At 63.9% G+C, this 57,671-nt stretch carries 46 protein-coding genes and 4 tRNA genes (1 of these 50 running past the window's edge); 19 read left to right on the top strand and 31 right to left on the bottom strand.

The genetic code is table 11. From position 1 onward, the window contains the following. On the bottom strand, positions 1 to 498 hold the beginning of the coding sequence (gene tcuA, locus LVS58_RS17920) for an FAD-dependent tricarballylate dehydrogenase TcuA (protein WP_233692153.1). Its footprint begins 957 nt before the window's first position; only the first 498 of its 1,455 coding nucleotides appear in the window; its start codon is at positions 496 to 498; its stop codon lies off the left edge, out of view. A gap of 143 nt (positions 499 to 641) precedes the next feature. Continuing rightward, entirely contained in the window at positions 642 to 1,562 is a 921-nt protein-coding gene (locus LVS58_RS17915; protein WP_233692218.1) for a LysR family transcriptional regulator, read from the bottom strand. Between the two features lie 264 nt (positions 1,563 to 1,826). Between LVS58_RS17915 and LVS58_RS17910 the strand changes: the two genes are divergently transcribed. The 4 genes from LVS58_RS17910 (at position 1,827) to LVS58_RS17895 (ending at position 6,103) form a co-directional block, all read left to right on the top strand. Beyond that, complete coding sequence (locus LVS58_RS17910) at positions 1,827 to 2,609, top strand: aldolase (protein WP_233692152.1); 783 nt, start codon at positions 1,827 to 1,829, stop codon at positions 2,607 to 2,609. A gap of 44 nt (positions 2,610 to 2,653) precedes the next feature. Further along, positions 2,654 to 3,541 (top strand): dihydrodipicolinate synthase family protein, encoded by an 888-nt coding sequence (locus tag LVS58_RS17905; RefSeq protein ID WP_233692151.1) that lies wholly within the window; start codon positions 2,654 to 2,656, stop codon positions 3,539 to 3,541. A gap of 72 nt (positions 3,542 to 3,613) precedes the next feature. Next, positions 3,614 to 4,828 carry a benzoate/H(+) symporter BenE family transporter gene (locus tag LVS58_RS17900; RefSeq protein ID WP_233692150.1) on the top strand — a complete coding sequence of 405 codons (1,215 nt, stop codon included), beginning with the start codon at positions 3,614 to 3,616 and terminating at the stop codon, positions 4,826 to 4,828. Between the two features lie 60 nt (positions 4,829 to 4,888). Beyond that, complete coding sequence (locus LVS58_RS17895; RefSeq protein ID WP_233692149.1) at positions 4,889 to 6,103, top strand: MFS transporter; 1,215 nt, start codon at positions 4,889 to 4,891, stop codon at positions 6,101 to 6,103. A 36-nt stretch (positions 6,104 to 6,139) separates the two neighbouring features. Here the strand turns inward: LVS58_RS17895 and LVS58_RS17890 are convergent, their stop codons facing one another. Beyond that, the gene (locus LVS58_RS17890; protein ID WP_233692148.1) at positions 6,140 to 7,450 is read right to left on the bottom strand and encodes a phospholipase effector Tle1 domain-containing protein; all 1,311 of its coding nucleotides are present in this window, start codon (positions 7,448 to 7,450) and stop codon (positions 6,140 to 6,142) included. Positions 7,451 to 7,678: 228 nt separating this feature from the next. Here LVS58_RS17890 and LVS58_RS17885 point away from each other — a divergent pair, with 228 nt between their 5' ends. The 9 genes from LVS58_RS17885 to LVS58_RS17845 all read left to right on the top strand — a co-directional run bounded on the left by LVS58_RS17885 (position 7,679) and on the right by LVS58_RS17845 (position 20,342). Further along, entirely contained in the window at positions 7,679 to 8,638 is a 960-nt protein-coding gene (locus LVS58_RS17885; protein WP_233692147.1) for an AAA family ATPase, read from the top strand. Between the two features lie 4 nt (positions 8,639 to 8,642). Further along, positions 8,643 to 9,587: a DUF58 domain-containing protein gene (locus tag LVS58_RS17880; RefSeq protein WP_233692146.1), complete on the top strand. Its 945-nt coding sequence runs from the start codon at positions 8,643 to 8,645 to the stop codon at positions 9,585 to 9,587. Further along, the gene (locus LVS58_RS17875) at positions 9,584 to 10,078 is read left to right on the top strand and encodes a DUF4381 domain-containing protein (RefSeq protein WP_233692145.1); all 495 of its coding nucleotides are present in this window, start codon (positions 9,584 to 9,586) and stop codon (positions 10,076 to 10,078) included. The genes LVS58_RS17880 and LVS58_RS17875 overlap by 4 nt, the downstream gene beginning before the upstream one ends. Continuing rightward, positions 10,071 to 11,147 (top strand): vWA domain-containing protein, encoded by a 1,077-nt coding sequence (locus LVS58_RS17870; RefSeq protein ID WP_233692144.1) that lies wholly within the window; start codon positions 10,071 to 10,073, stop codon positions 11,145 to 11,147. Before LVS58_RS17875 ends, LVS58_RS17870 begins: the two co-directional genes overlap by 8 nt. Continuing rightward, positions 11,144 to 12,859 (top strand): vWA domain-containing protein, encoded by a 1,716-nt coding sequence (locus tag LVS58_RS17865; RefSeq protein ID WP_233692143.1) that lies wholly within the window; start codon positions 11,144 to 11,146, stop codon positions 12,857 to 12,859. Before LVS58_RS17870 ends, LVS58_RS17865 begins: the two co-directional genes overlap by 4 nt. Further along, complete coding sequence (locus LVS58_RS17860; RefSeq protein ID WP_233692142.1) at positions 12,856 to 14,487, top strand: BatD family protein; 1,632 nt, start codon at positions 12,856 to 12,858, stop codon at positions 14,485 to 14,487. Before LVS58_RS17865 ends, LVS58_RS17860 begins: the two co-directional genes overlap by 4 nt. A 385-nt stretch (positions 14,488 to 14,872) precedes the next feature. Further along, on the top strand, positions 14,873 to 16,111 hold the full coding sequence (locus LVS58_RS17855) for an exonuclease SbcCD subunit D C-terminal domain-containing protein (RefSeq protein ID WP_233692141.1): 1,239 nt from the start codon (positions 14,873 to 14,875) through the stop codon (positions 16,109 to 16,111). Further along, positions 16,108 to 19,752, top strand: coding sequence for an AAA family ATPase (locus LVS58_RS17850; protein WP_233692140.1), 3,645 nt, complete (start codon positions 16,108 to 16,110; stop codon positions 19,750 to 19,752). Before LVS58_RS17855 ends, LVS58_RS17850 begins: the two co-directional genes overlap by 4 nt. Further along, a complete protein-coding gene (locus LVS58_RS17845; RefSeq protein WP_233692217.1) occupies positions 19,749 to 20,342 on the top strand; it encodes a glutathione S-transferase in 594 nt (197 codons plus the stop codon). The genes LVS58_RS17850 and LVS58_RS17845 overlap by 4 nt, the downstream gene beginning before the upstream one ends. Positions 20,343 to 20,438: 96 nt before the next feature. Here LVS58_RS17845 and LVS58_RS17840 read toward each other — a convergent pair whose 3' ends face one another. The 10 genes from LVS58_RS17840 to LVS58_RS17795 all read right to left on the bottom strand — a co-directional run bounded on the left by LVS58_RS17840 (position 20,439) and on the right by LVS58_RS17795 (position 32,092). Continuing rightward, positions 20,439 to 21,569 carry a lactonase family protein gene (locus LVS58_RS17840; protein ID WP_233692139.1) on the bottom strand — a complete coding sequence of 377 codons (1,131 nt, stop codon included), beginning with the start codon at positions 21,567 to 21,569 and terminating at the stop codon, positions 20,439 to 20,441. Continuing rightward, a complete protein-coding gene (locus tag LVS58_RS17835) occupies positions 21,535 to 21,825 on the bottom strand; it encodes a DUF5629 family protein (protein ID WP_233692138.1) in 291 nt (96 codons plus the stop codon). Before LVS58_RS17835 ends, LVS58_RS17840 begins: the two co-directional genes overlap by 35 nt. A gap of 63 nt (positions 21,826 to 21,888) precedes the next feature. Beyond that, positions 21,889 to 24,264: an efflux RND transporter permease subunit gene (locus tag LVS58_RS17830; RefSeq protein WP_233692216.1), complete on the bottom strand. Its 2,376-nt coding sequence runs from the start codon at positions 24,262 to 24,264 to the stop codon at positions 21,889 to 21,891. Between the two features lie 20 nt (positions 24,265 to 24,284). Beyond that, positions 24,285 to 25,325, bottom strand: a complete 1,041-nt coding sequence (locus LVS58_RS17825; protein WP_233692137.1) for a WD40/YVTN/BNR-like repeat-containing protein — start codon at positions 25,323 to 25,325, stop codon at positions 24,285 to 24,287. 249 nt (positions 25,326 to 25,574) lie between these two features. Then, positions 25,575 to 28,232: an aminopeptidase N gene (gene pepN / locus LVS58_RS17820; protein WP_233692136.1), complete on the bottom strand. Its 2,658-nt coding sequence runs from the start codon at positions 28,230 to 28,232 to the stop codon at positions 25,575 to 25,577. A gap of 13 nt (positions 28,233 to 28,245) precedes the next feature. Then, positions 28,246 to 29,076 carry a DUF2797 domain-containing protein gene (locus LVS58_RS17815; RefSeq protein ID WP_233692135.1) on the bottom strand — a complete coding sequence of 277 codons (831 nt, stop codon included), beginning with the start codon at positions 29,074 to 29,076 and terminating at the stop codon, positions 28,246 to 28,248. Continuing rightward, positions 29,073 to 29,333: a YeaC family protein gene (locus LVS58_RS17810; RefSeq protein WP_003247224.1), complete on the bottom strand. Its 261-nt coding sequence runs from the start codon at positions 29,331 to 29,333 to the stop codon at positions 29,073 to 29,075. Before LVS58_RS17810 ends, LVS58_RS17815 begins: the two co-directional genes overlap by 4 nt. Positions 29,334 to 29,346: 13 nt before the next feature. After that, on the bottom strand, positions 29,347 to 30,234 hold the full coding sequence (locus LVS58_RS17805) for a rhomboid family intramembrane serine protease (protein ID WP_233692134.1): 888 nt from the start codon (positions 30,232 to 30,234) through the stop codon (positions 29,347 to 29,349). Beyond that, positions 30,231 to 31,202 carry a metallophosphoesterase gene (locus LVS58_RS17800; RefSeq protein ID WP_233692133.1) on the bottom strand — a complete coding sequence of 324 codons (972 nt, stop codon included), beginning with the start codon at positions 31,200 to 31,202 and terminating at the stop codon, positions 30,231 to 30,233. Before LVS58_RS17800 ends, LVS58_RS17805 begins: the two co-directional genes overlap by 4 nt. Then, positions 31,202 to 32,092, bottom strand: coding sequence for an NAD(+) kinase (locus LVS58_RS17795; protein WP_003247220.1), 891 nt, complete (start codon positions 32,090 to 32,092; stop codon positions 31,202 to 31,204). The genes LVS58_RS17800 and LVS58_RS17795 overlap by 1 nt, the downstream gene beginning before the upstream one ends. Here LVS58_RS17795 and LVS58_RS17790 point away from each other — a divergent pair. Next, positions 32,091 to 33,113 carry a DUF1853 family protein gene (locus LVS58_RS17790; protein WP_233692132.1) on the top strand — a complete coding sequence of 341 codons (1,023 nt, stop codon included), beginning with the start codon at positions 32,091 to 32,093 and terminating at the stop codon, positions 33,111 to 33,113. The two genes, LVS58_RS17795 and LVS58_RS17790, sit on opposite strands and share 2 nt — an antisense overlap. Before the next feature lie 146 nt (positions 33,114 to 33,259). Next, entirely contained in the window at positions 33,260 to 33,805 is a 546-nt protein-coding gene (locus LVS58_RS17785; protein ID WP_233692131.1) for a cytochrome b, read from the top strand. On the opposite strand, the gene LVS58_RS17780 is transcribed toward LVS58_RS17785, so the two are convergent. After that, the gene (locus LVS58_RS17780; RefSeq protein WP_233692130.1) at positions 33,796 to 34,686 is read right to left on the bottom strand and encodes a 1-aminocyclopropane-1-carboxylate deaminase/D-cysteine desulfhydrase; all 891 of its coding nucleotides are present in this window, start codon (positions 34,684 to 34,686) and stop codon (positions 33,796 to 33,798) included. The genes LVS58_RS17785 and LVS58_RS17780 overlap by 10 nt on opposite strands. A gap of 152 nt (positions 34,687 to 34,838) precedes the next feature. Next, positions 34,839 to 36,875 (bottom strand): NADPH-dependent 2,4-dienoyl-CoA reductase, encoded by a 2,037-nt coding sequence (locus LVS58_RS17775; protein ID WP_233692129.1) that lies wholly within the window; start codon positions 36,873 to 36,875, stop codon positions 34,839 to 34,841. Positions 36,876 to 37,201: 326 nt separating this feature from the next. On the opposite strand from LVS58_RS17775, the gene LVS58_RS17770 reads away from it, so the two are divergent. The 4 genes from LVS58_RS17770 (at position 37,202) to LVS58_RS17755 (ending at position 42,457) form a co-directional block, all read left to right on the top strand. Further along, positions 37,202 to 38,434, top strand: a complete 1,233-nt coding sequence (locus tag LVS58_RS17770; RefSeq protein WP_233692128.1) for a TULIP family P47-like protein — start codon at positions 37,202 to 37,204, stop codon at positions 38,432 to 38,434. A 26-nt stretch (positions 38,435 to 38,460) separates the two neighbouring features. Continuing rightward, positions 38,461 to 40,104, top strand: coding sequence for a TULIP family P47-like protein (locus tag LVS58_RS17765; protein ID WP_233692127.1), 1,644 nt, complete (start codon positions 38,461 to 38,463; stop codon positions 40,102 to 40,104). Positions 40,105 to 40,293: 189 nt separating this feature from the next. After that, positions 40,294 to 41,412: a nitrilase-related carbon-nitrogen hydrolase gene (locus LVS58_RS17760; protein WP_233692215.1), complete on the top strand. Its 1,119-nt coding sequence runs from the start codon at positions 40,294 to 40,296 to the stop codon at positions 41,410 to 41,412. A gap of 4 nt (positions 41,413 to 41,416) precedes the next feature. Continuing rightward, a complete protein-coding gene (locus LVS58_RS17755) occupies positions 41,417 to 42,457 on the top strand; it encodes an AraC family transcriptional regulator (protein WP_233692126.1) in 1,041 nt (346 codons plus the stop codon). A 291-nt stretch (positions 42,458 to 42,748) separates the two neighbouring features. On the opposite strand, the gene LVS58_RS17750 is transcribed toward LVS58_RS17755, so the two are convergent. The 16 genes from LVS58_RS17750 to LVS58_RS17675 form a co-directional block, all read right to left on the bottom strand. Continuing rightward, positions 42,749 to 43,573 carry a DUF2242 domain-containing protein gene (locus tag LVS58_RS17750; RefSeq protein WP_233692125.1) on the bottom strand — a complete coding sequence of 275 codons (825 nt, stop codon included), beginning with the start codon at positions 43,571 to 43,573 and terminating at the stop codon, positions 42,749 to 42,751. 200 nt (positions 43,574 to 43,773) lie between these two features. Then, a tRNA-Asp gene (locus LVS58_RS17745) sits at positions 43,774 to 43,850 on the bottom strand. 141 nt (positions 43,851 to 43,991) lie between these two features. Further along, positions 43,992 to 44,068, bottom strand: a tRNA-Asp gene (locus tag LVS58_RS17740). A gap of 98 nt (positions 44,069 to 44,166) precedes the next feature. Continuing rightward, positions 44,167 to 44,243: transfer RNA gene (locus LVS58_RS17735), tRNA-Asp, on the bottom strand. Between the two features lie 65 nt (positions 44,244 to 44,308). Continuing rightward, positions 44,309 to 44,384: transfer RNA gene (locus LVS58_RS17730), tRNA-Val, on the bottom strand. 219 nt (positions 44,385 to 44,603) lie between these two features. Next, positions 44,604 to 45,377, bottom strand: a complete 774-nt coding sequence (locus tag LVS58_RS17725; RefSeq protein WP_233692124.1) for an SDR family oxidoreductase — start codon at positions 45,375 to 45,377, stop codon at positions 44,604 to 44,606. After that, a complete protein-coding gene (locus tag LVS58_RS17720) occupies positions 45,374 to 46,585 on the bottom strand; it encodes an O-succinylhomoserine sulfhydrylase (protein WP_233692123.1) in 1,212 nt (403 codons plus the stop codon). The genes LVS58_RS17725 and LVS58_RS17720 overlap by 4 nt, the downstream gene beginning before the upstream one ends. A 16-nt stretch (positions 46,586 to 46,601) precedes the next feature. Next, positions 46,602 to 48,107 carry an amidophosphoribosyltransferase gene (gene purF / locus LVS58_RS17715; RefSeq protein ID WP_004574897.1) on the bottom strand — a complete coding sequence of 502 codons (1,506 nt, stop codon included), beginning with the start codon at positions 48,105 to 48,107 and terminating at the stop codon, positions 46,602 to 46,604. 42 nt (positions 48,108 to 48,149) lie between these two features. After that, positions 48,150 to 48,707, bottom strand: coding sequence for a CvpA family protein (locus LVS58_RS17710; protein WP_003247206.1), 558 nt, complete (start codon positions 48,705 to 48,707; stop codon positions 48,150 to 48,152). A 197-nt stretch (positions 48,708 to 48,904) separates the two neighbouring features. Continuing rightward, positions 48,905 to 49,549, bottom strand: a complete 645-nt coding sequence (locus tag LVS58_RS17705) for an SPOR domain-containing protein (protein ID WP_233692122.1) — start codon at positions 49,547 to 49,549, stop codon at positions 48,905 to 48,907. Continuing rightward, complete coding sequence (gene folC, locus LVS58_RS17700; RefSeq protein ID WP_233692121.1) at positions 49,533 to 50,840, bottom strand: bifunctional tetrahydrofolate synthase/dihydrofolate synthase; 1,308 nt, start codon at positions 50,838 to 50,840, stop codon at positions 49,533 to 49,535. Before folC ends, LVS58_RS17705 begins: the two co-directional genes overlap by 17 nt. Beyond that, positions 50,840 to 51,733, bottom strand: a complete 894-nt coding sequence (accD, locus tag LVS58_RS17695; protein WP_004574892.1) for an acetyl-CoA carboxylase, carboxyltransferase subunit beta — start codon at positions 51,731 to 51,733, stop codon at positions 50,840 to 50,842. Before accD ends, folC begins: the two co-directional genes overlap by 1 nt. A 223-nt stretch (positions 51,734 to 51,956) precedes the next feature. Continuing rightward, complete coding sequence (locus LVS58_RS17690) at positions 51,957 to 52,577, bottom strand: phosphoribosylanthranilate isomerase (protein ID WP_233692120.1); 621 nt, start codon at positions 52,575 to 52,577, stop codon at positions 51,957 to 51,959. Positions 52,578 to 52,638: 61 nt separating this feature from the next. Continuing rightward, on the bottom strand, positions 52,639 to 53,499 hold the full coding sequence (truA, locus tag LVS58_RS17685) for a tRNA pseudouridine(38-40) synthase TruA (RefSeq protein ID WP_233692119.1): 861 nt from the start codon (positions 53,497 to 53,499) through the stop codon (positions 52,639 to 52,641). 138 nt (positions 53,500 to 53,637) lie between these two features. Next, positions 53,638 to 56,364, bottom strand: a complete 2,727-nt coding sequence (locus LVS58_RS17680) for a FimV/HubP family polar landmark protein (RefSeq protein WP_233692118.1) — start codon at positions 56,362 to 56,364, stop codon at positions 53,638 to 53,640. A 71-nt stretch (positions 56,365 to 56,435) separates the two neighbouring features. Continuing rightward, positions 56,436 to 57,440 carry an aspartate-semialdehyde dehydrogenase gene (locus tag LVS58_RS17675; RefSeq protein ID WP_233692117.1) on the bottom strand — a complete coding sequence of 335 codons (1,005 nt, stop codon included), beginning with the start codon at positions 57,438 to 57,440 and terminating at the stop codon, positions 56,436 to 56,438. Between the last annotated feature and the right edge of the window lie 231 nt (positions 57,441 to 57,671).

The following is a 57,671-nucleotide window of genomic DNA, read 5'->3' as shown; positions in this document are numbered from 1 at the left end:
TACATGGGCCGCAACGAAACGGTCGCCGTCCAGCTCGATGTCGCACACTGGCGTGTCATAGCGAACCTGAACACCCAACCGCTCGGCACTACGGAAATAGGCATTGACCAATGCCTTGCCACCGCCCATGAAAAAGGCGTTGGTGCGCGCCGTGTGCAACGCGCCAGAGAGCGACGGCTGAAAATGCACACCATGGTGCCGCATCCAGTCCCGGCAATCGGCCGAAGCCCTGATCACCAGCCGCGCCAATTTCTCATCGGTTTGCCCACCAGTGACCTTGAGCAGGTCTTGCCAGAATTCTTCTTCCGGGTACGCGTCAACCAGTACATCCTGCGGCGCATCGTGCATGCATCGCAGGTTGCGGGTGTGTTGCGAGTTGCCACCACGCCATTCACGCGGCGCAGCCTCCAGCAGCAGTACACTGGCCCCCGCCTCGCGGGCCATCAGCGCCGAGCAAAGGGCAGCATTTCCGCCGCCAATGACAAGCACATCGATCATTTTGCCTCCAGGTCTCGAGGAGCCAGAACGTTCGGGGTGCTCCTCGCGGACCACGGACTCTAGTGAGACCTGACGGGTGACGAAACGCGATTACCGAAGGTAGGTGTTCAGTTTTTCTAAAGGCTGATGGTGCACAGGCGGCCTCAGAGCAAACGCGCCCCGGGCCATTGACCGCAGGCAACCTGCTCGCGCGCGACCTCATGCAACACGACCCGGGTCGCAAGCGCAGCAGGCGAAAGCTCATCCTCACTCAGGCTTACCACCAGATTGCGGCGCTGCGCCTGGGCATCGTCGATGGCGAATACGCGCATACCTGCTTGCGTTGCCCGGGCTACTGCAGCACCGGGCTGCAGAGTGGCGGCGTGGCCCGCCGCCACGCAATCCAAGAGCAATGACAGGCCATCGACCTCCATGACGATGTTGGCTTCCAGCCCCGCCCTGGCCAGGATTGCCTGTAACGTAGCGCGCAAGCCATGCTGGCTGCTCGGCATCACCAGCGGCAACGTCGCGATCTGCTGCAACGTCAGCGATTCGCCCCAGCCACTTTGCACCAATGCCAGCGGAACCAGCGCGAACAGCCGCTCCTGCAACAACGGGCGCACATCCAGGCGCGCCCCCGCGTCCGGCTGGAACAACACAGCCAGGTCCAGGTGCCGGGCGTTGAGCTGGCTGACCAAATACCCCGAAAGCATTTCCACCAGGTGCAAGTGGATGTCCGGATAGCGCTGGCGCATGCGGTCGATAAGGGCAAGGCCCAGGACCGATGCAGTGGTCGGCGCAAGGCCGACACTTACATACCCGCTCATGCGCCCACTCTGCGCGGCAAGCATGGCGTGTTCTGCCTGACGCAGCGCCAGCCGGGCATGGTACTCGAAGGCCAGGCCTGCCGCTGTCGGGGCCACACCGGTACTCGAGCGCGTCAACAGCCGGGTGCTCAGCTCGTTTTCCAGCTTCGACAGTTGCTGGCTCAGGGCGGAGGCGCCTACGCCAAGCTCGAGCGCGGCCCTGCCAAGGCTGCCGTGCTCCAACACACTTAAGAAGTAGCGAAACTGGCGTAACTCCACATTGACCTCTCGATGCCCTGCCTTGCCCGCCTTGTACAGAACGTACCACGCATGCATGCCTGCATGCTCGGATCCTGTATTCAACATCTGCCGCAGCCGCTGCGGCACGGACACTCCCCTTCCCCATGACGCCTGCCGATCTTCACATGGAGATGACACATCGCTTGCATATGACACTTTGTGTCATTATGATCAACGCCGTGTCCTGGCATCGCCTTCGCGCCGACCAACCATCCCTAGCCTCCACCCCTGCAGGTACCGCCCATGACGACCACCATGCACATTCCCAAGGACCAGCTTGTCAAACTCGCCCAGCAACAGATGCTGACGGCGCTGACCGACAACACCTACAGCGTGCGACAGAAGCTCGCCCTCACCTGCCGTATCCTGTTCGACGGCGGCCACGACTCTGGCCTGGCCGGGCAGATCACTGCGCGCGCGCAGGAACCTGGCACCTACTACACCCAACAACTGGGGCTTGGCTTCGACGAAATCGCTGCCTCCAACCTGCTGGAGGTGGACGAAGACCTGACGGTGCTGCAAGGGCGTGGCATGGCCAACCCGGCCAACCGCTTCCACAGTTGGCTGTACCGCGCCCGCCCCGACGTCAACTGCATCATCCATACCCACCCGCTGCACAGCGCCGCCTTGTCGATGCTGGAAGTGCCGCTGGCCATCTCGCACATGGACCTGTGCCCACTGTTCGATGACTGTGCATTCCTCAAGGAATGGCCCGGTGTGCCGGTGGGCAACGAAGAAGGCGAAATCATCGCGAAAGCGATTGGCGACAAGCGTGCAATCCTGCTTTCCCATCATGGCCTGCTGATCGCTGGGCGTTCGGTCGAGGAAGCCTGCGTGCTCGCCCTGCTGTTCGAGCGCGCAGCAAAGATGCAACTGCTGGCCATGGGCGCCGGTGACATCCGCCCCATCCCCGAAGCACTGGGCAAAGAAGCCCACGACTGGATTTCCACCCCCAAACGTCACGGTGCCGCCTTCAGCTACTACGCGCGCCGTGCCTTGCGTGCCCATGGCGACTGCCTGGGCTGATCGAAGCTGTACTCTTTCCTCAACAACGGCAAAGGTGCCTGGTCATGTCTACACCTGTAATTCGCGGCGTTATCGGCTACACCATCACTCCCTTCACGGCAGACGGCACACTCGACCTGGATGCCTTGGGCACGTCCATCGACAGCCTGATCGCAGACGGCGTGCACGCCATTGCGCCGCTGGGCAGCACCGGCGAAGGGGCTTACCTGTCCGACAGCGAATGGGAAACCGTGGTGCGCTTCAGCCAGGCACGCATTGCCGGGCGCGTACCCAGCGTGGTCAGCGTCTCCGACCTGACCACCGCCCGCACCGTGCAGCGTGCCCGCCTGGCACAGGCTTGCGGTGCTACGGCGGTGATGGTGCTGCCCATCTCTTACTGGAAGCTCACCGAAGCCGAAGTGGTCGCCCACTACAAGGCAGTCGGCGCCGCCATCGACATACCGATCATGCTCTACAACAACCCGGGCACCAGCGGCACAGACCTGTCGGTAGAGCTGATCCTGCGTATCCTCGGCGAAGTGCCCAATGTGACCATGGTCAAGGAAAGCACCGGTGACATCCAGCGCATGCACCGCCTGTTCAAGGCTACAGATGGCCAGGTTGCGTTCTACAACGGTTGCAACCCGCTGACCCTGGAAGCCTTGGTGGCAGGCGCCACTGGCTGGTGCACCGCCGCGCCCAACCTGATCCCGGCACTCAACCTGGCGCTGTGGGACGCCGTACAACAAGGCGATCTGGCCGAAGCCCGTGCGTTGTTCTACCGCCAGTACGAGCTGCTGGAGTACATCACCCGCCGCGGCCTGCCGACCACCATCAAGGCCGGCCTGAAAATGCTCGGCCAGGATGTCGGCGCCCCACGCCTGCCTCTGCAGCCGCTGGATGCGCAGGGCAGCAATCACCTGAAAAACCTGTTGGTAGCGCTGGCCAACTGACGCACGAACCTGCCCGACAGCCTGACGCTGACGGGCAGCCTGCTCCTCATCTGACCCTTACCAGAGGCAACCATGGACGCGCCTGCTCAAAGCTCTGCAACCCCACTCAGGCTGACAGACATCCTTCACCCGGTTATTGCCGGACTCGTTTCGGTGATCGTCAACTACGGCGGCACGTTCATCCTGGTGTTCCAGGCGGCCAAAGTGGCCGGGCTGAGCCCGGAGCTGACGTCGTCGTGGGTGTGGGCGGTGTCGATCGGCGTCGGCCTCAGCGGCCTGGCACTGTCCTGGTACAGCCGGGAGCCGGTCATCACAGCCTGGTCCACGCCAGCAGCCGCGTTCCTGGTCACCGCCCTGGCCAGCGTGCCCTACAGCGAGGCCATAGGTGCCTACATGCTGTCGGCCGCCGCCTTCGTGGTGCTGGGGCTTAGCGGGTGCTTCGAGCGCCTGGTGCGCGTCGTGCCCGGCGGCATTGCCGCCGGCCTGCTGGCCGGCATCCTGCTGCAGTTCGGCATCGGTGCCTTTGCCAGCCTGTCGGTCGACCCCACACTCGCCGGGCTGTTGATTGCAGCCTATGTGGCATTCAAACGCTTCACCGCCCGGTACGCCGTGGTCGCCATACTGCTGTTGGGCCTGGGGTACCTGTTGCTGCAGGGGCAAGTGGGCCTGACCACGTTGCGGCTGGAATTCGCCTCACCGGTTTTCACCGCACCCACCTTCTCCCTCAACGCGGCCCTCAGCGTGGCCCTGCCGTTGTTCCTGATCACCCTCACCGGCCAGTACATGCCCGGCATGCTGGTGCTGCGCAACGATGGTTTCAAGACCAGCGCCAACCCGATTGTCTCCGTCACCGGCATGGGCTCGTTGCTGATGGCGCCCTTCGGTTCACACGCGTTCAACATCGCCGCCATCACCGCAGCCATCTGCACCGGCAAGGAAGCCCATGAAAACCCGGACAAGCGCTGGGTGGCAGGCATCGCTGCCGGTATCTGCTACATCCTCGTCGGGGTGTTCGGGGTCACGCTGGCGAGTGTCTTCATGGCCCTGCCGGGCACCTTTATCACCACCCTGGCGGGCCTTGCCCTGCTGGGCACCATCGGCGCCAGCCTGGCCAGCGCCCTGGCCGACGCCCGTTCACGCGAGTCAGCACTGATCACCTTCCTGGCAGCGGCGGCCAACATCAGCCTGTTCGGCATTGGCGGGGCTTTCTGGGGCCTGGTCATTGGTCTGCTGGCCCATGTTGTACTGAACGGTCGCCTGCCCGGTTTGAGGGGCGCCTCCCGTTAAGCGGGCTTTCCATCACCTTGCCGTGCGCCAGGGGGCGCACGCTGTTCAACAGGTATCGACATGCCCCACGCTGGCCCCAAGCTGCTTACCCAAATTGCTGCCGTGCACTTCGTCAGCCATGTGCACATCATGCTCATCCCGGCGCTACTGCCCGTGCTACCCGGCCTGCTGGGCGTAGGCTTCGTCGAGCTAGGCGTAGCCCTGGCGGTGTTCAACATCGTCTCCGCACTGGTACAGGCCCCTCTGGGTTATGCCGTCGACCACTATGGTGCACGTAAAGTGCTCAAGGCCGGGCTGTTGCTGGGCAGCCTCAGCTTCGTGCTACTGGCGGCCAGCCCCGGTTATGCGGTATTGCTGGTGGCAATGGCCATGGCTGGCCTGGCCAATGGTGTGTACCACCCGGCCGACTATGCGCTGCTGGCCAATGGCATCGAGCCCGCACGCCTGGGGCGGTCGTTCTCTATTCATACCTTTGCCGGTTTCCTCGGTTCGGCCGTTACACCTGCAGTATTTCTCGGCATTGCCGCAGCGCTCGGCACGCAGGCAGCCTTGGCGGCGGGCGCGGTATTCGGGGTAGCCGCGCTGCTGCTGATATCGATACCCGGCAGTGGCGTTTACCGGGTCGCCAGGCCTGCCAACACACAAGGCGCAGGCCCGGCCGCAGCAACGGGCCGCGTACGCTTGTTCACCCCCATGATCGGCGTGCTGACGGTGCTGTTCATCCTGCTCAACCTGAGCACCAGTGCCATCGAGAAGTTCTCTGTAGCCGCCTTGGTCCAGGGCCAAGGCCTGACACTGGCCTGGGCCAACGCCGCGCTCACCGCCTTCCTGCTGAGCAGCGCAGCCGGCGTGCTGTGCGGGGGCGCCTTGGCCGACCGTACCCGGCGCCATGGCCTGGTGGCGGCACTGGCCTTCGCGCTGGCGGCTGCGCTGACCGCTGTGGTGGCGCTGGGGCTGCTGCAGGGCTGGGCATTGGTAGCCGTACTGGGCGCCATTGGCTTGCTCACCGGGGTCATTGCCCCATCACGGGACATGCTGGTCAAGGCGGCGGCGCCACCCGGGGCCGAGGGCAAAACCTTCGGCCTGGTGTCGACCGGGTTCAACATCGGCGGTGCCATCGGGCCGGTGGCGTTCGGCTGGATGCTCGATCAGCACCTGCCCAACGGGATTTTCATCGCATCGGTGGTGTTCATGCTGCTGACGGTGCTGCTGACCCTGGCACAGGAGACGTATGCAGCCAGGAGACGCGCGACTGAACAGCTGGCGCGCGCCTAGGACCCGGTGAAAAAAGGGCTGGCCGCAATCATTCACTCATTGCGTCGGGTTGGCATGCGCCACGCGCCCGCCTGCCCCAGGCCGATTGACGAACAGCACATCCAGCACACTGTTGCGCAAGCCCTTCAGTGCATTCCAGTTCGCTGACGCATGCATGTACCTGTCGCGCAACAGCCGCTGTTCTTCCTCGCTCAACCCCACCTGGCCCGTTTCCCCTAAGGCGAAGGCATGCAGTTTTCGGCTGATGCCCGACAACTCATCCGGCAGCCGGTGCTCAGCCTGCGCCCCCAACGGTGCAAACGGCACACCAGCGCGCACCGCCAACGCCCGCATAACGCTCAAGTACACCCGGGACAAGTGCCCCGCCACTTGACGCTCCCGGTACACCGCCGCATAGACCTGCTTTTGCGCTTCGTCCCGACGCCCACCGGCAATCGGCTCCTCCCAGGTCATCACGCGCGGCCTGGGTTCGCCCATATCGGTAAACGTCGAAGCCAGCAAGGCGCTCACCTTGGCATGCACGCGGCACTGCTCGACACGCATGCCAGCGGGCACACGCTGGGACTGCGGCTTGCACAGTAGCACCTGCTCCAGGAGGGTCTCGGGGTAACCACCCCCAATATTCGAGTGCACGCCCGGCACCACGATGTCGTGGTCACTGCGCACCAGCGGGAAGTTGTGCCGCCGTTCGTCCTCGGCCACCAGTTGCACCACGTGCCGGGCAATCCCCGCACCCAGGCCCAGGCGCAGGCCACCGTGGCGGGCGTCTGCAGGGTCGAAATCACCCTGTAATGGCGCGATGATCGCCGCCACGGTGTCGAACAGGCCGATAAAGTTGATCGAGGTTTTGCACGCCACCGACAACAGCCCGCCCGCATCATCGTGCAGCAGGTTGGCCAGATGCCGCACCGCCGCCGCACCGCGGCTGAAACCGAAAAGATCGAACTCGACCGCCTCCAGCTTTGCCTGTGGATGCGCCCGGTGCCACGCCTGCAGTTGCTCGGCCATCGCCTGCAACGCCTCGGCAACCCGCGCCTCGGCCCCCGTGCGCCCATGCCCGGTGGCCGAGGCGTAGACATGGTCGGCTTCACCCGCCAGCGTGCCCACGCCTTCCACATAGTGCTTCAAGAACGCCTGCGGCCCGTCGGCATTGGCCGCATCACCCGGGTACAACGCATGCAACAGGGCCACATTGCTCAAGGCGTTGCCGTAGCTACCGCCCCTGTCGCCCTGCTCACCCATCGTCGTGGCATTGTGCAGGTTGTTACCGGTGCCATCGAAGAACACGCCAAAACGCAAGGTGATCGGCGTAAGGTTTGGCGTGCTGGCGCTGCTCATTTTCATCATCGTGCCTCCTGCTTGTCCAGAAAGCACAAGCAGGCGCCAGCACGCCGTCACGGAACATCAGGCAATGGCCAGCCATACGTGGGACATTTCTTTGCCCGCATGCCCGGCTGCAAAGATAAATTTACCGGCCGCCATTGGTCGCCGCCCCCCCGGATAGATTAAAGTATCCCCCCTTGCCAAGGCTGCTGCCTCACGCCGCCTCAGGCCCCCTACCAGGAACCGTCGCCGATGGAACACCGTGAAGCGCTGATCGCGCTGCGCACTTTTCTTTCTACCCAGATCCTAGGCCAGGAAAAACTGGTCGAACGGCTATTGATCGTGCTGCTGGCTGACGGCCACATGCTGGTCGAAGGGGCACCGGGTCTGGCCAAGACCAAAGCCATCAAAGAACTCGCAGAAGGCATCGAAGCGCAGTTCCATCGCATCCAGTTCACCCCCGACCTGCTCCCGGCCGACATCACCGGCACGGAGATTTACCGCCCGGAAACCGGCAGTTTCGTGTTCCAGCAGGGGCCTATCTTCCATAACCTGGTACTGGCCGACGAAATCAACCGCGCGCCGGCCAAGGTGCAGTCGGCGCTGCTCGAAGCCATGGCCGAGCGCCAGGTCAGCGTGGGCCGCAGCACCTACGACCTGTCACCGCTGTTTCTGGTCATGGCCACGCAAAACCCGATCGAGCAAGAGGGCACCTACCCGCTGCCCGAAGCCCAGCTCGACCGCTTCCTGATGCATGTAAAAATCGGCTTCCCTGACGCCGCCGTAGAGCGGCGTATCCTGGCGCAGGCCCGAGGTGAAGCCCTGGGCGGCGAGACCAAGCCTGAGCGCCGGGTCAGCCAGCAGGCCATCTTCGCCGCGCGCAAGGAAATCCTTGGCCTGTACATGGCCGACGCAGTGGAGGAATACCTGGTGCAGTTGGTCATGGCCACCCGCACCCCGGCCAAGTTCGACACCGAGCTGGCCGACTGGATCGCCTACGGCGCCAGCCCGCGTGGCTCCATCTCGCTGGACCGCTGCGCGCGCGCCCACGCCTGGCTGGCCGGGCGCGATTTCGTCAGCCCCGAAGACATCCAGGCAGTGCTGTTCGATGTCCTGCGCCACCGCATCATCCTCTCGTTCGAGGCCGAGGCGGCAGGGGTCGACCAGGACCGCGTGGTCCAGCGCATCCTCGACGTCGTCGCCGTTGCCTGACCCCATGCCCACTGCGCAGCTGGCCGAACATGGCATCCGCATTGGCCTTGCCGAGCTGATCGACATGCGCCACCGCGTGCGCGAAATCCAGCTGTTTTCCAAGCCCGGCCAGCGCAGCCCACTGGTGGGCCTGCACCATTCCAGGCTACGCGGGCGCGGCGTGGACTTCGACCAGGTGCGCGTTTACCAGGCCGGCGATGATGTGCGCAACATCGACTGGCGTGTCACTGCGCGTACCCAGGAGCCGCACACCAAGCTGTTCCACGAAGAACGCGAGCGGCCGATCTTCATCCTCGTCGAACAAAGCCAACGGCTTTTCTTCGGCTCAGGGCTGATGTTCAAGTCCGTGCTGGCGGCCCAGGCTGCGGCGCTGTTCGGCTGGGCAGCGCTGGGCCACAACGACCGCATCGGCGGCCTGGTGTTCGGCGACAATGAACACCACGAAATCAAGCCCCGACGCAGCAAACAGAGCCTGCTGCAACTGCTCAACCGCTTGGCAAAGGTCAACCAGTCACTGCACACCGAAGCCATACCCGGGGCTGACAGCCTCGGCCTGGCCCTGCGCCGCGCCCGCGAAGTGCTGCGCCCCGGCAGCCTGGCCATCGTGATCTGCGATGAGCGCTCGCTCAGCGCCCAGGTAGAACAGCACCTGGCCATGCTCTCACGGCATTGCGACCTGCTGTTGCTGCCGGTATCCGACCCACTCGACCACGCGTTGCCCGCCGCCGGCCTGCTGCGCTTCGCCCAGCGCAGCGCCCAGCTGGAGCTCGATACCCTCGACGCCAACCTGCGCCAGGCCTACCGCCAGCAGGCCGAAGCCCGCATCGAGCGTTGGGAACTGATGGCGCAAAAGCTGAGGGTGGTCCTGATGCCACTGAGCACGCAAAGCGAAATGATCGAGCAACTGCGCGAGTACCTGAACGCCCAGCGGCCACGGAGAGCGTCATGAACCCGCTCGACCAGCTGCACCCACTGATCGCCCCGGCACCGGTCAGCCTGTGGCCACCCGCACCGGGCTGGTGGCTGCTGCTGGCCGTCCTGCCGCTGCTGGGCTGGGGCCTGTGGCGGCTGCGCCGCTGGCGCCCGGGCAAACGCCGCATCGTGCGCGCCGAACAACCCCTGGACCCGGTGCGCCTTGAGGCATTGGCCGAGCTGGCGCGCCTGCCACGCCCGTATGACGGTGCCCCGGCCGGCGCCTGGCTGCAACAGATCAACGCCCTGCTCAAACGCCTGTGCCGCAACCACTACCCAGGCGCCAACAGCCACACCCTCAACGGCCGTCAGTGGCTGGCCTTTCTCGACAACCGCTGCCCGGCCGCCGGCCTGACCCGCTGGATGGTACTGGTAGAAGGTGCCTATAAACCCGAGTGCAAGCTCGATGACAAGGCCATCGCCGGGCTCAGCCAAGCCGTCGAAACCTGGGTCCGCAAGCATGTTTGAACTGGCCTGGCCGTGGGTCTTCGCCCTGTTGCCGCTGCCATGGCTGGCGCGCCTGCTGCTGCCCGCGGCCGACAGCGGTGAACCGGTGCTCAAGGTGGGCTTCCTCAACGAGCTGGAAGGCCTGGCCGGGCGCCGCGCACGGCTCAACCTGCCCACCTGGCGCCAGCAGGCACCGTTCGTGGTCATCTGGCTGCTGCTGCTGTGCGCCGCCGCTCGCCCGCAATGGCTGGGCGAACCGGTGCCAATCGCCTCCAGCGGCCGCGACTTGCTGGTGGCGGTGGACGTGTCCGGGTCGATGGACTTCCCCGACATGCAGTGGAAGAACGAAGACATCAGCCGACTCGACCTGGTCAAGGCGCTGATGGGCGATTTCCTGCAAGACCGTGAAGGCGACCGCGTGGGCCTGATCCTGTTCGGCAGCCAGGCCTACCTTCAGGCGCCGCTCACCTTTGACCGGCGCACCGTGCGCACTTTCCTCATCGAGGCGCAGATCGGCATCGCGGGCAAGAACACCGCCATCGGCGACGCCATTGGCCTGGCGGTCAAACGCCTGCGCGAACGCCCGGCACAAAGCCGGGTGCTGGTGCTGATCACGGACGGTGCCAACAACGGCGGGCAGATTCACCCGCTGACAGCCGCCCGCCTGGCCGCCCAGGAAGGCGTGCGCATCTACACCATCGGTATCGGTGCCAACCCCGAAGCCAGTGGCACCCCTGGCCTGCTCGGCCTCAACCCGAGCCTGGACCTGGACGAAGCCGCGCTCAAGGAAATTGCCGACATCACCCACGGCGCCTACTTCCGCGCCCATGACGGCGCCGAACTGGATGCTATCGGCGACACCCTCGACCAACTGGAGCCAGTGGCCCAGCAACCGACCCAGGCGCGCACAGCCCAGGCCCTTTACGCCTGGCCCCTGGCGCTGGCGCTACTGCTCAGCGTGCTGCTGGTGGTGGCCGTGCAGTGGCCCGACAACCTGTTGCAGCGCCTGCTGCGCAAGCCACGCTTCCTGCAGCCGCACCCGGAATGGCGCCAGCGCTTGAAGCGCCTGCGTTTAAGGAGGCGGCGATGATCGACTTGTGGCCCCAATGGCTACGCCCGCTCTGGCTGCTGGCGGTTCCCGTGCTCGGCTGGCTGCTGTACAAGCTATGGCACCGGCGCAAGCGTGCCGGGCGCTGGCAGATGATTCTGCCGCCCGCCTTCCAGGGTGTACTGCTGGGTGGCGGCAGCGGCAGCAGCAGCAAACTGCCGTGGGTGGCGCTGGGCCTTGCCTGGTTACTGGTGATCCTGGCGCTGCTCGGGCCCAGCTGGCAGCGGCTGGAAGAAAGCCGTCAGCGCCCGGCCGACCCCCTGGTGATCCTGCTCGAACTGACCCCGCAGATGCTCGCCGAGGACAGCCCGCCCAACCGCCTGGAACAGGCCCGGCGCAAGATCCTCGACCTGCTTGAACACCGCCGCGACAGCCAGACGGCGCTGGTGGTGTATGCCGGCTCTGCGCACACCCTGGTGCCGCTGTCCGACGACCTGGCCACCACCCGCAATTTGCTCGAGGCCATCGACCCGTCGATCATGCCAAAACCCGGCCAGCGTGCCGACCTGGCCGTGCAAAAAGGCCTGGCGCTCCTGGCCCAGAGCGGCCTTGGCCAAGGCCGCCTGCTGCTGGTAGGCTCGGCGCTCAGCGCCGCCGAGCGCCAGGGCATCACCCAGGCCCTCGGCCGCCAGGGCCCAAGCCTGCTGATGCTGGGCATCGGCAGCCGTGAAGGCGCCCCGGTGCGCCAGGCCAATGGCGAATACCTTAAGGACGACCAGGGCGGCATCCTCTTGCCTCGCCTGGACAGCGCCAGCCTGAAGGGTTTTATCAGCGGCACGGGCGGGCGCTACCGGCACGCCCGCATCGACGACCTCGACCTGCGTGGCCTGGGCCTGTTCGACAACCCGCGGAGCGGGCGCAATGACGGTCAGACCCTGCAACTGGACAGCTGGGCCGACCAAGGTTACTGGCTGCTGCTTCCGTTGTTGCTGCTGGCCGCCTGCGCCGGCCGGCGCGGCTGGCTGTTCTGCCTGCCACTGCTGCTGGCCTTGCCGCAGCCTAGCCAGGCTTTCGAGTTCAACGACCTGTGGCTGCGCCCCGACCAGCAAGGCCAGAAGCTGCTGGAGCAAAACCGCCCGGCCAGCGCAGCGCGTCACTTCCAGAACCCGCAATGGCGCGGTATGGCCTTGTACCAGGCCGGCGACTATGCCGGTGCCGCCGAGGCATTTTCCCAGGGCGACACCGCAGCAGCCCACTACAATCGAGGCAACGCCCTGGCCCATAGTGGCGAGCTGGAAGCCGCCCTGGATGCCTACGAGCAAGCCCTGGAGCGCCAGCCCGACCTGCAGGCCGCGCTGGACAACCAGGCACTGGTGCAACAAATGCTGCAGCAACGTGAAGCCAAGGCCGAGGAACAACCGCCCGGCAGCGATGCCCAGGACACCCCCGGCAGCGAAACCGAAGGCAACAGCAGCTCGGCCAGCAGCCCGGCCCAAGGCACACCCGGCAACGGCCAACAGGCCAACCCCGAACAATCCGGCGAAAGCAGCAACAGCCAGGCCGCATCCGGCAACCAGGCCGGGGGCGACGACAGCGTCATCCAGCCGCCACAGCGCCCGGTGTCGACCAGCCTTGACAGCGAACAGCGCCAAGCCTTGGAACAATGGCTGCGGGAAATCCCTGATAACCCGGCAGAGCTGCTGCGACGCAAATTCTGGTATGAACAGCAATTGCATCAGGAAAAATCACAATGAGCCGCTTCGGCGTCTTTCTCCTCACCCTGCTGTGGGCCGTGCTGGCCCAGGCCGAACCACTGCTGCAGGCCAGCGTCGACCGCACCCGCCTGGAAGCGGGCGAAAGCCTGGAACTCACCCTGGAAAGCCAGGACGTCACCCAGTTCGGCAAGCCTGACCTGCGCGCCCTGGAAGGTGACTTCGAAGTGCGCGGCACGCGCCAGCTGAACAGCCTGCATACCCTGGACGGCGAAACCCGCGCCAGCACCCGCTGGATCATCACCCTGCTGCCACGGCGCAGCGGTAGCCTGCGCATCCCCGAGCTGCAACTGGGCCAGTCGCACAGTCAGGCCATCGAACTGCAAGTGCTGCAGGCCGATGCCAGCCGCCAGGACAACGCCCAGGTATTCATCGAAGCCACCCTCGACAGCCATGACGTCTATGTCCAGGCCCAAGCCGTGCTGACCCTGCGTATCTACCACTCGGTGGCGCTGTACGACGACAGCAGCCTCAGCCCCCTGCAACTGGAGAACACCAAGGTCGAGCCGCTGGGCGAGTCGCGCACGTATGAAAAGGAAATCAACGGCGTGCGTCATGGCGTGATCGAAACCCGCTATGCGCTGTATGCCCAGCAAAGTGGCACCCTCGACATCCCGCCACTGACGTTCACCGCCACGGCAGCCGCCAGCAGCGACGAAGCAGCGCAGGCCAATGGCACGGCCCGCGCCGGCCACCAGGTGCAAGTCAGCTCGCTGCCCTTGCGCCTCACCGTACGGCCGATACCGGCAGCCTGGCCGGCTGGCTTGCCGTGGTTGCCAGCCAGCAGCCTGACCCTGGAGGAGCACTGGAGCCCCGACCCCGGTAGCCAGCAGGTACAGATCGGCGACTCGCTGACGCGCAACATCACCTTGCGTGCCGAAGGCTTGTCCAGCACCCAACTGCCGCCGCTGCCGGCCACCGAAATCATCGGCCTGCGCCGCTACCCTGACCAGCCGCTGCTGCGCAACGAAATCAGCGAACGGGGCATGACCGCCAACCGCGAAGAGCGCGAGGCCCTGGTGCCGACCCACAGCGGCACGCTGGCCTTGCCGGCGCTGGAAGTGGCCTGGTGGAACACCCGCGAAGACCACCTGGAGCACAGCAGCCTGCCGGCGCGCATGCTGAACGTGCAGGACAACCCGGCACTGAGCGCCGACACCCCGGTGGGCGACAACAGCAGCGCCAGCACCCTGTTGTGGCCCTGGCAGCTGTCCACCCTGGTGTTCGCCCTGACTACCGTGCTGGGCTTTGCCCTGTGGTGGCGCGCCCGTTCGCGGCCAGCGGTGCTGCGCACAGCGCAGAACGGGCCAAGCCCACGCACCTTGCTGGACGACCTCAAGCGCGCGTGCCAGGCAAACGACCCCCAGGCTACGCGCCAGGCGCTGGATGCCTGGGCCCGGCAGCAACCGGAAACCCTGGCCGAGATGGCGGCGCGCTTCGTGCCGTTGTCGGATGCGCTGGATGGGTTGAACGGGGCGTTGTACAGCGAGAGCGGGCAGTACTGGCAGGGGGAGGATTTGTGGCGGGCGATCGGCACCATTCCGCCGGCTGAGCAGGTGCTGCTGCCGGCGGGTGAAAATGGCAGTTTGCCGCCGCTCTATCCCAAGTAGGCCAGCAGGTGTTCGCCATAAGGGTTTCAGCGCCTGTGAAATCGAGCGCCGCCCGCGCGGCGCATCGCGAGCAAGCTCGCTCCTACGTTTGTTTCGGGCCAGTATCGCCTGTGCCTGCGCGCGCGACCGCCTTGTTTGTCCCACACGATATCGAGGTGAGCGCCAAGGGGACGTGCGCGTCTGCCCCAAGGAATAATTGGCCCGAAACAAATGTAGGAGCGAGCTTGCTCGCGATGCGCCGCGCGGGCGGCGCTCGATCTCACAGGCACTGAAATTCTTGTGACGAACACCTGCCCCCCAATCCCTCGCCCTGCACCCCGGCCCCCGCTTGGGTTACCATACTGCCCTTTCCCCGCTTGCCCGACTCGACACCAACAGGTCACCCATGCGTCTGTTTCATACCTCCGACTGGCACCTGGGCCAAAGCCTGCACGGCCAGGAACGCGACTTCGAACACGCCTGCTTTCTCGACTGGTTGCTCGGCCAACTGCGCTTGCGCCAACCCGATGCGCTGCTGATTGCCGGTGATGTCTTCGACACGGTCAACCCGCCGGTCAAAGCCCAGGAACGCCTCTACGACTTCATCGTCCAGGCCCACGAGCAGCAGCCCAAGCTGGACATCGTGATGATCGCCGGCAACCACGACTCGGGCTCGCGCATCGAGCTGCCCGCCGCGCTGATGCGCCGCCTGCGCACCCATGCCCTGGGCCGTGTGCACTGGCTGGACGAGGGCCAGCTGGATGCCGAGCGCCTGCTGATCCCTTTGACCAATGGTCGGGGCAAGGTCGCTGCCTGGTGCCTGGCCCTGCCCTTCCTGCGGCCCGCCGAAGTGACCGGCCCGCAGTTGGGTGACGATTACCTGCAAGGCATCACCCAGGTGCACCAGCAACTGATCGCCGCCGCACTGAAGAAACGCAAGAAAGACCAGGCGCTGATTGCCATAAGCCACGCGCACATGGCCGGTGGTGCGGTGTCGGAAGACTCCGAACGCAGCCTGATCATCGGCAACGCCGAGGCGCTGCCGGCCAAGCTGTTCGACAAGGCTATCAGCTACGTCGCCCTCGGCCACCTGCACAAGCCGCAGAAGGTCAACCGCGAAGAACGCATCCGCTACAGTGGCTCGCCAATCCCGCTGTCGTTCGCCGAAATCAACTACCCGCACCAGGTCCTGGAAGTGGAGTTGGACGGCAACGGCCTGGTCAGCGTAGAGCCACGCCCCGTACCACGCGCCGTGGCCCTGCAACGGGTGGGCCCGGCACCGCTGGGCGAGCTGTTGCAGCAACTGGCCGACCTGCCGGTGATCGACCTGCTCGAAGACCCCAACCGCCAGCCCTGGCTGGAGGTGCGGGTGATTCTGGATGAGCCGCAACCCGACCTGCGCCAACAGGTCGAAACTGCGCTTGAAGGCAAGGCCGTAAGGCTGATCCGGATCAGCGCCGAATACGCTGGCCGCAACAGCGTCGAAGACGATGACCTGGCCTTTGTCGAACTGGCCCAGATGACCCCGCAAGACCTGTTCAGCCGCGCATGGGAGCAAGCCTACGGCAACCCCGCCGACGAGCAGGCGCTGGCCGACTTCGCCCTGCTGTTGCAGGACGTGCAGCAGGAAGAGGAACAGCCATGAAGATTCTCGCCATCCGCCTGAAGAACCTGGCATCGCTGGCCGGCCCGATCGACATCGATTTCACCGCAGAACCGTTGGCCAGCGCTGGCCTGTTCGCCATCACCGGGCCTACCGGTGCTGGCAAGAGCACCCTGCTGGACGCCCTGTGCCTGGCGCTGTTCGGCACCGTGCCGCGCCTCAATGACATTGGCCGTGAGGCCAAGGTGCCGGATGCCGACGGCGAAATCCCCACCTCCGACCCGCGCAACCTGCTTCGCCGTGGCACCGGCAGCGGTTTTGCCGAGGTCGATTTCGTCGGCATCGACGGCCGCCGCTACCGCGCCCGCTGGGAAGCCAACCGCGCCCGCGACAAGGCCAACGGCAAACTGCAGCACAGCCGCCAGAGCTTCTACGACCTCGACAGCGAGCAAGTGCTCGGCAGTGGCAAGAACGAATACAAGCAACTGGTAGAAGCCCGCCTGGGCCTGAACTTCGAACAGTTCACCCGTGCGGTGATGCTGGCCCAGAGCGAATTCGGCGCGTTCCTCAAGGCCGACGACAAAGACCGCAGCGAGTTGCTGGAAAAGCTCACCAACACCGCAATCTACACCCGCCTGGGCCAGCGTGCCTTCAGCAAGGCGCGCGAAGCCGGCGAGGCGCACAACGCTCTGAAAGAACGCGCCAGCCATCTGCTGCCGATGGCGGCCGAGGCCCGTACCGAGCTGGACCTGCGCCTGGAGCAGGCGCAGCAGCAGTTCAAGGCTGACCAGGCCGGCGAGCGCCAGCTGGAGCAGCAACGCAACTGGCTGAATGAGCAACGCCAGCTACAGGCCCAACACACCGAAGCCAGCACCGCGCTGCAGGCCGCCGAACGGGACTGGCAGCAGCTGGCCGAACCGCGCCTGGACCTGGCCCGCCTGGAGCGCCTGGCCCCACAGCGTCACCAGTTCCACCGCCGACAGGCACTGAGCGCACAGCTGGCGCCAGTGGCCGCGAAAATTGCCGAACAGCAACAGCAGCAAACCGAACTGCAGCTGCGCACCCGCGAACTCGAACAGGCGCTGGACAATGCGCGCCAAGCGCTTGCCGACCGCCAGGCCCAGCACAGCGAGAACGCGCCGCGCCTGCGCCAGGCCTTTGCCGCCCAGGATAGTCTGGCACGCCTTGACCAGGAGCTGGCTACCCAGCGCAGCATCAGCCAGCAGGCGCAACAGCAGATCGCTGACGGCCAGCAGCAGCTGCAGCAGCTGGAAGACAACCAGCAGCGCAGCCTGCAGCAACTGGCACAGATCGACACCGCGCTTGCCGACAGCCAGCACCTGGCGGGCCTGGCCAATGCCTGGCACGCCTACCTGCCGCAATTGAAGCAGGTGATGCTGATCGGTGGCCGACTGGCCAAGGGCCGAGAAGAGCTGCCCGGCTTGCAGGCCCAGGCCAGCCAGGCCAATGCGCACTTGCAGGCCGAGCGCGACGCCTACGACCTGTTGTTCCGTGAAGCCAAGGCCGAACCCCAGGCCCTGGCCGAACAGATCGACCTGCTCGGCGGCATGTTGCAGGACAACCGCAAACAGCAGCGCGCCATCGAAGAAATGTCACGCCTGCACGGCCGTGAACAGGAGCTGCGCCAGCAGCTGGAGGCCCTGCGCGAACGGCAGCAGCAGGCCATGCTGCAACGCCAGCAACTGATTACCGAAGGCACCGCCGCCAAGGCCGAGCTGGAGGCCGCCGAGCAGGCGTTGATCCTCACCCGTCAACTGCTGGAACGGCAACGCCTGGCACGCAACACCAGCGTCGAAGAGCTGCGTGACCAACTGCGTGACGGCGAACCCTGCCCGGTCTGTGGCAGCGCCGAACACCCCTTCCATCAGCCAGAAGCGCTGCTGCAGAGCCTGGGGCGCCATGACCAGGCCGAAGAGCACGCCGCGCAGAAGCAGGTCGAAACGCTTAACAGCAAGCTGGTGGAACTGCGTACCCAGCTGGGTGTGGTCAATGCCCAGCTCAAGGACTTCCAGCAGCAACAGCAACAACTGAGCGAACAGTTGCAACCGATGGTGGCTCAGGTACAGGCACACAGCCTATGGCCCGCCCTCGCCCCGCAGGACGACAAGGCCCGTAGCACCTGGCTCGCCGGCCAGCTGCGTCGCCTGGATGAAGAGATCAGCCAGGATGAGAAGCGCCAGAGCGCCCTGCTGGCCCTGCAAAAAGACGCCGCCCGCCTGAACCAGCAATTGCAGGCGGCGCACGACGCCCAGCAACAGGCCCAGCGCCATCTGGAGCAACAGCACCAGGCATTGGCCAACGATGAGCAGCAGTTGCAGCAAAGCCTTGACGACCTGGCCGGCGTCTTGCCCAAGGAAGCCCTCAAGGCCCTGAACGAAGACCCGGCCAATGCCTTCCTCGCCCTCGACCAGCAGATTGCCCAGCGCCTGCAGCAACTGGAACAGCGCAAGGACGAACTGGAAGAACAGCAAGCCCGCCAAACCCAGCTGGACAAGCTGCGCGACCAACAGCAGGCGCGCGTGCAAGGCCAGCAACAGTTGCAACAGAAACTGGCCGCCCTCGACGAGCAACGCCAGCAGGCCCAGGCCTCACTTGGCGAACTGCTCGGCGAACATGCCAGTGCCGAAGCCTGGCAACAGCACATGGACACCGCGTTGGAACACGCCCGCGCCCTTGACGCCGACACCGCCCAGCGCCTGCAGGCGCTGCTCACCCAGGGCATACAACTGGCCAGCGAACTCAAGGCCAATGCTCAGCAGCAACAGGCGCTGGACAGCGAGTGTCAGCAACTGCAAGGCCAGATCGCACAATGGCGCAGCCAGCATCCGGAACTGGACGACGCCGGGCTGGAGCGCCTGCTGGCCATGGATGACGCCCAGGTGAATGAACTGCGTCAACGCGTCCAAGGCGCCGAGAAGGCCATCGAACAAGGCCGCGTGCTGCTGCAGGAACGTGAGCAGCGCCTGCAACAACACGCCGCACAAATGACTGTGGACACCTCGGCCGAAGCCCTGGAACACGCCCTGACCGAGCTGCGCGCACGGCTGGTCAACCACGAGCAGCAGTGCGCCGAACTACGCGCACAGCAGGCCGACGACCAGCGCCGGCAGCAGGCCCACCAGGCGCTGGCAGCAGAAATCGAACAGGCCTACCAGCAGTGGCAACGCTGGGCCCGTCTCAATGCCCTGATCGGTTCGGCCTCCGGTGATGTGTTCCGCAAGATCGCCCAGGGCTACAACCTTGACCTACTCCTGCACCACGCCAACGCCCAACTCCGTCAGCTGGCCCGTCGCTACCGCCTGAAGCGCGGCGGCAGCGCCCTTGGCCTGCTGGTGCTGGACACCGAGATGGGCGACGAACTGCGTTCGGTGCACTCGTTGTCGGGCGGGGAAACCTTCCTGGTGTCGCTGGCCCTGGCCCTGGGCCTGGCGTCGATGGCGTCCAGCACCTTGCGTATCGAGTCGCTGTTCATCGACGAAGGCTTCGGCAGCCTCGACCCCGAGTCGCTGCAGCTGGCAATGGACGCCCTCGATGGCTTGCAAGCCCAGGGCCGCAAAGTGGCGGTGATTTCCCACGTACAGGAAATGCACGAGCGCATCCCGGTCCAGATCCAGGTGCGGCGCCAGGGTAATGGCCTCAGTGACGTGGAGGTGTGCAGTTGATCCTCTACTCGTTCCGCCGCTGCCCGTGGGCCATGCGTGCGCGCCTGGCCCTGCGCTATGCCGGCTGCGAGGTGGTGATCCGCGAGGTGGCGATGAAGAACAAGCCGGCAGAACTGCTGGCCTTGTCGCCCAAGGGCACGGTACCGGTGCTGGACACCGGTGCCGAGGTACTGGAAGAGAGCCTGGACATCATGCGCTGGGCGCTGACGCAAAACGACCCGCAGGACTGGCGGCTACAGGCCAACCCTGCGGCTGCGCAGCAGGCTGAAACGCTGATTGCGCGCAATGACACCACGTTCAAGGCGCACGTGAACCTGTACAAGTATGCCGAACGTTACCCTGAGCATTCCCGCGAACATTACCGCCAGCAGGCCGAAACCTGGCTGACGGAGCTCGAAGGCCTGCTGGCGGGCCGGGCCTACCTGCTGGCCGACCACCCGAGCATCGCCGATGCCGCGTTGCTGCCACTGATGCGCCAGTTTGCCGGGGTGGAACCGCAGTGGTTTGCCGAGGCGGCTTATCCGCGTGTACGGAGCTGGCTGGAGGGGTGGCTGGCGTCGGAGCTGTTCAAAGCGATCATGGCTCGCTGAACAAACGGTTGGCTGCAAATGGGGTTCCCGTTGGCGACGGCCTGTGTACAACCACCGATGTGTGTCCACCACCTCTGGGCGAACGCTTCCAAGCCCTTAATCGATGAATTTCAGGTCCGAAGGCGCGTCCTGCGCCAAGGTCTGCACGGTCTCCCCCAACTTGCCAGTCAAGAGATCACGGCGCATGACCACGATCTGGTTGCTCTTCTGGTTGGCCACCAGCAGGAAATTGCCGCTAGGGTCCATGGCAAACTCGCGGGGGTGGTCGCCTTCCACGGAGCGGCGCTGCACGAACGTCAACTGGCCGTCATTCTTGCCAACAGCAAACACCAGGATTTCATTCGCCGTGCCACGGTTGCTCACGTACAGGAAACGGCCGTCCGCCGACAGGTGCAAGCCTCCTGCCGCCTTGGCTGCAGGATCCTGTTGCTCGGTCAGCGGCAGGCGTTGGCGCTCAAGCAAAGCAGCGTCCTCGACATCGAACATCACCACCTCGGCACTCATTTCAAGCGTCAGGTAGGCATGCTGGCCCTTGGCGTCGAACAGCAGGTGACGGGGCCCACTGCCTGGCGGCAAGGCCACCGAAGCCGGGATTGCCGGGCTCAACGGTTTGTCCACACTGGCGCCGTCGTAGCGGTAGATGAATACCTTGTCCGCACCCAGGTCGCAGGCATAGACATGCTGGCCATCGGGCGACAGCACCAGTGCGTGCACATGGGCACCGGCCTGGCGCTCGGGGTTGACGCCACTTGCCTTGTGCCGGGCCTGTTGCACCACGGCCTTGAGCTTGCCGTCCCTGGCCACCGGGATTACCACCAGGCTGCCCCCGGGGTCGGGTTTGACCGCGTAGTTGGCCACGAACAGATAACGCTGGTCACGACTGAGGCTGGCGTGAGTCGGTTCGTCACCTTGGGTGGCCACCTGGTTGAGCGGCTTGATCTCGCCCTTGGTGCTGACGCTGAAACTGCTGGCATGCCCACCCGGGGTTTCATTGACCACGAACAGCTGGCGCTGGTCGGCCGACAGCACAAGCCAGGAAGGGTTGACGCTCTTGACCACTTGTTGCGGTGTGGGGTCGATGCGGCCAGCCTTGTCGTCGAACTGGTAGCGGTAGATACCGTGGCTGGCGCCATCGGTGTAGCTGCCCACCAGCAACGTCGAGGCGTGGGCGTGGAGAGTCAGGCTCATCAGGCTAGCGGCCAGCAGGTTCGTCCAGGTCCGGTTCATCTTGGTCATCATCCGGGGCGCGAAAGGCACTCATACAGACTAGTCGATGCTCGCCGTTGGCATCGGCGAGTTGCCATTCGTCTCCGGTGGCGATGGCGGCAGCGATTTGCTCAGGGGTGAATGACCAGCGGCGCAATTGGCGGCCGTCCATGCATTCGACAGTGAGGCCGGCTTCATTGGCGGTGAAGTCGAAGGCGTGCAGGCCGTCGATCAGCAGCATATCGCAGGACTGCAGGGCGGTAGCGAGGGGGGACATAGGGGTACCAATCTGGAATGAATCGGCATTATAACCTTGGGGCCGCAATGCGGCCCCCTTCAATCAATGGGCAAAGATCGACCCACCCTCCTTGCCCACCATCTTCTCAGGCTTGATCAGGAACCGCGCCAATGCCGGTAGCAGCCACAGCGCACCGAACATGTTCCAAAGCAGCATGAAGGTCAGCATCAGGCCCATGTCCGCCTGGAACTTGATCGCCGAGAAAATCCAGGTGCATACGCCAATGGCCAGGCACAACCCGGTGAACAGCACCGCCTTGCCGGTCGAGCGCAGGGTCTGGTAATACGCCTCCTGCAACGGCAAACCGGCACGCAGGAAGCTTTCCAGGCGGCTGTAGATATAGATGCCATAGTCCACGCCAATGCCCACCCCCAACGCCACCACCGGCAAGGTCGCCACTTTCACCCCGATACCCATGTAGGCCATCAGCGCGTTGCCCAGTACCGAGGTCAGCACCAGGGGCAGCACGATGCACAGCGTGGCGGCGAACGAGCGGAAGGTGATCAGGCACATCACGGCCACGCAGATGTACACCAGGATCAGGATGGTCAGCTCGGCCGACTTGATCACTTCGTTGGTCGCAGCCTCGATCCCGGCGTTGCCCGCCGCCAGCAGGAACTGCAGGCCTTCCTTGTTGTGGCTGTCAGCAAACGCCTTGGCCACGGCGGTGACGCGCTCCAGTGTTTCAGCCTTGTGGTCATTGAGGAACACCAGCACCGGTGCCAACGAGCAGTCGCCGTTGTAAAGGCCGTCAGCCCGGGCGATGGAGTTGTTGAGGATGTCCGGGTTACGCGACAGGGTTTCCCATTTCAGGCTGCCCTCGTTCATGCCCTTGATCACCTGTTTGGAAACGGTCACCAGGGAAATCGCCGACTGCACGCCGGGGGTGTTTTCCATGGTCCACATCAGCTCGTCGATCGGCGCCAGGGTCGAGTGGACCGAGCACTTCTCCGACGGCGTCTTGACCATGATCACCAGCACATCGGAACTGGTCGAGTAGTTGCTGATGATGAAGTTGTTGTCCTGGTTGTAGCGCGAGTCGGGGCGCAGCTCCGGTGCGCCCTGGTCGAGGTCGCCAATCTTCAGGTTCTGGCTGTACCACAGGCCACCGGCGAAGGCGAGCAGCGCCAGCACCACCGACACCGGCGCCACCTTGGCACTGGCGAAGTTCGACAACAGGCGCCAGAACGGGTGCTCGCGGGTCGCGTCTTTCTTGCTGCGCTCGATGGCCTTCTTGCTGATGCCAACGTAGGAGATGGCCACCGGCAACAGGATCAGGTTGGTGAACACGATCACTGCCACGCCGATGGAAGCACCAATGGCCAGTTCGCGAATCACACCGATGTCGATGATCAGCAGGGTAATGAAGCCCACCGCGTCGGCCAGGATGGCGATCATTCCCGGCAGGAACAACTGACGGAATGTGCGCCGGGCAGCGGTAAGGGCGTTGTCGGCGTCACTCGACTGCAGGGCGATGCCGTTGATCTTCTGCACCCCGTGCGAGATGCCGATGGCGAAGATCAGGAACGGCACCAGCATCGAGTACGGGTCCAGGCCAAAGCCCACCGCGTGCATCAGCCCCAGCTGCCAGACCACCGCCACCAGCGTGGTAATGAGCACGGCGACCGTGCTGCGGATACACCAGGTAAACCAGTACAACAGCACCCAGGTGATCGCCAGGGCGACGCCGAAGAACATCGCCACCATCACCAGGCCATCGATCAGGTCACCGACCTTCTTGGCAAAGCCGACGATGTGGATTTTTACATTGGGGTTCTGCGCCTGGAACTTGTCGCGGATCTTCTCTTCCAGCAGGTGAGAGAACTGCTGGTAGTCCAGCTTCACCTGTTTGCCCGGGTCCTGCGGGTCGGGGTAGCTCTCCAGCAGCGGCACGTCGACGATGCTGGACTTGAAGTTGTTGCCTACCAGGCGCCCCACCTGGCCTGACTTGAGCACGTTGTCGCGCAGGGTATCGAGGCTGTCCTGCGATCCGTTGTAGGTGTTAGGGATGACCTCACCACCGGAAAAACCCTCTTCGGTGACCTCGCTCCAACGCACACTGGGGCTCCACAGTGACTTCAACCCGGCCCGATCGACACCCGGGATGTAGAACACCTCGTCATGGATCTGGCGCAGGGTCTCCATGTAGTCCTTGTCGAAGATGTCACCGTTCACCGCCTCCACCGAGATGCGCACGGTGTTGCCGAGGTTGGCCAGGTCGTTACGGTGTTCCATCATCTGCTCGATGAATGGGTGCTGCAGCGGGATCATCTTTTCGAAGCTGGTGGACGGGCGAATCTGGGTGGCCTGCCAGAACAGGAAAATGCTGACCAGCACGCACAGGGCGATGACCACAGGGCGGTTGTTGAAGATCAGGCGTTCGAGCAGCGTGGCTTTATCCTGGTGATGCGGGTGCATGGTAATGCTCTCCCTGCTGGTCATGGATGCACCTCCCGGGCAGGCTGATCAGCCCCTTCGGCGCTGGCCAGGTGCACACCACCCTGCCCTACCAGCAGCAGGCCGCCATTGGCCAGGCCACTGACGCCGGCCAGGGCGATGCGGTCGGCACGGTTGTACACGCTGAAGGTCTGGCCATCGTCCGTGCTGCGCAGCACGCTGCCACCATTGCCGACCAGTACCAGGCTGCCATCATCGACAAGCGTAGCGCCTGCCAGGCCGAACTCCAGGGTACCGCGCGCGGCCTTGAGGTCGATCGGCTGCCAGCTATCACCAAAGTCGCTGGAGCGGAACAGGTTGCCGCGAAGGCCGTAGGCCAGCAGGGTCTGCGGCCTGGCGGTGCCGATCACGCCGAACAACGAGCCCTCGTAGGGGCCCTGGACCTTGGCCCAGGTCTGGCCGTTGTCGGTGGAGCGGAACATGCCGCCCTGCTCACCTACGATGAACAGGCCGGCATCGCGCACCTGGGCGATACCGTTCAGGTGCAGCTGGTCCGGGTTGTCCAGCCGCTCGGCCACATTCTGCCAGTGCTGCCCACCATCGGTGGTTTCCAGCAAGGCACCATAGGCCCCCACGGCAAAGCCGTGCTGGGCGTCAAGGAAGGTGACATCGAGCAAGGGCGCTTCACGGGCGAGGTCTTCGAACTGCTTGCTCCAGGTGGCACCACCGTCGCTGCTGGTGAGGACCTGCGCGTCATGGCCGACGGCCCAGCCACGATTGTCGTCGAGGAAAAACACGGCAGTGAGCAATTGCCGGGTGGGTACCCGAGCCTGGGTCCAGGTACTGCCTTGGTCGTCGGAGAACAGAATGTGGCCGCGATCACCGACCACCACCAGGCGCTTGCCGGCATGGGTGGCGTCGATCAACAGGCTTTGGCTGGCCTTGGCCGATTCGGTGGAGTATTCCTCGGCTGCCGCGGCCTGGGCACTGTCGGCCCACACCCCCAATGCCAATGCCAGCATCGCGCTGGCTGCCCATGGCCAGGCACCACGCCTGGCTGGCGTACGTAACTGTTCCCTCATGACTGCCCCCTTGTTGTGTTCTTTTTGGTGGGTCAATGCACTGCGGGCCTTGCAAAAAGCCTGATCTAGAGGCCTGCAATAGCTTGAGGGGATCGTAGCGGGGATGTTTGCGGGAATACAACGGGCGGGGTGTTATGTTTTGTTGTCGGCCGGGGAAAGCCGGCGCCGCTGGGCGGCGCTTCGCGGGCAAACTGCCCCCCTGTAGGAGCGGGTTCACCCGCGAAGGGCTGCAAAGCAGCCCCCTGGCCCTTAAGCCAAACTCTTGCTCACAACCTCATACACATCACTGGACAACTCACCCGAAGCCAGAATCCGCTCCAGCTCACCCCTCATCAGCGCCTGACGCGCATCGTCATACTTGCGCCAGCGGGTCAGCGGCGCCAGTTGCCGCGACGCAATCTGCGGATTCAGCGCATTCAGCTCGATCACCAGGTCCGCCAGGAAGCGATACCCCGAGCCATCGGCAGCATGGAAGTTGACCAGGTTCTGCCCGGCAAACGCACCGATCAACGCGCGTACCTTGTTCGGGTTCTTCAGGGTGAACGCCGGGTGCTGCATCAACGCCTTGACCCGCGCCAGCCCGCCCGGCAGCGTGCTGGCCGCCTGCACGCTGAACCATTGGTCCATGACCAGCGGGTTGTCCTTGAAGTGCTCGGCAAAGGCCTCCAGCACTTTCGCGCGCTCGGCCTCGAACGGCGAGTTGACCAGTACCGCCAGCGCGGTAAGGCGCTCGGTCATGTTGTCGCTGTGCTCGAACTGCTCCAGGGTCGCCTCCAGCACCTGCGGTTTGCCGCTGAGCATCAGGTACGACAAGGCGATGTTCTGCAGGCTGCGGCGGGCAAAGTGCTCTGCCGAGGCCACATAGGCAGTGCTGCGCGACACTTCACGGTTGGCCTGATAGCGCGCCCACAAGGCGTCGAACAGCTGCTCGGCGATCTGCTGGCGTGCGAACTCGCGGGCAGCGTGGATGGCATCGACGTCAGCCACCTGGCTGATCTCGGTCAGGTAGGCTTCACCTGGCAACGAGAGCATCTCGGCGACCATAGCCGGGTCCAGCGACTCGTTACCGAGCACAGTGCCCAAGGCGGTAATCAGGCGCTGGTCGAGCTTGAGTGCTTCGCCACGCTGATGCTGGCCGATCAGCTCCTGCAGCACCTGCACCGACAACTGCTGGCCCGCTTCCCAGCGGTTGAAGCCGTCGCTGTCGTGCTGCATCAGGAACATCAACTGATCGCGGTCATACGGGAAGCTCAGCTTCACCGGGGCGCTGAAGCCACGCAGCAGCGACGGCAGCGGCTTGGCCTGGATGCCCTGGAAGGTGAAGGTTTGTTCAGCCTCGGTCACCGACAGTACGCGGCTGGTGCCCAGCGCCGTCGCTTCACCGGACAGTTGCAGCCTCAGGTCGTTGCCGGCGGCGTCCAGCAGGCCCAGTTCCACCGGGATCACGAACGGCAGTTTTTCGGCCTTGTCCGGGGTCTGCGGGCAGCTCTGGCGGAATGTCAGGCTGTAGGTCTGCGCGGCGGCGTCATACGCCTCGCTGACCTCCAGGCGTGGGGTGCCAGCCTGGCTGTACCAACGCTTGAACTGGGTAAAGTCGACGCCGTTGGCGTCTTCCATGGCCTTGATGAAGTCGTCGGTGGTTACCGCCTGGCCATCATGACGCTCAAAGTACAGGTCGCTGCCTTTACGGAAGCCTTCGGCACCCAGCAGGGTACGGACCATGCGCACCACTTCGGCGCCCTTCTCGTAGACGGTCAGGGTGTAGAAGTTGGAGATTTCGATGAAGCTCTCCGGGCGCACCGGGTGGGCCATGGGGCCGGCGTCTTCGGCGAACTGGTGGGTGCGCAGGTAGGCGACGTCTTCGATGCGCTTGACCGTGCGCGAGTTCATGTCGGCACTGAACTCGGCATCGCGGAATACCGTGAAGCCTTCCTTCAGCGACAGCTGGAACCAGTCACGGCAGGTGACACGGTTGCCCGACCAGTTGTGGAAGTACTCGTGGGCGACAACCCCTTCGACGCGCTGGTGCGCAGCATCGGTGGCGGTTTCGGCACGGGCCAGCACACAGCTGGAGTTGAAGATGTTCAGGCCCTTGTTTTCCATGGCGCCCATGTTGAAGTCATTGACCGCAACAATCATGAAGATGTCCAGGTCGTACTCGCGGCCATAGACTTCTTCGTCCCAGCGCATGGACTTTTTCAGGCTGACCATGGCGTGGTCGCACTTGTCGATGTTCTCGGGTTCGACGTAGATACGCAGGGTTACCTCACGGCCGGACTGACGGGTGAAGCTGTCTTCAACGCACCACAAGTCACCGGCCACCAGGGCGAACAGGTAGGCCGGTTTCATGAACGGGTCTTCCCAGGTCGCCCAGTGGCGGCCGTCTTCGGCCGGCCCGCTGCCGATCGGGTTGCCGTTCGACAGCAGGACCGGGTAGCGATGTTGCTCGGCGATGACCGTGGTGGTGAAGGTGCTCATCACGTCCGGGCGGTCGAGGTAGTAGGTGATCTTGCGGAAGCCCTCGGCCTCGCACTGGGTGCAGAACATCTTGCCCGACTTGTACAGGCCTTCCAGGGCGGTGTTGCTTTCCGGGTGGATCTTCACGCTGGTGTCGAGGGTGAAGCGCTCGGCCTTGGGCTGAACGGTCAGGCTGTCGGCGTCGAGCCGGTAGTCGCCTGGCTGCAATTCCTGGTCATCCAGCGAAGCGCGCAGCAGTTCCAGCTGCTGGCCATCGAGTTCCAGTGGCGGCAGGCCGGCACCTCGTGCCGGGTTGCGGCGCATGACCAATTGCGCGTGAACCAGGGTGTGGTCCTCGAACAGCTCGAAGGTCAGGTGCGTCTCGTCGATCAGGTACTCGGGCGCCTGGTAATCCTTCAGGTAGATCACTTGCGGTTGTTCGGTACGCATGTGCAGGTCCTTTTTACTGGAGCACGGCCAACTGGTAGGCCGTGTACTTGCGAATATTGATCACACCGGTGTCGAAGATCAGGTACTGGCCCTTGACGCCCAGCAGCGTGCCCTCGGCCACCGGGTCCTTGTCGAGGTTGAAGCTGACAATCTTCTTCGGGTACGCCTCGACCGGGTAGTTCATCTGCACCACTTCGGCGTCCGGCAGCGGCTGGATCGCCTGCAGGCCAAAGCGCCCCTGCAGCTCGCGCAGGCCGTCGGCGCAGGCTTCGAAGACCTGCTCACGGATGGCCGGCAAGTCGAGCACCTCGGCATCGCCCTTGAGCAGCGCGCGCCAATTGGTGCGGTCCGGCACCTGGCTGCGCAGCACGTCTTCGACCAGGCCCGATTGCTGGCGGGTGGCCACGCGCATGATCGGCAGCGCCTGGCTGGCGCCCTGGTCGAGCCAGCGGGTGGGCAGCTGGGTGGCACGGGTGATGCCGACCTTGATCCCCGACGAATTGGCCAGGTAGACGACGTGGTCGGTCATGCAGAACTGTTCGCCCCACGACGGCTCGCGGCAGGTGCCGGCGTCGTAGTGGCATTTTTCCGGGGCCATGATGCACACATCGCATTGGGCCAGCTTGGTCATGCACGGGTAGCAGTAACCCTGGCTGAAGCTGGTCTTGGTGCGCTTGCCGCAATGGCTGCAATGAATGGCGCCGAGGTATTCCAGGCGCAGGCGCTGGCCGATCATGGGGTTGACCGGCACCTGCGTGTCATCCAGGCGGAAGCTGTACTGCACCACTGGCGCCTGCAGGCTGACGGCCATCTTGCTCAACGAGCCACGCGCGAGTTCGATCAATGTACCGAGTCCGACTTGAACAGAATGTTGGCGATGGGCGCGGACTTCGACGCGCATTCCTGTGGGCCCATGTAGCCGGTGCGCTGGTCTTCGGGCAGGTTCTTCATCTCCCAGGCGATGACCGCCTGCAGCGACAGTTCTTTCTGCTCGGCAGTGAGCTTGCGGCCATCGGACCATTTGCCGATTTCCACCGCCAGTTTCAGGCTCTGGTAAATTTCCGGGGTGATGTTTTCAATCATTTGCGCGAAAGTGGACATAGTGTCTCCTGATTCAAGCGGACAGTTTACGCCGGGCCAGCGCCCCACCCAAGAGCCCGGTCAGGCATCCGATGAGCAGCCCGCCGACGTGAGCGGCATTGGCGATCTGGCCAAGGCCGAGGGTGCCGACCACGCCGGTCAGGCATACCACCAGCCAGATCAGCATCATCACCAGCACGCCCTTGGGCAGGTTGAAGTAACGGTCGGGCGCCAGCCACTGGTACAGCCAGATATGCCCGAGCAGGCCGTACAGCACGCCGGACAGGCCGCCAAACAGGCTCGGCCCGCTGGTGTAGTGCTGGGCCAGGTTGGACACCAGGCTGAACAGCAGGGTCAGGCCCAGCAACGCCCACGGGCCCTGGCGCAGTTCGATACGTTTGCCCAGCTCCCAGTACCACAGGCTGTTCATGGCCAGGTGCAGCACGCCGAAATGCAGCAGCATGGGCGATACCAGGCGCCACCACTGGCCTTGGTCGAGCGTTTGCGTGAGCGGCGTGAAGTACAGGTAGTCGCCCTGTACGCGGAAGTCGAGGAAGGTGAACCAGCTGATGGTGGTGAAGTTGTCCCCCAGGTTGGTCAGACCGGCGACGATGAAGCACAGCAGCAGGGTGAGAGTGGTGACTTTGCAGGCTTTGGCTTGCGCTACCAGGGAGGGTTGTGTGGGGCTGTTCGCGGGCATGCCCGCTCCCACAGGGTCCTGCGCAAGTTCGAGGTCGGCGTTGCCGTCCGGGTAGCGTTGGTAGAGCTGCAGCACATCTTCGGCCAGGGTGTCGGGGGCCCAGAGGACCTGGGCATCACCCTCCTCGCTGACCCGGTGCGGCACCTGCAGGCGTTGCAACAGGTGGACGAAGCCGCTGAGGTCGACCGACAGCGGCAGGCGCATCACTTCGATAATGTTCATTGGTTGGCCTGTGGGCGGTCGACGTCGACCCAGACGAACTTGTGTGGGTCGATGCGGGTTTCATCATCCAGCCGGTAGGCGACCAGCTTGCCGTAGAGCACGGCGCTGTAGTCCAGGCAGGCCAGGTTGGCACGGATCGGTGCCGGGCGGCCGCTGCGCCAGTAATGCCCGACGAACAGCATCGGCTGGTCTTCGTCATAACGCAGCAAGGCGTTCTTCTGGCTGTGGCTGAGCGGGGTGCTGGCCACTTTCTCGGGCAAGGCATCGGGCTGGAACACGATGTCACCGTAGGTTTTCGGGTCTTCTTCCCAGAACTTGGTGCGGAAGAAGGCGCGGGTCAGGCCGTCGCCGCCGGTCAGCGTCAACCCGTCCGGCAGGCGCATGTCGGTACCGCGCAACAGGCGGTTGCACACGGTGTCGGCAAAACTGCCACTGACCGCCGAGGCCTGGATGAAGTGTTCATCGATGCGTCCGTCGGGGTATTGCTGGCGCAGCGGCTCGATCAGCCGCGGGTCCCAGCAGGCGTGCACCAGGCGGAAGCGTCCGGCGTCGATGAACAGCGGCAACTGGTAGAACCAGTTGACGAAATCGTGCCAATCGCCGGGGTGCTGGGCAAACTGGGTCAGGGTTTCGTCGATCAACCGGGCATGCCGCGGCGTGTGTTCGCGGACATAGGCCTTGCCGCTGCCAGGCAGCGCCGGGGTGACCCAGCCCAGGGCATTGTATTCGTGGTTGCCCATGATGCAGAACGCCTGGCCGGCTTCGACCATGTCGTGGACGATGTGCAGCGCCTCACGAATGCGTGGCCCGCGGTCGACGATATCGCCAAGGAACAGCGCCTGACGCCGCGGGTGGCGCCACACGCCAGCCACGCGCTTGTATCCGAGGGCGTCGAGCAGGCGTTCAAGGGTAAGCGCACAGCCGTGCACGTCGCCGATGATGTCAAAACTTCGCGCCGGATCGAGCATCAGTCGTCACTGCTCCCCAGGCGGCTGCCCCAACCCAGCTTGGTGCGGCAGACCTCGTAGTAATTGTGGTCCAGCGGATGGATCAGGCGCAGCTTTTGCGGCTTCTTGCTGACCGTGATGGTGTCGCCGGGGGCGCACGTGAAGTGGTTCTGGCCGTCACAGGACACCTGCGGGTAGATCTGCAGGTCCTTGGACACCACGATCTTCAGCTCGCTGTTGCCGTCAACCACGATCGGCCGGCCCGACAAGGTGTGCGGGTACATCGGCACGATGACGATGGCATCGAGCTTGGGGTGCATGATCGGGCCACCGGCCGACAGTGCATAGGCGGTAGAGCCGGTGGGGGTGGCGACGATCAGGCCGTCGGCCTTCTGGCTGCAGACGAACTGGCCGTCGATGTAGATCTCGAACTCGATCATGCGCGTGGACTTGCCCGGGTGCAGCACCACATCGTTCAGCGCATCGCCCTGGCCGATGGCCTCGTGATGGCGACGCACCTCGGCCTGCAGCAGAAAACGGTTTTCTACCAGGTAGTGGCCGTCGAGCACTTCGGCGACCTTCTGCTCCAGCTCGTCCGGGCGGATGTCGGTGAGAAAACCCAGGTTGCCACGGTTGATACCCAGCACCGGAATGTTGTGCCGGGCCAGCGCGCGGGCAGCGCCCAGCAGGCTGCCGTCGCCGCCGACCACGATGACCAGGTCGCAGACCTCGCCCAGCAGCTTGCGGGTGGACGTCTGCAAGCCATGGCCGGGCAGCACTTCGGCAATGGTGTCCTCGAGGATCACGTGCAGGTGGCGATCGAGGAGGAATTTTTTCAGTCGGCGAATGGTGTCGAGCACCTGGGAGCTGCCAAGGCGACCGATGATACCGATATTGCGAAATTGCTCCATGGGGCTCCTGCAAGGCTCTGCGGCGGGTGACGATGCGCCGATTATGGGCGAAACCACCGGGCAGCGGCAAACCGGCTATGCTCGCAGGATGACGCCATTCGCCCAGCTTCACGACCTGCCCCGACAACTGCAGCGCCCCACCGTGCGTGACCTGGCATGGGCCGTGTTGTCGCCGCCACTGCTCAGCGCCCCGCCCTGCCCCCAGCGCCACCCGCTGGCGGGCAGCCTGTGGGCGCAGCAGCCGCAGCGCCTTGAACAATGGTTGCGGGCCCTGGATGCCGATGACCGACCGTTGCGCGAGTGGCTGGCGCAATTGGGCAGCCGGCGCCTGGGGCATTACTACGAACGCCTGTGGCAATTTGCCCTGGGCCAGGCACCAGGCATCGAGCTGCTGGCCGCCAACCTGGCGATTCGCGACGGCGGGCGCACCTTGGGCGAGCTCGACGTGGTGATGCGCGACCGCGACGGCGTGCACCACCTGGAACTGGCGATCAAGCTGTACCTGGGCCCGGAAGGCGCCGGGCACGATCCCCATGCCTGGCTGGGGCCAGGTTGCCATGACCGGCTGGGGACCAAGCTTGCGCACCTGGCGGGGCACCAGTTGCCCATGTCCAAGGGGGCGCACAGCCGTCAGGCGCTGGCGCAGCTAGGGGTGGAGCAGGTGCAGGCGCAAATGTGGCTGGGGGGTTACCTGTTCTATCCATGGCCTGGGCCCCCCGAGGCCCCTGAGGGCGCCAACCCGCAACATTTGCGTGGTCGCTGGCTTCGTCGGCGGGACTGGGTGATGGGCGAAGGCGAGCGTTGGCAGCCGCTGCAGCGGCATGCCTGGCTGGCGCCGGCAAGGGTGGAGTCAGGTGAGTGCTGGCACGCGGAGCAGTTTGCGGCGTGGCTGCATGTGCTGGAGCAGCAGGCACCGGCGCAGTTGCTGGTACGACTGGCACCTGATGCCGATGGCGCCTGGCAGGAGGCAGAGCGGGTGTTTCTGGTGGCTGATGACTGGCCGTATCTGCCCGGTAACTGATGTCACCTGTTCCGGCCCGCGAACGGGGTAGTGGCCGACAACACAATTTTCACAGACCCAGCGCAAAGATTCGTTTCTGGTAACCCTTACAATGGTACCTGAGCGCCAGCAAGAGCGCCTTTCCGACCTGATGACGAGGACCGATCATGGTTTCATCCAACCCCGCGACCCATTACGCGCGCCTGTCCATCGCCCTGCATTGGCTGATGCTGGTGCTGCTGGCCGCTGTCTATGCCCTCATCGAACTGCGTGGCCTGTTCCCCAAGGACAGCGCTGAACGCAACCTGATGAAGGACCTGCACTTCATGCTGGGGCTGAGCGTGTTCGTGCTGGTCTGGCTGCGCCTGGCCATGCGCCTGAGCCGCCCGACTCCGCCCATCGTGCCAAAACCACCCGCCTGGCAGACCGGCCTGGCGCACCTGGTGCACCTGGCACTGTACCTGATGATGATCGGCCTGCCGCTGGCCGGCTGGCTGATCCTAAGCGCCGCCGACAAACCGGTGCCGTTCTTCGGCCTGGAGCTGCCGCACCTGATCGGCCCCGACCCGGACCAGGCCAAGTTCATCAAGGGCTGGCATGAACGCATCGGCAGCTGGGGCTACTGGTTGATCGGCATTCATGCCGTGGCCGGCCTGTACCATCACTACGTCAAGCGCGACAACACCCTGTTGCGCATGCTGCCCTACAAGTAACCGCGCCGGCCCTGCAACCCGCCGGTGTGCACCACGATCAGGCGAGTGCCGAGCGCGAACAGCCCGGCCTCGACCTGTTGCCGCAGGGCCAGCAGGGCCTTGCCGGTATAGAGGGCTTCGAGTGGCACGCCGGTGTGCCGTTCGCAGTCGGCGATGAACGCCAGCAACTCATCGTCGAACTTGCCGAAGCCGCCACGGCAGGCGTCGTGCAGCTGATAGCCCTGCGTCCCCGCCAGCTCGGTCAGCGCTTGCTCGACCCCATGATCCCGCGGTACGGCCAATGCGCCATGCACCACATGCCTACCCTCCTCGGCCAACACCATGCCGGCCATGGTCGTCCCGGTTCCAGCGGCCAGCCACCAAGCGTCATAGTCGGCCCAGCCGAGTGCGGCGAGTTGTGCGCGGGCCTGATCGAGGATAAGGGCACAGCCTTGCGCCCCCGCCAGCCCGCCACCGCCTTCGGGAATACACTGCCAACCCGGATAGCGCGCCTGCCAGGTTTGCCAGAAACCGGGTTGGTTGCGCGCGCGGTAACCGCCGTAGCCCAGCCAGTGCAACTGCATGCCCAGCGCCTGCAGGTCACGCACGGTCGGCGTGTCCTGGGCGTGCCCGCGCAGCAAGCCGGCGGTGGCGAAGCCGAAGCGTTTGCCGGCGGCGGCCAGGGCGTGCAGGTGGTTGGAATGGTTGCCACCTAGGCTGATCAGCCCAGGAGCGTTGCTGGCCATGGCATGCTGCAGGTGATGTCGCAGCTTGAACCATTTGTTGCCGCTGATCAGCGGGTCGATCAGGTCCAGACGCAGGATGGCTGCTTTGACCCTGGCGTTTTCCAGCCAGGGCAGGTTCAGTGGATGCAGAGGGGCTTGGGCTAGGTCGAGGCGCATGCAGCGAGTTTACCAGTGAACGCGGGGGCGCTGCGCGCCCCTTTCGCGACACAAGGCCGCTCCTACAGGTCTTGCGCAGGGCCCGGGGTTGGGCAAATCCCTGTAGGAGCGGCCTTGTGTCGCGAAAGGGCCGCAACGCGGCCCCGACAATTTCAGAGCTCGGCCGCCAACCTCGAACCTTGGTTGATCGCCCGCTTGGCATCCAGCTCCGCCGCCACATCCGCGCCACCAATCAGGTGCACCGACTGCCCCGCCGCCACCAGCCCTTCCTGCAGCTCGCGCAGCGGATCTTGCCCGGCACAGATCACCACGTTATCCACCGCCAGCACCTGCGTATCGCCGCCGTCCACACGAATGTGCAGGCCGGCATCGTCGATACCCAGGTACTCGACGCTGTTGAGCATCTGAACTCCCTTGTTCTTCAACCCGGTGCGGTGAATCCAGCCGGTGGTCTTGCCGAGCCCGTCACCCACCTTGGATTTCTTGCGCTGCAACAGGTACACCTGCCGCGCGGGGGCATGCGGCTCGGCCCTGATCCCGGCCACGCCACCTCGCGCCTGAAGCTGGGTATCGATGCCCCACTCTTTCCAGAATGCCGCTCGGTCCTGGCTGGTGGCCACGCCCTGATGCACCAGGTACTCGGACACATCGAAGCCGATACCCCCTGCACCGATTACCGCTACAGCCTTGCCCACCGGCTTGCGCTCGAGCAGCACGTCCAGGTAGCTAAGCACCTTGGCATGCTCCACGCCCGCAATGGCCGGTGTCCGCGGGGCGATGCCAGTAGCCAGGATGATTTCATCAAAGCCACCGTCCACCAGTGCCTGCACATCTACACGGGTATTCAGGCGTAGGTCGACGCCCGTGCTTTTGACCTTGTTGCGGAAGTAACGCAGCGTTTCAAAGAACTCTTCCTTGCCCGGCACCCGCTTGGCCACGTTGAACTGGCCACCGATTTCACCGGCGGCGTCAAACAGGGTCACCGCATGGCCCCGCTCGGCCGCCACGGTGGCCGCCGCCAGGCCAGCCGGGCCGGCGCCTACCACGGCAATGCGCTTCACCGTACGTACAGGCAGGTAGTTGAGTTCGGTCTCGTGGCAGGCACGCGGGTTGACCAGGCAGCTGGTCAGCTTGCCGCCGAAGGTGTGGTCCAGGCAGGCCTGGTTGCAGCCGATGCAAGTGTTGATTTCATCTGCGCGACCGGCAGCGGCCTTGTTGACGAAGTCCGGGTCGGCGAGAAACGGTCGGGCCATCGAGACCATGTCGGCATCGCCCTCGGCCAGCACTGCCTCGGCCACTTCCGGGGTGTTGATGCGGTTGGTGGTGATCAGTGGAATGCTCACCACGCCCCGCAACTTGGCGGTGACTTTGCTGAAGGCCGCACGCGGCACTTTTGTGGCGATGGTCGGGATGCGCGCCTCGTGCCAACCGATGCCGGTGTTGATCAAGGTAGCGCCGGCCTGCTCGATGGCCTTGGCCAGCAGCTCGATCTCGTCCCAGGTGCTGCCACCCTCGACCAGGTCGAGCATCGACAGGCGGAAGATGATGATGAAGTTCGGCCCTACCGCGCTGCGCACCCGGCTGACGATTTCCACCGCCAGGCGCATGCGGTTTTCATAACTGCCGCCCCAGCGGTCGGTGCGGTGGTTGGTGTGCGCGGCGAGGAACTGGTTAATGAAATAACCTTCCGAACCCATGATCTCGACGCCGTCGTAACCGGCGCGCTGGGCCAGCACGGCACAATTGACGAAGTCGGCAATCTGCTTCTCGATCCCCTCCTCGTCCAGCGCCTTGGGCTTGAACGGGTTGATCGGCGCCTGGATCGCGCTAGGTGCCACCTGGCGTGGGCTGTAGGCGTAGCGCCCGGCATGCAGGATCTGCAGGCAGATCTTGCCACCGGCGGCGTGCACCGCCTCGGTGACGATTCGGTGCTTGTCGGCCTCTTCCTCGGTGCTGAGCTTCGCCGCACCGGAATACACCCCGCCTTCATCGTTGGGCGCAATGCCGCCAGTGACCATCAGGCCAACACCACCGCGGGCGCGCTCGGCAAAGTATGCAGCCATGCGCTCGAAGCCGCCGGGGCGCTCTTCGAGGCCGGTGTGCATCGAGCCCATCAGGGTGCGGTTGCGCAAGGTGGTAAAGCCCAGGTCCAGCGGGGCAAGCAGGTGCGGGTAGCGGTCGGCGGCCATGGAAAGGTCCCCTGATGGCGTGATCACGGAATGCGGGCACCTCACTGGTGGCGGGCCCCGTCGTTTGTATGTCAGCGACATTAAACAGCCGTTTGAATTGCCTCAATGATCAAAACTGACAAGTTAATGATCGTCACGAACATCGGAGACAACCGTCGGCAGCAAAGCTGCCAGGATTTCACCGCTATAAGGTTCGCCTGGCTTGATCGCCAAACAGTCTCCCCGCGCATTTGCCAGGCAACGCAGCTCTGCCAGACTCTTCAAGCACGTTTGATCATCCACCCATGGAACGTGGCGCCTACTCAGTGCGCCCGGAGGGTTCGCTCATGCTGACAAAAGGATGGGACACCATCAGCATCGTTCGCCAAGAGAGCGTGAACAGTGACTTGGCAGCCAGCTGGAACAGCCTCGACCACGAATTTTCCTATACCTCGGATGAAGGCTACGCCTGCCACGGAGTGTTCGACTGCTGGTCGGTCATAAACGGTGGCGGCGGGCGCTTGCTGCGCCTGCGCATGCCTATACGCTCAGGTTTTTTCGAAGCCAGTGGCACCAGCCGCTCGCTGACCGGCGCGGTTGCCATCATCGAGGTCACCCTGTCGCTGTTGCCTCAAGGCAACGGCCAGGTGCAGTTGAAGTCGGCCTTCGTGCACAAGGCCGGAGCCACTCAACCATTGCAGGGCGACGAAGGTGGCTGGCTGCGCGGCATAACCCTGCAAGACCCCGACGGGTCGCTAGGCCCTTTCGCCGCCGTGGTGCTGGACTGCATCTGCAACTACCTGGTCGAGCATCCCCTACAGTTCACCCACACCTTCGCGACCATCAACTTCAGCAAAACCACTGCCCCGGAATGGGCCAGACCGCGCAAATGTACCTATGCGTATCTCGATTCGGGCTTCCTGGCGATCATGGCCGTCTGTACCGAACGCGACATCAGTGAGCTGCCACTGGATATCGATGTGTCGGGCATCAGCCAGGGTGGGCAGTCGAGCTATGTGCTGTCTCCACGCATGGTCCTGGAGCATCTGGTACTGCCCGGGCTGCTTCAGCTTTACCAGGGTGCCACGGCGCAGGACTACCGCTTCGACAATACGCAGATGGTCAACATACCGACCTTGCGCATGAAGGCCATCAAATCAGGGGCGATCTGGTACACCCCCGTTGTCTTCGCCGGTTGCAACCCTGCACGAATACTCGGCGACTTCGTCACCGTCGACTATAAGGGCGACTGTGACCTGCACGCAGGGATCGACATGAAGTGGAACGGCTGGCTAAGGATGAAGCTGGTGCTCGATGGCAACACCATCAACTTCGTCAAGCAATCGTCCGACTTCAGAAAGGAAGTCCATATTCCCTGGTACCTGGCCTGGCTCTCCCCCATCGTCAGCCTGATCACCCATATCGTCACCGCTGTCATCTCCGATGACCTGATCAGCGCCATCGCCGCGCGTGGCGGCTCGGTCAAGGCCGACACCATCGATTGCGTGTCCTGGAGCAACGCCACGCATACCGCTTCGTCGAGCTACCTCGCCGAGGCCCTTGTCATCAACTACGTGTGACCCCCACCAACACAAGGAGCCGTATCATGAGCAATGAAAGCAAGGTCATGCTGTCCGGGTTTGCCCAGCCCATCTCGCTACGCCTCGATCACCTCAATGAAACCGCGCGCCAGACCCTGCGCGAATCACCCCTGTACCGCAACGCGGCGCTTGTACACAGTTCCGAAGATGCCTTGCGGGCCGCGCAGCTACTGACCAGTGCCGGAACACTGGCCAGTACGGTCACGACCAATGGCTGGGATACCGTGAGCATCTGCCGGGTCTCTGCGCTCAACCAGCGCATCGCCCTGGAAAAAACCTACCCCGCCAACATCGACGCCGGGGTCGACAGCTTCTCGCTCAAGGCCGACTTCGATGCCTGGTCGATAACCACCGGCGGCGACGGACGCAACGTCAAGGTGCGCATCCCCTTCGGCTCAGGGACATACAAAGGCCTGAACGGCAAAACCTACCAGGTTCAGGGGATGTCCGCGGATGTCTATGTCAAGCTCAGCTACTTCCCGGCGCCCAATCCAGTATCGGCTTCAGACGGCACGTACGAACTGCAGGTCAACACCCAGGCAACGGACCCGGATGACCCGATCGCGGCGGTGATTGCCCTGAGGGACCCGAACAACGTCCTGAGCGGCATTGACCAGAGCGTGATGCGCGGCGTGCTCGAAGACTGGCTGAACCAGCCCGAGAACCTGAAGAAGTTCGACACCCTGTTCAGTACCGTACTGATCAACAACATGGGCAAGGAAAGCGAGGAGTTCAAATGGCTGCGGGCCACCTCCATGAGCTATGCCTATACCGACAAGAACAGTGAGGAAAGCAGCATCTTCGGCGTGCTGGCCATGACCAACGAGCGTGACTCCACGGGTTTGCCGAACCAGTTGCCTGCCGTGATGCTGGCTGCGGACAACAATGCCAACTTCCTCATCAGCCGGGAGATCTTCGTCAAGTACCAGTTGCTGGCTGCCTTGCCGTTCATCTTCGAGGGCACCACCGAGGCCAACTTCACCCTGGATGCAGCGGGCACGTCCATCACTGCCAACGATCTGAAGCTCGACAGCGTCAAGTTCGGAGCCATCACCTATCATCCCGTGGCCGAAAAGTTCGATATCAACTTCGACGAGTCCTATATCCGTACCGAATGCAAGGTACGCACCGACATCTCTCCGGGTGTCGTGGCCTATACCCGTATCGTCACCAAGCAGACGCTGCAACTGGGCGTCAACGACAAGGGCGAACAGGTGATGGTATATGCCATGGTCGGAGACCCGGATGTCCAAAACACGACAGACATCGCCACCTGGGTGGTCATCACCGAAGCCATCCTGGGCGCAATTGCCGCGGTGGCCACCGCCGTGGCGGGTGGCGTGGGCGGCAAGGTGATGGCGTTGATCGTCGGCATCATCGCGGCGTTGGTGGTGGCTATTGTCAGCATCGTCATCCACGTGATCATCGAGCGCGTGGTGGCTGGCGGGGTAACCAACAACATTCCGTCCATAGCGCCCATGGTCAAAGTGGCGGCGAACCAGGTCAAATGGCCATTCACTGAACCCGATGCCTTTGTCCTGACCGACATCACCTACTCCGGTGCGCTGATATTCGGTGGCTCACTCAAGTTGCTCGAGAAATTCTGCATCCAGAACAACCGCCTCGCCCTGGCGACGCTGGCCGCCTGACCTTGCCAACACTACCCCGGGCCTCGATGCCCGGGGTTCGTTGCACGCCCATCACCATTCCTTTGGTATGATCAAAAGTCGATTGTGCATGGATCCATGCAGTGCGCTGCTCAAACCGATCACAAAGGCGCGAGATTGCGGCTTCATCGCTCCGTATGGCCACTCCACTTTTAACGAATACCACGCTTGATGCGAAAACTCCTGGCAAGCGCCCTGGCGCTGGTGATGATCGCCGCCCTCTGCGGCTATGGCTTCTGGACCCAACAGCGCCCGGAGGGCCACTACCTGTCCGACCTGCGCATCGAATTGGCGCTTAACCATGGCGTGCCGGGCGAACGCGGCAACCTGCTGGGTATCGAGCCGCTGCTGTACCCGGGCGACTACCAGAACCTGCAACGCCTGCACCGTAAACTTGCAGCCTACCTGGAGCAAGCCCGTGCCCAAGGCCTGGTGAACCCGCGCACGGTGGTGGTGTTGCCGGAACACATCGGTACCTGGCTGTGGGCGCGCGGGGAGAAGAACGAGCTGTATCAAGTTACCCAGCGCCGCGAAGCCCAACAATGGCTGGAGCTGAGCAACCCGCTGCGCTATGGCCTGGCCTTGCTTGGCGCTGACGGCGATGACTGGCGCGCCGATGCGCACTTGCGCATGAAGGCCGAGCAGATGGCCACGGACTACCAGCAGCTGTTCGGCAGCCTGGCCAAGGAATTTGGCGTCACGTTGGTGGCCGGTTCGATCGTGCTGCCCGAACCCTATGTGAAACAAGGCGTACTGCACACCGGCCGTGGCCCGCTGTTCAACAGCAGTGTGGTGTTTGCCGGTGACGGCTCGCTACTGGGGCAGCCCCAGCGCCAGCAATATCCCGACAGTGAAATGCGCCGCTACGTCCACGACGGCCGCCAGCACCCGCTGCAGGTCGTGCAGACCCCGGCCGGACGCCTTGGGGTACTGGTGGGCAGTGACAGCTGGTACCCGGAAAACCACCAGCAACTGACTGAACAAGCCGTACAACTGGTCGCCAACCCGGCGTTTCTCAGTGGCAAGGGCAGCTGGCACGCACCCTGGCGGGGAAATCGCCATCAGGATGCCAGCGCCGGGCTGGCCTTGCAGCGCGGCGAAGTCAGTGAACAGACGGCTTGGCAACGCCTGACCGAAGTGGCCGGAACCGACATCAGCAGCATGAGCGTGTTCATGCGCGGACAGTTCTGGGACCAGGGCAGCGATGGCCAGGGCTTTGCGCGCCAGTCGGGAGCGTTGCTTGCCGCCCCTCCCAGCCCAGGTGCTCGCCTGCTGAATGTGTGGCTGTAAGCCCATGGCCCGCCCCCGCGTGCGCCTGGGCGAACTGTCGGTTGGTTTTGTCCAGCCTTTGAGCGAAGCCTTGCGCGAGCTGGGCCACGACCCTGAACCATTGCTGCGCCGCTACGGCCTCGACGCGACACGCCTTGGCGAAGCCGGCGCACGCCTGTCCATCCCCCGCTACATGCATCTGGGCCACGCAGCCATTGAAATGAGCGGTGAGGCCGCTTTCGGCCTGCGTATGGGGCGCCTCAGCCGGCTGGCGCATACGGGCCTGGCCGGGATCACTGCGGCCCAGGCCCCCACCGTGGGTGAGGCCGCGCGCACCCTGCTGCGTTTCGAGCCGCTTTACGCGGCCAACTACCGCGGCCATTCCAGCTTTGAGGAAGATGCCCAGGGCGCATGGCTGCGCTTTTATTCCATCAGCCCCTATAACGACTACAACCGCTTTGTGGTCGACTCACTGCTGGCCGGCTGGCTGGCCCAGTTGGCCGACCTTGCCGGCACCCCGGTGCAGGCCGAGCGCCTGGAGATCGAGTTTGCCGCGCCCTCCTATGCTGCGCGCTATCAACCGCTCTGCAGTACGCCTGTGCAGTTCGCCGCCGACGGCAATCAGCTGCGCCTGAGCCGTGCCACCTTGCAACTGGCCAACCCCAGCCATTGCCCGAGTACCTGGCAGCATCTGCTGCAATTGTGCGAGGCAGAACTGCTGCAGCGCACGCGCGTTCGCAGCCTGGGTGAGCGCATCACCCACCTGCTGGGCCCGCTGCTCAATGGCGGCCGTGAACCGGACCTGGAAGAAGTGGCGCAGCACCTGCAGCTGCCAAGCTGGACCTTGCGCCGCAAGCTCGCAGAAGAAGGCACGCGCTTTCGCGACTTGCTCAACGAAACACGGCGCGACCTGGCCGAGACCTACATCCGTGACACGGCGCTGGCCTTTGGCGAGATTGCCTATCTGTTGGGGTTTGCTTCGGCCGAGGCCTTCCAGCGCGCATTCAAGCGCTGGACGGGCCTCACGCCGGGGGAGTTCCGCCGCAGTCAGCGGCAGCCGGGCTAGAGTTCGGTGGCGTCGTCGGCCGGTTCCGGGGTGTCCAGTTCGTAAGCCTGGGTTTCGAGTAGTTCTTCTTGATATTCATCCATAGCCCTGCGTCCTCTTTGCTCATTTTGCCTTTGTAGATATCGCCTTCAGCCTAAGCAGGTGGGATGAAGGGATGATGACAAGCTTATGAGTGGTAAACGTAGCAGGTGTTCAGGAAGTTATCGCGAGGCGTCTGTAACAGGGGATGTTTTCAGCCTGAACCGGCCCTTTCGCGGGGCTGCCAGCGAAAGGGCCGGTTCAGGCGTCCCCTCAAAGGGAGGGGGCGACGGCCTCGGCCGGCTGGGCATCCTGCTGCACCTGAATGGGTGCAGCTTCCGCCGGCGGGGCCACAGGCTGCGAACCCTGGCTGTCATCCACCAGCGGCGCCGCTACCGCCTCGCTGGCCGGGGCTACCTGCGCAGGTGCAGGCGGCGCATCAACCAAAGGCGCAGCTGCCGGGGCCGGCGCCACCGGGTTCGCCGCAGCTTGCTCTGGAAGCCCAAGGTCCGCCGCCGGTTTTTCAACCTTCGGTGCTGGCTCTTCGACCTTGGCCTTGCTCACTTTTTTTGGCTTGGGCAGGTAGCTCTCTACCAGGGCGAAATAGCGGTCATAGAATTGCGCCGCCGTCACCGTCTCGCTGGCGACCTTGACCATCGAGTCGTCGCTGGAGCCGATCGGCATCGACACCGACCCCAGCACACCCACGCCCAGGCTGGCGGAGGTGTTGGACTTCTTCAGGGCATAGCGGTCCTGCAGGGCGTTGGCGAACATGGTCGAGCGCTGCTCGTCGCTCACATCCGGCGCACAGGTGACATTGAAGCTGATCTGCAGGTGGTTCTCGCTGTTTTGCTGAAAGCTCTTGTTACCCACCACCTGGTTGGCGCCGCTGCTGGTGATGATGTATCCCTGGCTGAGCAAAGCACGCCGGGCGGCCTCGCAAGAGCCGGCATCGCTCACCGGAAAGCTGCGCGAGAAGGTACCCGAGTCATCGAAGTTCTCGTGCTCGTAGACGGCCGCTTTTTTCGAGGAACAACCGGTCACGCCCGCCAGCACCAGGGCCAGCCCGAGCGCACCAAAGACGGAAGATCTGGTCATTGCGAATTCCGGGTATGTCGGGAAAGTGCCTATTGTGCAACACAGCAGGCGGGCACAGGAACCGCTGGTCGGTGAAGAATCTGTCAGGTTGGTGTAAATCTGGGTAAAGGCAGGCAATTGCCAGGCGCACCAACGAAAAAAGCGACCCGAAGGTCGCTTTAACGTTGCCACAAGGCGTTCATGGGGCCTTGAGGCGAAGATGGCGCAGCGGACGGGACTCGAACCCGCGACCCCCGGCGTGACAGGCCGGTATTCTAACCGACTGAACTACCGCTGCGTATCATTCAGGCTTTCGCCCGATTGAAACCTGGGTCTACCCTTCCGGCGCGATGGCCTCAGGGCAGGCACAAAAAAAGCGATAACGCGATCGCTTCTCTTGTGTTTGCTTCAAGGTGTTCTAGGGACCTTGAAGCGAAGATGGCGCAGCGGACGGGACTCGAACCCGCGACCCCCGGCGTGACAGGCCGGTATTCTAACCGACTGAACTACCGCTGCGTATCGTTCAGGCTTGCGCCCGATTGAAACTGGGTCAGCCCAAGGCAATTGCCTTGTGGCTTCAGACCGGTGCCAAGCACCCATCTGTTACTGAAAAATGGCGCAGCGGACGGGACTCGAACCCGCGACCCCCGGCGTGACAGGCCGGTATTCTAACCGACTGAACTACCGCTGCGCAGTGCGTTCCTCTCTGGCTATCGGCTTCTTGCGAACCCGATGCTCCAGGAACATCTCAGGAAGTGGTGGGTGATGACGGGATCGAACCGCCGACCCTCTGCTTGTAAGGCAGATGCTCTCCCGGCTGAGCTAATCACCCTCGCGATGTTGCTTGTTGCGTTTGCTTCGCTGAGGCCGCGAAATTTACGCAGGTGGCGAAGCTAAGTCAATAGCCCCATTGAATTTTTTTCAAAAAGGCAACGTGATGTGATTGCCTGTGCCGGCCTCTTCGCGGGTAAACCCGCCCCTACAACGGTTAATGTCCGATTGTAGGAGCGGGTTTACCCGCGAAGAGGCCGGCGCAGAATAAACAAAGTGCTCAGCTGTAGATCATCTTGCGGGTCATGCCGCCATCGACCACAAACTCCTGGCCGGTGACAAATGCCGCCTGGCGTGACAGCAACCAGGCAACCATGGCCGCTACATCCTCCACAGTCCCTACCCTGCCCGTTGGGTGCTGGGCATGGTCAGCTTCGCTCAACGGCTCGGCACGGCGCTGCGACGGATCACGGGCATCGATCCAGCCCGGGCTCACCGCATTGACGCGAATCTCCGGGCCCAGGCTCATGGCCAGGGCATGGGTCAAAGCCACCAGGCCACCCTTGCTGGCCGCGTAAGCCTCGGTGTCGGGTTCGGACTGCCGAGCACGGGTAGAGGTCAGGTTGACGATCGCCCCATTGTGCGCACGCAGGTACGGGGCACAATGCTTGGCCAGCAGCATGGGCCCGCTGAGGTTGACCGCCAGCACCCGGTTCCATTGCGCCAGGCTCAGGCTTTCCAGCGTCTGGTTGTGCGGGTTGGCAATGGCCGCATTGCACACCAGCGCGTCCAGCCGGCCGAACTGCCCGAGCACTTCGGACACGCCGGCACTGACCTGGGCCTCATCGGCAACGTCCATGGTGATGAACCAGGCGTTGTCGCCCAATGCCTTGGCCACTTTGGTACCACGCTGGCGGTCCAGATCACTCAACACCACTTGCCAGCCTTCGCAGATCAGCCATGCAGCAATGCCCAGACCGATGCCGCGGGCGGCGCCCGTGACCAAGGCTACCCGGCCATTGTGGCCCGGGGTGCTGCCGCTGATTGCGATCACAATGCGGCCAGCCCGCGCGCCAGGTCAGCCTGCAGGTCGGCCACGTCTTCCAGGCCCACGGCGACGCGGATCAGGCTGTCGCGGATACCAGCAGCTTCACGTTCCTGCGGCGATAGGCGACCGTGCGAGGTAGTAGCCGGATGAGCAATGGTGGTTTTGCTGTCACCCAGGTTGGTCGTGATGGAAATCACTCGGGTAGCGTCGATGAAACGCCACGCGCCCTCTTTACCACCCTTGACCTCAAAGCTGACCACTGCACCAAACCCGCTCATCTGGCGCTTGGCCAGCTCGTGCTGCGGGTGGCTGGGTAGGCCGGCGTAGTGCACCTTCTCCACGCCGTCCTGCTGCTCCAGCCATTCGGCCAGGGCCTGAGCGCTTTCGCAGTGTGCACGCATACGCAGGCGCAGCGTTTCCAGGCCCTTGGTAAAGATCCAGGCGTTGAACGGGCTGAGGGTTGGACCTGCGGTTCGCAGGAAACCCACCACTTCTTTCATTTGCTCGGTACGGCCGGCAACCACACCGCCCATGCAGCGGCCCTGGCCGTCGATGAACTTGGTGGCCGAGTGGAACACAATGTCAGCACCCAGCTTCAGCGGCTGCTGCAACGCCGGGGTACTGAAACAGTTGTCCACCACCAGCATGGCGCCCCGCGCATGGGCGATTTTGCTGAGCGCAGTGATATCGACCAACTCGGCCAGCGGGTTGGAGGGCGACTCGACGATCAGCAGCTTGGTGTTGGCCTTGATGGCCTTTTCCCAACCGGTGAGGTCGACCAGTGGCACGTAGTCCACTTGTACGCCAAAGCGCTTGAAGTACTTCTCGAACAGGCTGATGGTGGAGCCGAATACGCTCTGCGACACCAGCACATGGTCACCGGCGCTGCACAGCGACATGACCACGGCCAGGATCGCCGCCATGCCGGTGGACGTACCCACGGCCTGTTCGGCACCTTCCATGGCCGCCAGGCGCTCCTCGAAGGCACGCACCGTCGGGTTGGTGTAGCGCGAATAGACGTTGCCCGGCGTTTCGCCGGCAAAGCGCGCAGCAGCATCGGCTGCCGTGCGGAACACATAGCTGGAGGTCAGGAACAGCGCTTCGCTGTGCTCGCCTTCCGGGGTACGGTTTTGACCAGCGCGTACCGCCAAGGTGTCGAAACCGACACCCTCGAGGTCACTGTCCAGTCGCCCGGCATCCCATTGATCCGTCATGCCGTCGCTCCCAAAATCAGTTGTTGTAAAGGTCGATGATCGCGCTGACGGCCTGGTTCTTGACCTTGGCCAAGTCGTTACGGGCCTGCTCGATGCGGTCGAGGTAGGCTTCGTCGATATCGCCAGTGACGTATTCACCGTTGAACACCGCGCAATCGAACTGCTCGATCTTGATCTTGCCGCCACCGACCGAGTCGATCAGGTCTGGCAGGTCCTGATAGACCAGCCAGTCGGCGCCAATCAACTCACCCACCTGTTCGGTGGTGCGGTTGTGGGCGATCAGTTCGTGCACACTCGGCATGTCGATGCCGTAGACGTTGGGGTAGCGTACTGCAGGGGCCGCGGAGCAGAAGTAGACATTCTTGGCGCCGGCTTCACGGGCCATCTGGATGATCTGCTTGCAGGTGGTGCCGCGCACGATCGAGTCGTCCACCAGCATCACATTCTTGCCGCGGAACTCCAGCTCGATGGCGTTGAGCTTCTGACGCACCGACTTCTTGCGCGCGGCCTGACCGGGCATGATGAAGGTACGGCCGATGTAACGGTTCTTGACGAAACCTTCGCGGAACTTGACGCCCAGGCGGTTGGCCAGTTCCAGCGCGGCGGTGCGGCTGGTATCCGGGATCGGGATGACCACGTCGATATCATGATCAGGGCGCTCGCGCATGATCTTGTCGGCCAGCTTTTCACCCATGCGCAGACGCGCCTTGTACACCGAGACCCCATCGATGATCGAGTCCGGCCGCGCCAGGTAGACGTGCTCGAAGATGCACGGCTGCAGCTTCGGCGCTTCGGCGCATTGCTTGGTGAACAGCTGGCCTTCTTCGGTGATGTACACCGCTTCGCCCGGCGCCAGGTCGCGGATCAGGGTGAAGCCGAGCACGTCCAGGGCGACGCTTTCCGACGCGATCATGTATTCCACACCTTCGTCGGTGTGACGCTGGCCGAACACCACCGGGCGAATGCCATGGGGGTCGCGGAAGCCTACGATGCCGTAGCCGGTGATCATGGCCACGACGGCGTACCCGCCAACGCAGCGGCTGTGCACATGGGAGACCGCAGCGAACACGTCTTCTTCGGTCGGCTGCAACTTGCCGCGCACTGCCAGTTCGTGGGCGAACACGTTCAGCAGCACTTCCGAGTCGGAATTGGTGTTGACGTGGCGCAGGTCGGACTCGTAGATCTCCTTGGCCAACTGCTCGACATTGGTCAGGTTGCCGTTGTGAGCCAGGGTGATACCGTAAGGCGAGTTGACGTAGAACGGCTGGGCCTCGGCCGAGGTCGAGCTGCCCGCAGTCGGGTAGCGCACGTGGCCGATGCCGATGTTGCCTACCAGGCGCTGCATGTGGCGCTGCTGGAACACGTCGCGCACCAGGCCATTATCCTTGCGCAGGAACAACCGGCCGTCATGGCTGGTCACGATACCGGCAGCGTCCTGGCCGCGGTGCTGGAGGACCGTAAGCGCGTCATACAGCGCCTGATTGACGTTCGACTTACCGACGATACCGACGATGCCACACATGCGACGCAACCCCTACTTTGATGAAACTTGAGTGAATAGCGCTCAAGGCTTGGACGGCCCGAGCAACTGTTCCTTGAACGGAAGATCAGCCGGAGTGCTGATCAGCCCACTGGGCGTCCATTGGCCGGTGAAACCCAGAATCAGGTTTTTCGACCAGTCGGCGACCAAGAGAAATTGTGGTATCAGGCGTGATTCCTGCCACCAGGTGTCTTGTTGAACCGGCCCCAGGCTGATCAGGCCTATGGCCACCACTACCAGCAAGGCCCCGCGCGCAGCACCGAAGGCCATGCCCAGGAAACGATCGGTGCCGGACAGCCCGGTCACGCGGATCAGCTCACCGACAAGGAAGTTGACCATGGCCCCCACCAGCAAGGTGGCGACGAAAAGAATGGCGCAGCCAGCGATGACGCGCATCGATGGCGTCTGGATATAGCTCTCAAGATACACCGAGAGCGAACCGCCGAACATCCAGGCAACCGCACCGGCAATGATCCAGATGAGCAAGGACAAGGCCTCCTTGACGAAGCCGCGCTTGAGACTGATCAGTGTGGAGACGGCGATGATCGCGATGATCGCCCAATCAACCAAGGTAAATGCCACGGTGTTGCCTGCAGACGTTTGAGGCGGCGCATTTTACCAGAGCGGCGGGCCGGGAGTAAGCGGAATGTCAGCTGGATTGGTGTTGGGCCATTGGCAGGCAAACCCGCCCCCAGCAGGTTCCGGGTGAGCCTTGCAGCGGCGCGGTACCTGCAGGAGCGGCCTCACCCGCGCATGGGCGGCACGGCCGCCCCGGGGAATCAGCTGCGCTCAGGCTGGAAGCGCACCACAAAGCCCTTGAGACTGTTCTGACGGTTGATGGCGTCACGCACGCGCTCGGCCTCCGCGCGCTCGATCAACGGCCCCACGTACACCCGGTTCATGCCACCTGCCGTACGGATATAGGCGTTGTAGCCCTGGCTACGCAGAGTTTGCTGCAGCTTTTCGGCACCGGCGCGGTTGGACAGACTGGCCAGTTGGATCGACCAACTGACGGGCAGGCCATTGGGGTCGATCTTCGATGGTGCGGCAGGCGCGGGTGTTGCAGCGGCCTTGGCCTCCACCTTGGGCGCGGGTGCCTGCGGCTTGGGCGGCTGAACCTGCGCCTGGGCCTGCGGCGACGGGGTGATTGGCTGGCTGGGTGTACTCGCCGGCGCAGTGGCCTCGTCGATCACCACCGGCGCCTCCTGCGCCTCCTGCGCAATAACCTGTGGCTCCGGCACGGCAACCGGCTCCACCTTCACTTCCGGCAGGCTGGGCATGGCCGGTGCCTGCGGGGCTTCGACGTGCACCTGGCGCATCTCATCCTCGCGGGTAAACAGCATCGGCAGGAAGATAACCGCCAGCGCTACCAGCACCAGCGCACCTACCATGCGCTGTTTCATCCCTTTATCCAGCACAGCCATCTATTCCACCCTCCTGGGCACGCCGCTCCAGCCATTCCAGCGCCTGGGCGACACAGAAAAACGAACCGAACAGCAGGATCTGATCATCTGCCGTCGCCTGCGCACATTGCCCTTCAAGGGCGGCGTCGACGCTGGCATAAGACTTCACCGCGGCACCGAGGTTCGCCAAGGACGTGGCCAGTTCGGCGGCCGGGCGACTGCGCGGGGTATCCAGCGGCGCCACCGCCCAGTCGTCGATAAGGCCCTGCAGCGGCGCGATAACGCCCTCCAGATCCTTGTCGGCAAGCAGGCCAAATACCGCGAGGCGGCGCCCCTTCAGCGGCCGGGCCGCCAGGCGCCTGGCCAGGTACTGCGCCGCATGCGGGTTATGCCCGACATCCAGCAGCAACGCTAGCGTCTTACCCTGCCAGTTCAACAGACGGAGATCGAGACGCCCAGTGATACGGGTATCCAGCAGCGCCTGGCGAACCTGCGCCGCGTCCCACGGCAGCCCCATCAGCAGGTAAGCCTGCAAGGCCAGCGTGGCGTTTTCCATGGGCAGGTCAAGCAAAGGCAGGTCACGCAGCTCGACCTGCGCGCCATCGGCGGCAGTACCACGCCAGCTCCAGCAGCCTTCGGCGCTGGCCAGGTCGAATTCGCGACCGCGCAGGAACAGTGGCGCGGCCAGTTCGGCGGCCTTGTCCAGCAACGGCCCGGGCGGATCCAGATCACCGCACAGGGCCGGTTTGCCCGGGCGGAAGATGCCGGCCTTCTCGAAGGCCACCCGCTCGCGGGTATCACCCAGGTAATCAACATGGTCGACACCGATGCTGGTCACCAGGGCAAAGTCGGCATCCACGACGTTGACGGTATCCAGGCGGCCACCCAGGCCCACCTCCAGCACCACCGCATCCAGCTGCGACTGGTAGAACAACCAGAACGCGGCCAACGTCCCCATCTCGAAGTAGGTCAGGGAAATATCGCCCCGCGCCGCCTCGACAGCGGCGAAGGCTTCGCACAGGCGCTCATCGCTGGCCTCTTGGCCATCGATCACCACCCGCTCGTTGTAACGTAGCAGGTGCGGCGAACTGTACACACCTACCTTGAGCCCCTGGGCACGCAGCAACGACGCCACAAAGGCGCAGGTCGAACCCTTGCCGTTGGTGCCGGTTACTGTCACCACGCGCGGCGCCAGCTTGCCCAGCGCCAAGCGGGCAAGCACCTTCTGCGACCGCTCCAGGCCCATGTCGATGGCCGAGGGGTGCAACTGCTCGAGGTAGGCGAGCCATTCGCCCAGGGATCGTTGTTTCATCACGCGACGGCAGCCGCCTCACGCGCTTCTTCCGGCGTTTGCTGACCGGTCATCTGCGCCAGCAGGCGGGCCAGACGCGGGCGCAATTCGCCACGGGAGATGATCAGGTCGATGGCACCGTGCTCCAGCAGGAACTCGCTGCGCTGGAAGCCTTCAGGCAGCTTCTCGCGTACGGTCTGCTCGATCACGCGCGGGCCGGCGAAACCGATCAGCGCCTTCGGCTCACCGACGATGACGTCGCCGAGCATCGCCAGGCTGGCGGAAACACCGCCATACACCGGATCGGTCAGGACCGAGATGAACGGGATGCCTTCTTCGCGCAGACGCGCCAGCACAGCCGAGGTCTTGGCCATCTGCATCAGCGAGATCAGCGCTTCCTGCATGCGCGCGCCGCCCGAAGCGGAGAAGCAAACCATTGGGCAGCGGTTTTCCAGGGCATAGTTGGCCGCGCGCACGAAGCGCTCGCCGACGATGGCACCCATGGAACCGCCCATGAACGAAAATTCGAAGGCGCTCACCACGATCGGCATGCCCATCAGGGTGCCGCTCATGGAGATCAGCGCGTCCTTTTCGCCGGTCTGCTTCTGTGCAGCGGTCAGGCGGTCCTTGTACTTCTTGCCATCACGGAACTTCAGGCGGTCGACCGGTTCCAGGTCAGCGCCCAGTTCGGCCCGGCCTTCAGCGTCCAGGAAGATGTCGATGCGCGCACGTGCGCCGATGCGCATGTGATGGTTGCACTTGGGGCAGACATCCAGGGTCTTTTCCAGCTCCGGACGATACAGCACGGCCTCGCAGGACGGGCACTTGTGCCACAGGCCCTCAGGCACCGAGCTCTTTTTCACCTCGGAACGCATGATCGAAGGGATCAGTTTGTCGACTAACCAGTTGCTCATGCTTTCTTTCTCCAGTATTGGCAGGCGGGGGGACAGCATCACCGTCCCTGCCTTGCCCTTGAGCTCAAAATCTTTTATGAAACGATGGTGGACCGGCCGCCAGGGCTTCCAGCGCGCCACTCCACCGCTGATGTATTTTCTTGCCGCCATAGGTACTGGCGGCGGCCCAGCAGGGCTGCGAAAGCTATGGACGATGGCGCGCAGCCAGCCGTCACATCTGCCATCACGCCTGTTTCACCGCCTTGATGAAGGCCTCGATCTTCGCCGCATCCTTGATGCCCTTGGCCTGCTCGACGCCACCGCTGACATCCACCGCGTAAGGCTTTACCTGGGCAATGGCCTGGCCAACGTTATCGGCCGACAGCCCACCCGCAAGGATGATCGGCTTGCCAAGACGCGCCGGCACCAATGACCAGTCGAACGCCTCACCGGTTCCCCCTGGCACGCCAGGCACATAGGTGTCGAGCAAAATGCCGCGGGCACCCGCGTAAAGCCGACAGGCCGCCTCCAGGTCATCGCCAGGGCGCACACGCAGGGCCTTGATCCAGGGGCGATGGTAGCCTTCACAGTCCTGCGGGGTTTCATCGCCGTGAAACTGTAGCAGGTCCAGCGGGACCGCTTCGAGGATCTCGTTCAGCTCACAGCGCGAGGCATTGACGAACAGCCCGACCGTGGTCACGAACGGCGGCAACTCGGCAATGATCGCGCGCGCCTGGCGCACGTTCACCGCCCGCGGGCTCTTGGCATAGAAGACGAAGCCGATGGCATCGGCCCCCGCTTCGGCAGCGGCCAGTGCGTCTTCGATGCGGGTAATCCCGCAGATCTTGCTGCGAACATTGCTCATGGAACACGAACCCTGATTGTTGCGGCGAAAGGGCGGATGTTAGCAAATGGCTTTTCGCTCGTCAGTCTGCCAACGCCTCGTAACCACTCAAAAAGTGTGGACCGATGTAACGCTTGGGCAACGCAAACGCTTCGGGGTACTCCACCTGCACCAGGTAAAGCCCGTATGGGTGGGCCGTTACCCCACCTTCACGGCGGTTGCGCCCTTCCAGCACCTCGCGTGCCCAGGCAACCGGACGCTCGCCGGCGCCGATGGCCATCAGCACACCGGCAATGTTACGCACCATGTGGTGCAGGAAGGCGGTGGCACGCACGTCCAGCACGATCATCTGGCCATGGCGGGTAACACGCAGGTGGTAGATATGCTTGATCGGCGACTTGGCCTGACACTGGCTGGCGCGGAAGGCGCTGAAGTCGTGGGTACCCAGCAGGTACTGCGCCGCCTGGGCCATGCGCTCCACGTCCAGCGGACGGTGGTTCCAGGTCACTTCTTCGGCCAGGTGCGCCGGGCGAATCGGGTCGTTGTAGATGACGTAGCGGTAGCGCCGGGCGCAGGCCTTGAAGCGGGCATGAAAGTCGGCCGGCATTGGCCGCGACCAGACCACGCTGATGTCGTGCGGCAGGTTGAAGTTGGTGCCCATGGTCCAGGCGCGCTCGTCACGCACGGCACGGGTATCAAAGTGCACGACCTGCCCGCAGCCGTGAACGCCAGCGTCGGTACGCCCAGCGCAGACCACCGAAATCGGCTCGTTGGCAACCTTGGACAGCGCTTGTTCCAGAGCTTGCTGGACACTGGGCACGCCGCTGGCCTGACGTTGCCAGCCGCGGTAGCGCGCGCCTTTGTATTCCACGCCCAGGGCGATGCGGGAGTAGCCTTCGGCCGCGGATTCGGCGGTAGCGGTGTCGATGATGTCCAAGAGCATGAAACCTGTGGGGTGTACGGAATGGCGGGGATTATAACGACAACGGCAGCCTCGTAGGGCTGCCGGTGGATGCGCACTGCATGTGCGGGCCTCTGCGCGGGCGCGGCCAAGCCCACCAAAAGGCCTGACCTGCTTGCATCAGACCAGCCGGGAGAGCATGTCCTCGGCTTCCTGACGTTGGCTGTCGTCGCCATCCTTGACCACTTCATCGAGGATGTCGCGCGCGCCCTGGCTGTCACCCATGTCGATATAGGCACGGGCCAGGTCGAGCTTGGTGGCGACTTCGTCACTGCCGGAGAAGAAGTCGAAGTCCAGGTCGTCCAAGGGCTCGGGCTCTGGCTGCGCAACCGCGTCTTCGCTGGTGAAGTGCGGCTCCAGCGATGGCGTTTCGAGGCTCTGCGACAGCTTGTCCAGCTCGGCGTTGACGTCATTGAGCTCCGAGGCAAAGCTCTTGGCGGCCGGCGAATCGTCTTCCAGCGACAGGGACAGGTCAAAGTCCGATGGCAGGTCGAACTCGGAGACCGGGTCAAACTCCGGTTCGCTGTCGAAGGCAGCCAATTCGGAAGCGACATCCAGAGGATCTTGCGCCAGCGCCTCCGGCGCGGCCGGGGCAACCGGCTCGCTGACGTCGAGGTCGAAATCAGACAGGTCGACGGCAGGCTGAGGCTCGGCCTGAGCCAGCATGGCTTCGAAATCAGCGTCTGCGTCGGCTTGCAGCTCGGCATCCACGGCAAAGGGCTGTTCTTCTGGCTGAGCTTCTTCCTGTACGGGTTCATCCAGCACAGGCTCAGCGATTACCAGCTCGTCGGGTACGCCTCCTGGTGCCATCGGTTCGTCCAGCACGGACGCGGCCAGCGGGTCCTGATCGGCCAGGTCTTCACCCAGGCTCAGGTCGAAGGCGCTGTCCAGATCCTGCTCGGCCAGGTCCGTTGCGTCGAGCGTTGGCACTTCATCGAAGGCGTCCAGTTCGGTGTCAGGCTCTGCTTGCGCGACAGCCTCTGGCTCAACGTCCACTTGCGGCTCGCCCCCGGACAATTCGTCAGGCACCACATCGGCAACCACCGGCGCTTCAGGCTCATCGTGCAGCAGTTCTTGCACGTACTGCTCATCCATTTCGGCAGCCAGCGCCGCTGCACCCAGGCCGGCGGCAGCCAGGCCGAGCATGGCTGGGTAACGCTCTTTCAGCCCGGCGACTTCAGCAACGTTCTGCTCGCTGGCCGGCAGCTGACGCTCCTGTTCGGCGAACGCGCTTTGGTCACCCTGACGGGCGTACACGTCCATCAGCTTCAGGCGCAGGTCGTCACGCTCCGGCGCGCCGGCCACGGCGGGCTCCAGCAGTTCGGTGGCACGATTAAGGCGGCCTTCGGCCAGGCATTGGTCGACTTGCACCAGCAGCGCGGCGTGCGGGTCTGCTTGCGGTTCGGGCTCGGGTTCTGCCTCAGCGACCGGTTCTGCCACTTTTTCCGCAGCCACGGCAGCTGCAGCCGAAGCGGCAACCACAGCCGGCGACAGGGTTACGCCAGGTTCCCGGGCTTCGACGCCGTCGAAACTCTCGGTATCGCTGTCGAAACCTGCGCCCTGCTCTTCTTCCAGCGCCCGCGCCATGCGCAGGTGCTTCTCGGCTTCTTGCTGGGCTTTGCGTTTGCGCGCCAGCAGCCACAGCAGCAGTGCCAGCACCAGGATGCTGGAACCGGCAATCACCCCCAAAAGCCAAGGGTTGCCCAGGACCGAGTCGAGCGTACCCTTCGGCTGGCTGTCGGGTGCTGGCTGGGCGTCCGGCACAGGCTTGGGCGCGGTATCGGCAGCAGCAGGTGCCGGATTGACCACGGGCTGCTCCGGGATAGCGGCCGACGCGGCTGCGCCTTGGCCTTCCAGGCGTGCCAACTGGCTGTTCTTCAGCTCGATCAGGCGCTGCAGCTTGTCCAGCTGGCTCTGCAGGTCGGCCATGCGGCTTTGCAGTTCTTCGTTGTCGCGACGGCTGGTGTCCAGGCTTTCCTGGGCCATGGCCAGCTCGTCATTCAACGCCTTGGCCTGGCCTGCACCGGCCTGCTTGCCCGGGCTGACCAAGCGCAGGTTGTCGCCCTGGGCGATACGCGACGGTGCGGCCTCGGCGGTGCCACGGCGGGTGGCATCCAGCTGGCGGCCACGCGGCCCCAGGCGACGGCCTTCACGCCACGCCGCATACTGCTCGGCCACTTCGCGGTTCGCTTCGCCCTGGGCGATGCTCTGGATCTGCTGCTGGTCGGGCAGGCGCAAGACCTGGCCAACCTTCAGCTGGTTGATGTTGTTGCCTATGAAGGCGTCCGGGTTCAATGCCTGGATCGCGATCATGGTCTGCTGGATCGACCCACCCTGGGTGTTACGCGCGGCAATCTGCCACAAGGTGTCGCGACGCTGGGTGGTGTAGTTGCTGGCACCGGTCATGGCCGGTGTGACATTACCTGCCGCCGGCTTGTCGCCCTGTGCCTTGGCCTGGTCGAGCAGCACACTGTAGTCACGCAGCAAGCGGCCCTGCGGCCACATCACCTGCACCAGAAACTTGACCACCGGGCCTGGCAGCGGCTGACTGGACGTCACGCGCAGCACACTTTTGCCGTTGGGGTTGATCACCGGCGTGAAGGTCAGGTCTTCGAGGTAGGTCGGAAACGCCACCCCGGCCTTGCTGAACTCTTCCGGTGGCGCCAGGCTCGGCGCCACTTCGGCGGCTTTGAGGTCGCGCACGTCGAGCAATTCGATCTCGGCGTCCAGCGGCTGATTCTGTGCCGACTTCAGGGTCAGCTCCCCCAGGCCCAGCGCATTCGCCATGCCAGACGACAGCGCGGATGCTGCAGCCATGGCCAGAACCAGTTTGCGAATTCGAAGCATGACCTCTTCCCTTGTATGAATCGTCCCGAAACCTGCATGCGGAGCAGGACAAAAGTGCTCGCCAGTATCTTTTACGGCATGTGTTTAATCAACAATTGCGCCACTTGCACGGCATTGAGCGCGGCGCCTTTGCGCACGTTGTCGGTGGTTAGCCAGAGGTTGAGTTGCTGGTCTTCATCAACACCGTGACGTACACGTCCAACATAGACCACGTCTTGGCCCACTGCGTCACCTACCGGGGTCGGATAATCATCGTTTTCCACCCGCTCGATGCTGTCGGCACCCTCCAGGGCCTGGTTGACCGCTGCCAGGTCTACCGGGCGACGGCTTTGCACGCTCACACTGAAGCTATCGCCGAAAAACACCGGGACTTGAACACAACTCACGGAAATCTTCAGGTCAGGCAGGCCCAGCAGCACGCGCAGTTCGCTGACCAGGCGGCGCTCCAGCGCGGTATGGCCCTGCTCGTCGGTAGCACCGACCTGGGCCAGCAGGTTGAATGCCACCTGGCGGTCGAAGAAGCGCGGTTCCAGCGGGCGAGCATTGAGCAGTTCGGCGGTTTGCCGGGCCAGCTCGCTGACTGCTTCACGGCCTTGCGCAGACACCGCCAATGCGGCCATCACTTGCACCCGCTCGATGTCCAGCAGGCCTTTGAGCGGCGCCAGTGCGACAGCCAGGGCTACTGCGGCCGAGCATGGGCTGACAATGCGCGCTGGCAGCGACAGGCTGGCCAGGCGTTCGGCGTTGGCTTCCGGCACCAGGGCCAGGGCGTCGTCCAGGCCGCCTGACAGGTCGATGACCGTGCAGCCCGCCTGCAGCGCCTTGCCGGCAAAGCTGCGGCTGACGGCGGCGCCGGTGGCGAAGAAGGCCAGTTTGACCTGGGCGAAGTCGAAGCTGTCGACTTCGCGCACCTTCAGTTTCTTGCCAGCGAACATTACGCTGCTGCCCGCCGATTCCATGCTGGCCAGCAGGTGCAGGGTGGCAACCGGGAATGCCAACTCTTCGAGGATCTGCACCAAGGCTTCACCGACGCTGCCGGTGGCGCCGATGACGGCGATATCCAAAGGGTGTGTCATGGAAGGGATCCTTTTGCTGTAAACGGCGGGGGCGGCACTTTACTCGGATTGAAGGGTTTTGTCTGTGCCCCCCAGCGTTGCCTATTGCTGCTGTTGCTGTTGCTGTTGTTGTTGCTGTTGCTGTTGCTGTTGCTGTTGCTGTTGCTGTTGATCTTGATCTTGATCTTGATCTTGATCTTGATCTTGATCTTGATCTTGATCTTGATCTTGATCTTGATCTTGATCTTGATC

This window comes from Pseudomonas sp. JR33AA (assembly GCF_021378985.1).
Taxonomy (GTDB): Bacteria; Pseudomonadota; Gammaproteobacteria; order Pseudomonadales; family Pseudomonadaceae; genus Aquipseudomonas; species Aquipseudomonas alloputida.
The sequence above is the reverse complement of the archived record's forward strand: the minus strand, read 5'-3'. Positions and strand labels throughout refer to the sequence as shown.

Bases quoted from the DNA above. Each gene is read 5' to 3' on its own strand.
- LVS58_RS17910 (WP_233692152.1), top strand. From the start codon at position 1,827: ATGACGACCACCATGCACATTCCCAAGGACCAGCTTGTCAAACTCGCC.
- LVS58_RS17905 (WP_233692151.1), top strand. From the start codon at position 2,654: ATGTCTACACCTGTAATTCGCGGCGTTATCGGCTACACCATCACTCCC.
- LVS58_RS17900 (WP_233692150.1), top strand. From the start codon at position 3,614: ATGGACGCGCCTGCTCAAAGCTCTGCAACCCCACTCAGGCTGACAGAC.
- LVS58_RS17895 (WP_233692149.1), top strand. From the start codon at position 4,889: ATGCCCCACGCTGGCCCCAAGCTGCTTACCCAAATTGCTGCCGTGCAC.
- LVS58_RS17890 (WP_233692148.1), bottom strand. From the start codon at position 7,450: ATGATGAAAATGAGCAGCGCCAGCACGCCAAACCTTACGCCGATCACC.
- LVS58_RS17885 (WP_233692147.1), top strand. From the start codon at position 7,679: ATGGAACACCGTGAAGCGCTGATCGCGCTGCGCACTTTTCTTTCTACC.
- LVS58_RS17880 (WP_233692146.1), top strand. From the start codon at position 8,643: ATGCCCACTGCGCAGCTGGCCGAACATGGCATCCGCATTGGCCTTGCC.
- LVS58_RS17875 (WP_233692145.1), top strand. From the start codon at position 9,584: ATGAACCCGCTCGACCAGCTGCACCCACTGATCGCCCCGGCACCGGTC.
- LVS58_RS17870 (WP_233692144.1), top strand. From the start codon at position 10,071: ATGTTTGAACTGGCCTGGCCGTGGGTCTTCGCCCTGTTGCCGCTGCCA.
- LVS58_RS17865 (WP_233692143.1), top strand. From the start codon at position 11,144: ATGATCGACTTGTGGCCCCAATGGCTACGCCCGCTCTGGCTGCTGGCG.
- LVS58_RS17860 (WP_233692142.1), top strand. From the start codon at position 12,856: ATGAGCCGCTTCGGCGTCTTTCTCCTCACCCTGCTGTGGGCCGTGCTG.
- LVS58_RS17855 (WP_233692141.1), top strand. From the start codon at position 14,873: ATGCGTCTGTTTCATACCTCCGACTGGCACCTGGGCCAAAGCCTGCAC.
- LVS58_RS17850 (WP_233692140.1), top strand. From the start codon at position 16,108: ATGAAGATTCTCGCCATCCGCCTGAAGAACCTGGCATCGCTGGCCGGC.
- LVS58_RS17840 (WP_233692139.1), bottom strand. From the start codon at position 21,569: ATGAACCGGACCTGGACGAACCTGCTGGCCGCTAGCCTGATGAGCCTG.
- LVS58_RS17835 (WP_233692138.1), bottom strand. From the start codon at position 21,825: ATGTCCCCCCTCGCTACCGCCCTGCAGTCCTGCGATATGCTGCTGATC.
- LVS58_RS17830 (WP_233692216.1), bottom strand. From the start codon at position 24,264: ATGCACCCGCATCACCAGGATAAAGCCACGCTGCTCGAACGCCTGATC.
- LVS58_RS17825 (WP_233692137.1), bottom strand. From the start codon at position 25,325: ATGAGGGAACAGTTACGTACGCCAGCCAGGCGTGGTGCCTGGCCATGG.
- pepN (WP_233692136.1), bottom strand. From the start codon at position 28,232: ATGCGTACCGAACAACCGCAAGTGATCTACCTGAAGGATTACCAGGCG.
- LVS58_RS17810 (WP_003247224.1), bottom strand. From the start codon at position 29,333: ATGTCCACTTTCGCGCAAATGATTGAAAACATCACCCCGGAAATTTAC.
- LVS58_RS17805 (WP_233692134.1), bottom strand. From the start codon at position 30,234: ATGAACATTATCGAAGTGATGCGCCTGCCGCTGTCGGTCGACCTCAGC.
- LVS58_RS17800 (WP_233692133.1), bottom strand. From the start codon at position 31,202: ATGCTCGATCCGGCGCGAAGTTTTGACATCATCGGCGACGTGCACGGC.
- LVS58_RS17790 (WP_233692132.1), top strand. From the start codon at position 32,091: ATGGGGCTCCTGCAAGGCTCTGCGGCGGGTGACGATGCGCCGATTATG.
- LVS58_RS17795 (WP_003247220.1), bottom strand. From the start codon at position 32,092: ATGGAGCAATTTCGCAATATCGGTATCATCGGTCGCCTTGGCAGCTCC.
- LVS58_RS17785 (WP_233692131.1), top strand. From the start codon at position 33,260: ATGGTTTCATCCAACCCCGCGACCCATTACGCGCGCCTGTCCATCGCC.
- LVS58_RS17780 (WP_233692130.1), bottom strand. From the start codon at position 34,686: ATGCGCCTCGACCTAGCCCAAGCCCCTCTGCATCCACTGAACCTGCCC.
- LVS58_RS17775 (WP_233692129.1), bottom strand. From the start codon at position 36,875: ATGGCCGCCGACCGCTACCCGCACCTGCTTGCCCCGCTGGACCTGGGC.
- LVS58_RS17770 (WP_233692128.1), top strand. From the start codon at position 37,202: ATGCTGACAAAAGGATGGGACACCATCAGCATCGTTCGCCAAGAGAGC.
- LVS58_RS17765 (WP_233692127.1), top strand. From the start codon at position 38,461: ATGAGCAATGAAAGCAAGGTCATGCTGTCCGGGTTTGCCCAGCCCATC.
- LVS58_RS17760 (WP_233692215.1), top strand. From the start codon at position 40,294: ATGCGAAAACTCCTGGCAAGCGCCCTGGCGCTGGTGATGATCGCCGCC.
- LVS58_RS17755 (WP_233692126.1), top strand. From the start codon at position 41,417: ATGGCCCGCCCCCGCGTGCGCCTGGGCGAACTGTCGGTTGGTTTTGTC.
- LVS58_RS17750 (WP_233692125.1), bottom strand. From the start codon at position 43,573: ATGACCAGATCTTCCGTCTTTGGTGCGCTCGGGCTGGCCCTGGTGCTG.
- LVS58_RS17720 (WP_233692123.1), bottom strand. From the start codon at position 46,585: ATGACGGATCAATGGGATGCCGGGCGACTGGACAGTGACCTCGAGGGT.
- purF (WP_004574897.1), bottom strand. From the start codon at position 48,107: ATGTGTGGCATCGTCGGTATCGTCGGTAAGTCGAACGTCAATCAGGCG.
- LVS58_RS17705 (WP_233692122.1), bottom strand. From the start codon at position 49,549: ATGGCTGTGCTGGATAAAGGGATGAAACAGCGCATGGTAGGTGCGCTG.
- folC (WP_233692121.1), bottom strand. From the start codon at position 50,840: ATGAAACAACGATCCCTGGGCGAATGGCTCGCCTACCTCGAGCAGTTG.
- accD (WP_004574892.1), bottom strand. From the start codon at position 51,733: ATGAGCAACTGGTTAGTCGACAAACTGATCCCTTCGATCATGCGTTCC.
- LVS58_RS17690 (WP_233692120.1), bottom strand. From the start codon at position 52,577: ATGAGCAATGTTCGCAGCAAGATCTGCGGGATTACCCGCATCGAAGAC.
- truA (WP_233692119.1), bottom strand. From the start codon at position 53,499: ATGCTCTTGGACATCATCGACACCGCTACCGCCGAATCCGCGGCCGAA.
- LVS58_RS17680 (WP_233692118.1), bottom strand. From the start codon at position 56,364: ATGCTTCGAATTCGCAAACTGGTTCTGGCCATGGCTGCAGCATCCGCG.
- LVS58_RS17675 (WP_233692117.1), bottom strand. From the start codon at position 57,440: ATGACACACCCTTTGGATATCGCCGTCATCGGCGCCACCGGCAGCGTC.